Annotated in this window: 52 protein-coding genes and 1 tRNA gene (2 of these 53 running past the window's edge); 14 read left to right on the top strand and 39 right to left on the bottom strand. The window is 41.2% G+C overall.

Annotation, left to right across the window (positions count from 1 at the left end; all coding sequences use genetic code 11):
- From VB620_RS01485 to VB620_RS01445, 9 genes are all read right to left on the bottom strand, one after another.
- A protein-coding gene (locus VB620_RS01485; protein WP_323194347.1) for a tetratricopeptide repeat protein crosses the window boundary here: on the bottom strand, positions 1 to 1,266 show its beginning. Its footprint begins 1,485 nt before the window's first position; 1,266 of the gene's 2,751 nt are visible here — the first part of the coding sequence; the start codon lies at positions 1,264 to 1,266; its stop codon lies beyond the left edge, outside the window.
- Positions 1,267 to 1,648: 382 nt separating this feature from the next.
- Positions 1,649 to 2,455, bottom strand: coding sequence for a pentapeptide repeat-containing protein (locus VB620_RS01480; protein WP_323194346.1), 807 nt, complete (start codon positions 2,453 to 2,455; stop codon positions 1,649 to 1,651).
- A gap of 10 nt (positions 2,456 to 2,465) precedes the next feature.
- Positions 2,466 to 3,107: a hypothetical protein gene (locus VB620_RS01475; RefSeq protein ID WP_323194345.1), complete on the bottom strand. Its 642-nt coding sequence runs from the start codon at positions 3,105 to 3,107 to the stop codon at positions 2,466 to 2,468.
- Positions 3,108 to 3,196: 89 nt separating this feature from the next.
- The gene (locus VB620_RS01470; RefSeq protein WP_323194344.1) at positions 3,197 to 3,826 is read right to left on the bottom strand and encodes an HD domain-containing protein; all 630 of its coding nucleotides are present in this window, start codon (positions 3,824 to 3,826) and stop codon (positions 3,197 to 3,199) included.
- Between the two features lie 14 nt (positions 3,827 to 3,840).
- Positions 3,841 to 5,307, bottom strand: a complete 1,467-nt coding sequence (locus VB620_RS01465; RefSeq protein WP_323194343.1) for a flavin-containing monooxygenase — start codon at positions 5,305 to 5,307, stop codon at positions 3,841 to 3,843.
- Positions 5,291 to 6,115: an SDR family NAD(P)-dependent oxidoreductase gene (locus VB620_RS01460; RefSeq protein WP_323194342.1), complete on the bottom strand. Its 825-nt coding sequence runs from the start codon at positions 6,113 to 6,115 to the stop codon at positions 5,291 to 5,293. Before VB620_RS01460 ends, VB620_RS01465 begins: the two co-directional genes overlap by 17 nt.
- A gap of 304 nt (positions 6,116 to 6,419) precedes the next feature.
- Positions 6,420 to 7,400 (bottom strand): SDR family NAD(P)-dependent oxidoreductase, encoded by a 981-nt coding sequence (locus VB620_RS01455; RefSeq protein ID WP_323194341.1) that lies wholly within the window; start codon positions 7,398 to 7,400, stop codon positions 6,420 to 6,422.
- Positions 7,387 to 8,871 carry an adenylate/guanylate cyclase domain-containing protein gene (locus tag VB620_RS01450; protein WP_323194340.1) on the bottom strand — a complete coding sequence of 495 codons (1,485 nt, stop codon included), beginning with the start codon at positions 8,869 to 8,871 and terminating at the stop codon, positions 7,387 to 7,389. The genes VB620_RS01455 and VB620_RS01450 overlap by 14 nt, the downstream gene beginning before the upstream one ends.
- Positions 8,868 to 9,908, bottom strand: a complete 1,041-nt coding sequence (locus VB620_RS01445) for a molybdopterin-dependent oxidoreductase (RefSeq protein WP_323194388.1) — start codon at positions 9,906 to 9,908, stop codon at positions 8,868 to 8,870. Before VB620_RS01445 ends, VB620_RS01450 begins: the two co-directional genes overlap by 4 nt.
- A gap of 149 nt (positions 9,909 to 10,057) precedes the next feature.
- On the opposite strand from VB620_RS01445, the gene pruA reads away from it, so the two are divergent.
- On the top strand, positions 10,058 to 13,039 hold the full coding sequence (gene pruA, locus VB620_RS01440; RefSeq protein WP_323194339.1) for an L-glutamate gamma-semialdehyde dehydrogenase: 2,982 nt from the start codon (positions 10,058 to 10,060) through the stop codon (positions 13,037 to 13,039).
- A gap of 115 nt (positions 13,040 to 13,154) precedes the next feature.
- Here pruA and VB620_RS01435 read toward each other — a convergent pair whose 3' ends face one another.
- The 4 genes from VB620_RS01435 to bchM form a co-directional block, all read right to left on the bottom strand.
- Positions 13,155 to 13,535, bottom strand: a complete 381-nt coding sequence (locus tag VB620_RS01435) for a DUF423 domain-containing protein (RefSeq protein ID WP_323194338.1) — start codon at positions 13,533 to 13,535, stop codon at positions 13,155 to 13,157.
- A gap of 18 nt (positions 13,536 to 13,553) precedes the next feature.
- Positions 13,554 to 14,042 (bottom strand): hypothetical protein, encoded by a 489-nt coding sequence (locus tag VB620_RS01430; protein WP_323194337.1) that lies wholly within the window; start codon positions 14,040 to 14,042, stop codon positions 13,554 to 13,556.
- 61 nt (positions 14,043 to 14,103) lie between these two features.
- On the bottom strand, positions 14,104 to 14,523 hold the full coding sequence (locus VB620_RS01425) for a hypothetical protein (protein WP_323194336.1): 420 nt from the start codon (positions 14,521 to 14,523) through the stop codon (positions 14,104 to 14,106).
- A 135-nt stretch (positions 14,524 to 14,658) separates the two neighbouring features.
- Positions 14,659 to 15,345 carry a magnesium protoporphyrin IX methyltransferase gene (gene bchM / locus VB620_RS01420; protein WP_323194335.1) on the bottom strand — a complete coding sequence of 229 codons (687 nt, stop codon included), beginning with the start codon at positions 15,343 to 15,345 and terminating at the stop codon, positions 14,659 to 14,661.
- A gap of 421 nt (positions 15,346 to 15,766) precedes the next feature.
- On the opposite strand from bchM, the gene VB620_RS01415 reads away from it, so the two are divergent.
- Positions 15,767 to 17,848: a cation:proton antiporter domain-containing protein gene (locus tag VB620_RS01415; RefSeq protein ID WP_323194334.1), complete on the top strand. Its 2,082-nt coding sequence runs from the start codon at positions 15,767 to 15,769 to the stop codon at positions 17,846 to 17,848.
- A 222-nt stretch (positions 17,849 to 18,070) separates the two neighbouring features.
- Here VB620_RS01415 and nagA read toward each other — a convergent pair whose 3' ends face one another.
- Positions 18,071 to 19,225, bottom strand: coding sequence for an N-acetylglucosamine-6-phosphate deacetylase (gene nagA, locus VB620_RS01410; protein ID WP_323194333.1), 1,155 nt, complete (start codon positions 19,223 to 19,225; stop codon positions 18,071 to 18,073).
- 58 nt (positions 19,226 to 19,283) lie between these two features.
- Between nagA and purE the strand changes: the two genes are divergently transcribed.
- The 4 genes from purE to VB620_RS01390 all read left to right on the top strand — a co-directional run bounded on the left by purE (position 19,284) and on the right by VB620_RS01390 (position 24,327).
- The gene (gene purE / locus VB620_RS01405; RefSeq protein ID WP_323194332.1) at positions 19,284 to 19,802 is read left to right on the top strand and encodes a 5-(carboxyamino)imidazole ribonucleotide mutase; all 519 of its coding nucleotides are present in this window, start codon (positions 19,284 to 19,286) and stop codon (positions 19,800 to 19,802) included.
- A gap of 670 nt (positions 19,803 to 20,472) precedes the next feature.
- Positions 20,473 to 22,020 (top strand): ammonium transporter, encoded by a 1,548-nt coding sequence (locus tag VB620_RS01400; RefSeq protein ID WP_323194331.1) that lies wholly within the window; start codon positions 20,473 to 20,475, stop codon positions 22,018 to 22,020.
- Between the two features lie 126 nt (positions 22,021 to 22,146).
- The gene (locus VB620_RS01395; protein WP_323194330.1) at positions 22,147 to 22,950 is read left to right on the top strand and encodes an SGNH/GDSL hydrolase family protein; all 804 of its coding nucleotides are present in this window, start codon (positions 22,147 to 22,149) and stop codon (positions 22,948 to 22,950) included.
- A 168-nt stretch (positions 22,951 to 23,118) separates the two neighbouring features.
- Positions 23,119 to 24,327, top strand: coding sequence for a 4-hydroxy-3-methylbut-2-enyl diphosphate reductase (locus VB620_RS01390; RefSeq protein WP_323194329.1), 1,209 nt, complete (start codon positions 23,119 to 23,121; stop codon positions 24,325 to 24,327).
- Positions 24,328 to 24,448: 121 nt separating this feature from the next.
- Here VB620_RS01390 and VB620_RS01385 read toward each other — a convergent pair whose 3' ends face one another.
- From VB620_RS01385 to VB620_RS01355, 7 genes are all read right to left on the bottom strand, one after another.
- Positions 24,449 to 25,033, bottom strand: coding sequence for a YdeI/OmpD-associated family protein (locus VB620_RS01385; RefSeq protein WP_323194328.1), 585 nt, complete (start codon positions 25,031 to 25,033; stop codon positions 24,449 to 24,451).
- 76 nt (positions 25,034 to 25,109) lie between these two features.
- Positions 25,110 to 27,254, bottom strand: a complete 2,145-nt coding sequence (locus tag VB620_RS01380) for a tetratricopeptide repeat protein (RefSeq protein ID WP_323194327.1) — start codon at positions 27,252 to 27,254, stop codon at positions 25,110 to 25,112.
- Positions 27,255 to 27,474: 220 nt separating this feature from the next.
- Complete coding sequence (gene psb34 / locus VB620_RS01375; protein ID WP_323194326.1) at positions 27,475 to 27,654, bottom strand: photosystem II assembly protein Psb34; 180 nt, start codon at positions 27,652 to 27,654, stop codon at positions 27,475 to 27,477.
- Between the two features lie 34 nt (positions 27,655 to 27,688).
- Positions 27,689 to 27,928: a hypothetical protein gene (locus tag VB620_RS01370; protein ID WP_323194325.1), complete on the bottom strand. Its 240-nt coding sequence runs from the start codon at positions 27,926 to 27,928 to the stop codon at positions 27,689 to 27,691.
- Between the two features lie 5 nt (positions 27,929 to 27,933).
- On the bottom strand, positions 27,934 to 29,862 hold the full coding sequence (gene thiO, locus VB620_RS01365; RefSeq protein WP_323194324.1) for a glycine oxidase ThiO: 1,929 nt from the start codon (positions 29,860 to 29,862) through the stop codon (positions 27,934 to 27,936).
- A gap of 107 nt (positions 29,863 to 29,969) precedes the next feature.
- A complete protein-coding gene (locus VB620_RS01360; RefSeq protein WP_323194323.1) occupies positions 29,970 to 30,341 on the bottom strand; it encodes a hypothetical protein in 372 nt (123 codons plus the stop codon).
- 23 nt (positions 30,342 to 30,364) lie between these two features.
- Positions 30,365 to 30,703 (bottom strand): 2Fe-2S iron-sulfur cluster-binding protein, encoded by a 339-nt coding sequence (locus tag VB620_RS01355; RefSeq protein WP_323194322.1) that lies wholly within the window; start codon positions 30,701 to 30,703, stop codon positions 30,365 to 30,367.
- Positions 30,704 to 30,778: 75 nt separating this feature from the next.
- On the opposite strand from VB620_RS01355, the gene cimA reads away from it, so the two are divergent.
- A complete protein-coding gene (cimA, locus tag VB620_RS01350) occupies positions 30,779 to 32,398 on the top strand; it encodes a citramalate synthase (protein WP_323194321.1) in 1,620 nt (539 codons plus the stop codon).
- Between the two features lie 88 nt (positions 32,399 to 32,486).
- On the opposite strand, the gene VB620_RS01345 is transcribed toward cimA, so the two are convergent.
- Positions 32,487 to 32,720 (bottom strand): hypothetical protein, encoded by a 234-nt coding sequence (locus tag VB620_RS01345; RefSeq protein ID WP_323194320.1) that lies wholly within the window; start codon positions 32,718 to 32,720, stop codon positions 32,487 to 32,489.
- 164 nt (positions 32,721 to 32,884) lie between these two features.
- On the opposite strand from VB620_RS01345, the gene VB620_RS01340 reads away from it, so the two are divergent.
- The gene (locus tag VB620_RS01340; protein WP_323194319.1) at positions 32,885 to 35,014 is read left to right on the top strand and encodes an NAD(P)/FAD-dependent oxidoreductase; all 2,130 of its coding nucleotides are present in this window, start codon (positions 32,885 to 32,887) and stop codon (positions 35,012 to 35,014) included.
- A 99-nt stretch (positions 35,015 to 35,113) separates the two neighbouring features.
- On the opposite strand, the gene VB620_RS01335 is transcribed toward VB620_RS01340, so the two are convergent.
- The 5 genes from VB620_RS01335 to VB620_RS01315 all read right to left on the bottom strand — a co-directional run bounded on the left by VB620_RS01335 (position 35,114) and on the right by VB620_RS01315 (position 40,623).
- A complete protein-coding gene (locus VB620_RS01335) occupies positions 35,114 to 36,496 on the bottom strand; it encodes a hypothetical protein (RefSeq protein WP_323194318.1) in 1,383 nt (460 codons plus the stop codon).
- 357 nt (positions 36,497 to 36,853) lie between these two features.
- Entirely contained in the window at positions 36,854 to 38,347 is a 1,494-nt protein-coding gene (locus VB620_RS01330; protein WP_323194317.1) for a hypothetical protein, read from the bottom strand.
- Positions 38,348 to 38,392: 45 nt separating this feature from the next.
- Complete coding sequence (locus tag VB620_RS01325; RefSeq protein WP_323194316.1) at positions 38,393 to 39,160, bottom strand: TIGR03943 family putative permease subunit; 768 nt, start codon at positions 39,158 to 39,160, stop codon at positions 38,393 to 38,395.
- A gap of 219 nt (positions 39,161 to 39,379) precedes the next feature.
- Complete coding sequence (locus VB620_RS01320; protein ID WP_323194315.1) at positions 39,380 to 40,435, bottom strand: permease; 1,056 nt, start codon at positions 40,433 to 40,435, stop codon at positions 39,380 to 39,382.
- A gap of 11 nt (positions 40,436 to 40,446) precedes the next feature.
- Positions 40,447 to 40,623, bottom strand: coding sequence for a hypothetical protein (locus tag VB620_RS01315; RefSeq protein WP_323194314.1), 177 nt, complete (start codon positions 40,621 to 40,623; stop codon positions 40,447 to 40,449).
- A 452-nt stretch (positions 40,624 to 41,075) separates the two neighbouring features.
- On the opposite strand from VB620_RS01315, the gene VB620_RS01310 reads away from it, so the two are divergent.
- On the top strand, positions 41,076 to 42,434 hold the full coding sequence (locus tag VB620_RS01310) for a sensor histidine kinase (RefSeq protein WP_323194313.1): 1,359 nt from the start codon (positions 41,076 to 41,078) through the stop codon (positions 42,432 to 42,434).
- A 159-nt stretch (positions 42,435 to 42,593) separates the two neighbouring features.
- On the opposite strand, the gene VB620_RS01305 is transcribed toward VB620_RS01310, so the two are convergent.
- From VB620_RS01305 to VB620_RS01280, 6 genes are all read right to left on the bottom strand, one after another.
- Positions 42,594 to 44,078, bottom strand: coding sequence for a glycosyl hydrolase family 57 (locus VB620_RS01305; protein WP_323194312.1), 1,485 nt, complete (start codon positions 44,076 to 44,078; stop codon positions 42,594 to 42,596).
- 127 nt (positions 44,079 to 44,205) lie between these two features.
- Positions 44,206 to 45,036: an SDR family NAD(P)-dependent oxidoreductase gene (locus VB620_RS01300; RefSeq protein ID WP_323194311.1), complete on the bottom strand. Its 831-nt coding sequence runs from the start codon at positions 45,034 to 45,036 to the stop codon at positions 44,206 to 44,208.
- An 866-nt stretch (positions 45,037 to 45,902) separates the two neighbouring features.
- Positions 45,903 to 46,388 carry a plasmid segregation centromere-binding protein ParR gene (locus VB620_RS01295; RefSeq protein WP_323194310.1) on the bottom strand — a complete coding sequence of 162 codons (486 nt, stop codon included), beginning with the start codon at positions 46,386 to 46,388 and terminating at the stop codon, positions 45,903 to 45,905.
- Between the two features lie 5 nt (positions 46,389 to 46,393).
- The gene (locus tag VB620_RS01290) at positions 46,394 to 47,542 is read right to left on the bottom strand and encodes a ParM/StbA family protein (RefSeq protein ID WP_323194309.1); all 1,149 of its coding nucleotides are present in this window, start codon (positions 47,540 to 47,542) and stop codon (positions 46,394 to 46,396) included.
- A gap of 461 nt (positions 47,543 to 48,003) precedes the next feature.
- A complete protein-coding gene (locus tag VB620_RS01285; RefSeq protein ID WP_323194387.1) occupies positions 48,004 to 48,171 on the bottom strand; it encodes a helix-turn-helix domain-containing protein in 168 nt (55 codons plus the stop codon).
- Positions 48,172 to 48,274: 103 nt separating this feature from the next.
- Positions 48,275 to 49,357, bottom strand: coding sequence for a Gfo/Idh/MocA family oxidoreductase (locus VB620_RS01280; RefSeq protein WP_323194308.1), 1,083 nt, complete (start codon positions 49,355 to 49,357; stop codon positions 48,275 to 48,277).
- A 631-nt stretch (positions 49,358 to 49,988) separates the two neighbouring features.
- Between VB620_RS01280 and queC the strand changes: the two genes are divergently transcribed.
- Positions 49,989 to 50,666, top strand: a complete 678-nt coding sequence (gene queC / locus VB620_RS01275) for a 7-cyano-7-deazaguanine synthase QueC (protein ID WP_323194386.1) — start codon at positions 49,989 to 49,991, stop codon at positions 50,664 to 50,666.
- 147 nt (positions 50,667 to 50,813) lie between these two features.
- On the opposite strand, the gene VB620_RS01270 is transcribed toward queC, so the two are convergent.
- Both VB620_RS01270 and VB620_RS01265 read right to left on the bottom strand, forming a co-directional pair.
- Positions 50,814 to 52,187, bottom strand: a complete 1,374-nt coding sequence (locus tag VB620_RS01270) for a hemolysin family protein (protein ID WP_323194307.1) — start codon at positions 52,185 to 52,187, stop codon at positions 50,814 to 50,816.
- Positions 52,188 to 52,271: 84 nt separating this feature from the next.
- Positions 52,272 to 52,970: a hypothetical protein gene (locus VB620_RS01265; protein ID WP_323194306.1), complete on the bottom strand. Its 699-nt coding sequence runs from the start codon at positions 52,968 to 52,970 to the stop codon at positions 52,272 to 52,274.
- A gap of 172 nt (positions 52,971 to 53,142) precedes the next feature.
- Here VB620_RS01265 and VB620_RS01260 point away from each other — a divergent pair.
- A tRNA-Ile gene (locus tag VB620_RS01260) sits at positions 53,143 to 53,215 on the top strand.
- A gap of 76 nt (positions 53,216 to 53,291) precedes the next feature.
- On the opposite strand, the gene VB620_RS01255 is transcribed toward VB620_RS01260, so the two are convergent.
- On the bottom strand, positions 53,292 to 53,708 hold the full coding sequence (locus VB620_RS01255) for a hypothetical protein (protein WP_323194305.1): 417 nt from the start codon (positions 53,706 to 53,708) through the stop codon (positions 53,292 to 53,294).
- Between the two features lie 102 nt (positions 53,709 to 53,810).
- Between VB620_RS01255 and pyrE the strand changes: the two genes are divergently transcribed.
- Both pyrE and VB620_RS01245 read left to right on the top strand, forming a co-directional pair.
- Positions 53,811 to 54,431 (top strand): orotate phosphoribosyltransferase, encoded by a 621-nt coding sequence (gene pyrE, locus VB620_RS01250; RefSeq protein ID WP_323194304.1) that lies wholly within the window; start codon positions 53,811 to 53,813, stop codon positions 54,429 to 54,431.
- An 88-nt stretch (positions 54,432 to 54,519) separates the two neighbouring features.
- Positions 54,520 to 55,365 (top strand): Rpn family recombination-promoting nuclease/putative transposase, encoded by an 846-nt coding sequence (locus tag VB620_RS01245; protein WP_323194303.1) that lies wholly within the window; start codon positions 54,520 to 54,522, stop codon positions 55,363 to 55,365.
- Positions 55,366 to 55,414: 49 nt separating this feature from the next.
- Here VB620_RS01245 and VB620_RS01240 read toward each other — a convergent pair whose 3' ends face one another.
- The 3 genes from VB620_RS01240 to VB620_RS01230 form a co-directional block, all read right to left on the bottom strand.
- Entirely contained in the window at positions 55,415 to 56,290 is an 876-nt protein-coding gene (locus tag VB620_RS01240; RefSeq protein WP_323194302.1) for a DNA-methyltransferase, read from the bottom strand.
- A 197-nt stretch (positions 56,291 to 56,487) separates the two neighbouring features.
- Positions 56,488 to 56,892, bottom strand: coding sequence for a type II toxin-antitoxin system VapC family toxin (locus tag VB620_RS01235; RefSeq protein ID WP_323194301.1), 405 nt, complete (start codon positions 56,890 to 56,892; stop codon positions 56,488 to 56,490).
- 9 nt (positions 56,893 to 56,901) lie between these two features.
- The gene (locus VB620_RS01230; protein ID WP_323194300.1) at positions 56,902 to 57,141 is read right to left on the bottom strand and encodes an antitoxin; all 240 of its coding nucleotides are present in this window, start codon (positions 57,139 to 57,141) and stop codon (positions 56,902 to 56,904) included.
- Between the two features lie 261 nt (positions 57,142 to 57,402).
- Here VB620_RS01230 and VB620_RS01225 point away from each other — a divergent pair, with 261 nt between their 5' ends.
- Positions 57,403 to 57,671, top strand: the start of a protein-coding gene (locus VB620_RS01225; protein WP_323194299.1) for a hypothetical protein. 1,306 nt of this gene lie beyond the right edge of the window; the window shows 269 of its 1,575 coding nt (coding positions 1-269); it begins with the start codon at positions 57,403 to 57,405; the stop codon falls past the right edge of the window.

Raw genomic sequence — 57,671 nt, 5'->3', positions numbered from 1 at the left:
TAACCAATCAAAACAATTCAGATTATTACTAGCACCAGTTTCAAAGTTTATCCTTTCCCTTTGCATCAAGTATTGAATTAAAGGACGATCAAACCAACGACAACAAGCTGCCAGTTGCACTATTTGTTTTTGCTTTGTATTCAGACCTTGTAGTAATAATTCAACAATTGCTTGATTTCCACGAGAAAAATCAATCTCTATCTTTTTTTCTTTTTGGTTTTTAATCCAATCAAGATAATAGGGTAAACCCTTAGTTACTTTATAGATTTTTTGGATATCCCCAGATTTGGTAATGCCAATTTGCTTGAGATATTCTTCCGTCTGCTTTCTATCAAATTCATCTAAACGCTGTTCATAGATTAAATTTTGACGATCTTGTTGTAACTTCCTCCAACTTTCTTTTTCTAGTAAAGAACGTCGTCCTGCTACCATAATGCGGACACCATAAGATTTTAGAGGCGTATCTTCTAACAAATATTGCCATAACCAAGTATCAATATCTGTCGGTACTTTTTCGTAGGTATCAAGAACCAATACAATAGAACGTTTTTGCCCTTGGGTTTTTTGAATCAAACCTTGAGCAAATGCTTGAGTTAATTTTGGTATCGGTTCTAGCACTAGCTCCTGAAGTTCTCTGTCCTCCTTCGTTGCTGGATGCTGTTCCAGCAGTTTCTGCATTTTGTCTTTTGTTGACTTAACAGACTGTGAAGCATCTGATAACATTCCCATAGCTTTTGGTATGCCTTCAAGGGCTATACTCGCTGCTGTTCCTGGGTCTACAAGGCTTGTACCTGCTGCCAACGCTGTAATTGTTCCCAGTTCACACCAGTCCTTGACTGTGTTTTGCTGCTCCGCCTCAACTTTTGCTCCTTCAACAGGTTGATTGTTCAGTTTTCTAATAGTCTGCTCATACTGCTCATAAAGCGATGTAAACGGGTCAGATTTTGGCATAAAATCAGATTTCCGTATATCTAAAACATCCTTTCGGAATAGGCTGGTGGATTTTGGCAATAGCTCATAAAGCTTTTCCATCAGCTTTAGTGGCGTTTCTATACCTGGTGTAAGACCAAATGATACTTTTGCAAAATCAGCCTTGGAATTATGCGCTTCTTCAAGTTTTTTAGTCAGGGTAGTTTTGCCAACTCCCCCAATCCCATAAATCTGAAACAAGAGTGGACTAGAATTTGGAGACAACAGTGCTTTCTCAAATTTATCTAGAAAGTCCTGGGCTGCCTTGCGAGAGATATATAATATGGAATTATTCATTTAAAAATAACAATTTTCGTTGAATATTCTAAGATGTTACAAGTTATTATTCTAACTCAGAATTTCAAGCTCAAGAGCAGTTTCTAAGTAGGTAGGGACGAATAAACCGCACTATTTAACCAAATGTGAATTATTCAAAACCCTTGATATTGCTTGATTTTACTATAGCTAACGCCACGCTCTGCGTAAAGCCCACGGTATAGATACACTTAAAGCGGAGCCTTCACTTTAGTGGTAAGTTCCACTCGCAATTACATACTTGTAAATTTTCCCATCCACCTAATTAGCGTGAGAGTGACGCAATTAATAGAGGGCTGGCTTTATTACTACAAAATACAGAAATCTAGACGCTCAGGTAGGTTAGATTATTGTAAATTTAATCCTAATCACATTTAGCTAAATCAGGCATGATTGTATCTTGAAGATTAGCACCAGTGAGGTTAGCACCTTGGAGTTTAGCACCTCTTAAATTAGCTCCTTGGAGATTAGCCCCAGCCAAGTTTGCTCCTGTGAGATTAGCCCAAGTTAAGTTAGCACCACTCAAGTTAGCTTCTGTGAAGTTAGCTCGGAATAAATATGCTTCACTGAGGTGAGCTTGGTGCAAATTGGCTTTGTCAAAATCAGCTTTATAAAGATAAGTTCCGTTTAATTGCGCTTCGTATAAATTGGCTTCACTTAAGTCAGCACCAATTAAGTTAGCTTCAATTAAACTGGCAAAACTCAGGTTAGCTCTGATTAACTTCGCTGCACCTAAATCAGCATCTCTCAAGTTAGCGTCTCTCAAGTCAGTTCCAATCAGGTTCGCTTCAACTATAATCGCGCCTTGAAGATTTGCTCCACTCAAGTCAGCGCCAATGAGATGGGCGTAACTCAAATCTGCTTGGGTCAATGTAGCACCATTTAAATTAGCTACACTCAAGTTAGCGGCGCTCAAGTTAGCTTCTATGAGCTTGGCTTGGTGGAGGTTTGCGGCACTCAGGTCAGCGTGACTGAGGTTGGCTCGCACTAGTAAAGCATGACTTAAATCAACTTTGTTTAAGTTGACTCCTTGGAGGTTTGCACCTCTGAGATTTTTTCCTTTGAGGTTGGCGGTGCTGATATCTAGTTTCATTTGGGGATTTTGCTGTCTCCACTCTATCCATTGGACTGCACCTGCTGTAAGTAAAGCCAGATGCTCTCGATTTGCCATGTTTTCTCCTTTATTCGTTTCCCCCACCCTGGGAATTTATCCGACCTGCGACGTTTTCAATGGCGGCTAATGCTCCGGCTGCACCTGCGAGGATATCCTGTTCGGCTCCACCTAAATATAATCGACCAAAACTGCCGACGGCTTGGACTTCCAGGATGTTAATTGCTGCGGCTTTCTCGGCTTCATTGGCAGCTAGTGCAGCATAAGCCGCCGGCTGAACTTCTAATACATATAAGGTTTGTCCGGCTAGGAGTAGCTGTCCTCGGCGTGTGCGATTAATTAGTTGGGTTTGGTAAGCGTCAATGTTGCGGATAATCTGGTTAGAAACTACACGCGGTTTCAGACCTTCGTCTTTTGTAACTCCTAGTGCTGCCAAAATAGCTTGACCAGCAGCCCGTGTTTCTCCTTGAGAGCTAGAATGAATTTCTAATAATCCATATAGTCGTTCTACTACTTGTACTCCTGGGCGCACAGAGGCGGATTTCAGGGCTACATCTGTAATTCGATTAATTTCAATACCAGGAGAGATTTCAACCCACAGTGATGTATCTCCCGGTAATGGTAGGAAACCTTGGGCTACTGTTCCCATATAGGCTGCGTGTTGAGGTTGCAGGTTGTCGAGAAATACAAAACTGCGTAATTCTATTCCCAAGGTGATGCTCTCCAGTCATGAGGATAAAAGTAGTTTGTTGTAATGTGTGAGTGTAACCTTAAATTACCATAAGGCTAGGTACTGTTTTATTACCCATGACTGAGGTTAAGTGTTTGAATTTCTGCTTGGAGATTGAAGCGAGCAGATTGTTCTGCAATATTGCACATCAAGGGCGTATGATAGATGCTCTGCTGCTGCAAAAAATGCTCTAAAACTTTTTTTCGACCTGTAATATATTCCAATTCTGATAACCATGCATATTCTTGGCGAATGGCATGGGCGTATTTCTGGTATTGGATGGGTTGAGTAGCCAAAATTGCTAAATCTGCATCGAGTAAGACTTGGCTATCATAGTCTTCTGTAGCGGCTTGGTGCTGTTTGGTGTTGAGAATGAGACGGTTGACGGTAGCTATAGTATTTGTGGGAATGCCCAAGTTACTCAGTACTTTATCCGCATAGTGGGCGCTTTTTTCTTCGTTATCTTGAGCTTGAGTATTATAAACTACATCATGAAACCATGCTGCTAGTTGCACGGCAGGGAGGTCTTGAGCGTAGGCTTGTAAAGTATCAATTGTGCCGAGGACATGATTAATGTGTTTGAGTGTGTGGTAGTGGCGATCGCCAGTAGAGTAAGCTGTAACCAAGTGAGCAAAGGTTAGCTCTGCTGTTATTTGGTCAACTCCAAAGCTTTGTAGTGTCTGCTGCCAATAACAAAACAATTACATTCCCACCTTTAACGCACTAATTCTTGAACTGGCTGATGATTTTCCCAGGGTGGTAGTGGCTGGTTGCTAAAGTCAGGATGTTGGGCATCAATCTGATGTGCTTTTTTTACTAAGCGATTAAATGCGCCATCAGTCATTTTTGATTGGTCAAAAAATTTCTGGGGGTTAACAAGATGTGTCTTTTCTGGTTTGTGTCCCATTTCTTTGAAAACTAAACCCAGAGGGACATTAATTTCGTCTTGAAGTTTGAGATATCGAGAGAAAATTGTGCCGTAAGCAGAAATTACCGAGCCAACCCCACCTCTGATTTGCGACCAACCGATGTAGTACAGTCCTTTGTAATCATCGAGAAAGGAGTCTGCATAACATTGAACTACTGAACCTTTCACACGTTGCAATTCTGGAGGTAAAAATGGATACGCCACATAGTAACCAGTTCCACAAACAATTAGGTCAAGTGTCTCTCGACTACCATCGACAAATTCAACTTCCCAACCATCAAGGCGACGTACAGCTGGTTTGGGAGTAATTCTGCCATGCTTGAGGTAGTAAGGTACTTCGCTGTTAATAGTGGGGTGTTTCTCGAAAATCCGATGCTGAGGTTGGGACAAACCGTAATCTTCGTGACTACCAAAACTCAGACGGATGATGGTATGAACTGCGAGGCGTGTTAACCATTGTGGAGTTCCCAATTTCGGTAAACCAGGAATTGAAAATCCAGTAAATTTACGGTTGCTAGAAGTCTTAAAAATGGATAATTTAGTCAACCATTTTGGCGTTCGCCACCCAGGGAAATCCGCCACTGGCATACCAGCAAATGTTTTCGGAATAAACCACACTGATTCGCGCATACTCAAAACAGACTTAGCACCCACACGGGCTGCTTCTGCGGCTAAATCACAGGCTGAGTTACCACCGCCAATGACCAAAACTCGCTTTCCACGCAGTTGGTCTGGATGCTTGTAATCTTTAGAATGGATAATCTCACCGTTAAATTCTCCCTGAAATTCGGGAAAACGTTTGCGCCAATGATGTCCATTGCACATCACCACACCTTTATAAATACGCTGTTCCCCATCAGCAAAGGTGACTTGCCAAAGATTATTTTCCACTGGTCGCACATCACTAATAGTCCGATTCAGTTCAATCTGCCCACGCAAATCAAAATGATCAGCAAAAGAGTTTAAATAATCCAGCATATTCTGGGCGCTGGGAAAGTCGGGATAATCATCCGGCATGGGGAAATGAGTAAATTGGGTAATCTTGCGTGACGAAATAATGTGTGCAGTTTCGTAAACGCCGTGATACCAATTGCCGCCGATATCATCACTAGCATCAACCTGATCGTAGGGGATATCAGCAGTTTTGAGGGCTTCGGCCATACCCAAACCGACAAATCCCGCGCCGATAATCAGATGTTTTTCCGTGGTAGGGACTATATTCTGAATGTTAGTAGAGTTACTCACCTGAACCATTTTTCAATCTGGTAACGAATATATGATTAATTAAATTGGTTATTTGCGGAAAATAGCGTTTGAGAAGATGGGAATATCTAGCGATCGCATCAGGAAAAATATGGAGTTTATTACGTTGTATTCCTCTAATTGTGGCACGTATTACCTGGGCTGGCTCAGTTGCCACTTTGTATAAAAAATCATTATTAACTTTCTGTAAACTGCCAAATTTGTCACATTCGAGAATTGGGGTACGGCTAAAAAATGGATAAACGGCACTGACTTTCACATTGTAATCTTGGACTTCATGAAATAATCCTTCACTAAATCCACGCAAACCAAATTTTGTCGTTGCGTAATGAGTTAATCCCGGTGATGCCCACCAACCTGCTAAGGATGAAATATTAACGATATGACCCTGTTTTCGGGCAATCATATCATTCAAAAATAAAGTAGTTAAGCGTATCGGTGCTAGAAGGTTGATTTGCATGAGCAGTTCCCATTTCTCATGGGGAATTGTGTCCATGAAAGCAAAAACTGAAATCCCGGCATTGTTAATCAAAATATCAATGGGGATATTCAGTGCTTTAACTTGATTATAAAGAATTTCACAACCTTCTCTGGTAGAAATATCAACAGCGAAGCAAGCCAGTACATCACCTGTAGAGACTTGGTTTTGAATTGCTTGCACTCGTTCACGCAGAACTGTTTCATCTAAATCTGTTAAAATTAGTCGGCTACCTGCTTCTAATAACTGTCGGGTTAGTTCTTGTCCAAACCCACCAGATGCACCAGTAATCAACACAACTGCTTTATCTAGCTGGGTCATATTTTTTATTCCAAATTATCAATTTTAATGCTGGTACTTTGTTTCAGGGATTTTTATTGATTCAGAAGACCGGGTAACTCAGTGGAAAAAACATCAATGTAGGGTTTTAGGAAAATTTATTAACATAGCGGTCAACTCTAGCAACGAATTAATTGATTTCATAATACTGTCATATAACATCAATTTTGGTTAAATCTTAATATTGTTTTTGTAGTATCTTGGCGTATCTAGAAAAATAAAGTAAAGAGCATGGGGAGTAATTGAATCAGGGGTCCGGGGAGCTTGTGGATGTATTTTTTTTATTTTAAATTTGGGGTGATTTAAGTGTTGTTAATAGCAGCAGTGACCACGGGACTTTGATATCTGGGATCAGGGATGAGTATTTTCTGAGTGCGGGTAGGGCGGCTGGGATGAGAAACTTGAGGGAACGTAAGGACGCGGGGCGATCGCCTGTTTCCTCTACAATTCCATATTTTTGGGCTAGTTCGGCGACTATCTGCACTTTCCCGGTGCGGCGCATGATGTTTGTATCACCAGTCAAGGCTGCAATTACTCTCCCTGTAAATAAGGGCGTTTCCCAGTTATAACGGGCGGAAAATACGGAGCTTTGTTGGTCAACAGTGTTTTCTGCTACGACTTTATCTGCTAAACTGGAAATTTGCTCAGTACCCACGATTCCCGGCCACAAAGACACAGAAGCGACGTTATGGGGCTTGAGTTCTACTGACATATCAGCCGCTAATCGGTCACAGGCGGCTTTACCAGCACCGTAGGCTGCGCTAAAAATTTGGGACATCCCACCCCATGAGGAGATGGTACAAATTAATCCCTGTTGACGTTTGACCATGATTCTGGCAGCATAAACACTGGCAATATAATGGCTACGTAAACCGACGTTGTTACTAGCATCCCAAAGGCTGGGTTCAGATTCCCAAAAGGTTTTTCCTTGACTGTTACTTAAGGCTTGGACTCCCGAAAAGACGTTATTAACTAATAAATCTAGTTGTCCATTTTGCTCATCTTGGATGCGTTCAAACAGCGATCGCACCTGTTCATCATTGCTATGATCTACTTGAACGGGAATACATATTCCACCGGCCTGTTCTACTGCGGTTTGGGTATCTTTAAGATTTCCAGAGATTTCACTACTAGTATCAGAATTATCAAGAGTACGTCCGGTAATATACACAGTTGCACCAGCTTCACCCAGTCCAATAGCGATTCCTTTACCAATACCTCGTGTAGCACCTGTAACTAAAGTTACTTTTCCTTCAAGATTTGTCATTAATTATTTTATCCTCAAGTTCATAAATGGCGATCGCTTCATCTTTACCTCTTAATTTCACCGATTTATCTAGTAATTTTAGTGAAAATAATTCTGGTTGAGATAAATTCAAAACTACTGCATCAGTTACTAAAATTCCACATTCATAGTATTTAGTCATATTTTCAACCCGTGAGGCGATATTTACAGAATCACCCACTACTGTAGAATCAATGCGACAGGTAAATCCCACCGTACCCATGACGACTTCACCACGATGAATGCCAATACCCACAGCAATGTGTGGTAAACCCTGTTGCGATCGCCCATAATTAAACTGATCAAGAGCCTTTTGCATTAAAATTGCAGCTTTCATTGCGCCATCAGTAGCTTGGTCATCAAATAGCGCCATAATAGCATCACCGATATATTTATCAATAAAGCCACCAGATTTATCTATGACTTTTCCCATACAAGCTAAATACTCATTTAAAAATACAAAAATTTCCATCGGTGTCATCGCTTCTGACATGGAAGTATAATTGCGAATATCACAGAATAAAATTGTCATTGTCCGTGTCGCCGCCATCCCTAATTTAATATTTTCTATTCCTTGGGGAGCAATGACAGAAACAAATTTATCTGGGACAAATTTCTCAAATGATTCTAATGTTTTTTGCAATTTACTAAATGATATCTGCAATGCAGAGGACATTTCATTTACCGAATTTGCTAATGCCCCAATTTCATCAACACGATTATAAATATTTACACGATGTTGTAGATCTCCATTGGCAATTTGAGCAACACTCAGTTGTAAACGCCTGACTGGATAACTCAGTCGATGGGCTAAAATATATGCACACAACCAACCAACATTCAGTCCCAAAAAACCTACGATCAAAGCTTGATTAACTGCATTATTAATAGCATTATCTATTCTTTTTAAGGAAATACCTATGCGTAAAGTACCGACTTTTTGCTGATTTAATAGCACAACATCTGAAGCTACCTCAATCACTTTTTCACCACGTTTAGCGCGGAGATTTTCACCAAAATAAACATCTTTCAGCAGAAATGTTTCTGATACACGAGTCTGAATATTGGTAGAGTCATCTAGGGCATGATTAGTCACACTTAAAGGTACTATATCAGGAATATATTGCTCTAGAAATTCTTCAGGGGAACCTGCAATAATTTGCTCACTTTGACGGGTATCCGAGACAAAAACATAGATGACATCTTTATTTTCTTGGAGTAAAAGATGTAAGTTTATGCGAATTTGACTCCAATTTTCTTCCGATAATTCGTTAGAATAGGTAGAACTCAGAATTTTAGAGGTAATCTTAGCATCATTTAACTTTTCTTGACGGTAGAGATTACTTTGAGTGGTTGTCCAAACCGTAACTATAGCAGTAATCAAACCCAGAATCAGCAAGGTTGTTGAAGTCATGATCTGGGTGCGAATAGAACGAAAAGCTAATGTTTTCATAGTTGTGGAATTAACTCTTCTACAAAAGTTACCCATCGCTGATTCTTAGTTCTGCTGGGACAATTATCACCAAAGGCTAAAGTGACGGGACCCCCCATTCTCGCGGTAATTTTTTGTCTGTCATTACCCCATCTAGTAGCTAAGAGAATATCACAGTTCAGTATATCCTCAGTTACTAATTCTATTTGTTGAAAACTTCTCCGGTAAACTGCTGGTTTACCACGAACGACTACAGAATTGATAGTATTTAAATCTACACCTGCTGAGGAGAGAACATCTCGTAGTCTCACACCAGACAATTTCACTTCATCACTCGGCCACCAGACCCGGTAACCAACCTTTTGAGTCAGGTTAACTTGGGGTAATTTATCTAAATCCGCGATATTAAGTTCCCGGTTAGCTATATTCACTTTGGCTGTTTCCGTCCCAAATATCACATGAGTGACATAGAATGCCCACATCCCCTCATCATACTTTTGTCTAATTTTTGGATACTCAGTATAGGGAAAAATTAAATAAATCGGTCCACCTTGCTCACGGGGAATTGGTTTACCATCCTTTGTAACTGCTAAAATAATGGGGTACTTGAGTATATCTTTTATGTTAACAGTCACTTGATAGGCATCATAACAGACGAAAGTTATTTCCGTAATTTCTCTTTCAGTACCAAGCTTTTCTATTAGTGATTTTACGGATATGCCTGTAAATTTAAATAATTTTTGAGGATCAACAACGTTATTGCCATCAACAGTATTAACATTGACCGTAGCTAGATCTTGCAACTGTGACCAATTTAATGTTTCCGTTTTTCCTGTTCCTGTCTGACCTTGTATAACTAAATTCCATTGTAGCTCCTGGTTATTTTGAGCTTTTTTTGCCGAAATTTCAGCATTGCGATCGCTGGCTTCTTTACGCCATACTGCCAATTGTGCATCTGTCGGTGTTTCTGTACAACCTCCTAGTCCGACAATAACTATCCCCAAAGATATTAAAGCCAGGTTTTTCCAGACATTCCATACAACCACGTTCAAAACCATCACTGGAGAAAGTTGACACAATGGCGCTAACTACGATGGAAACAGCACCGTATTAAAGCTTACACTATGATTCAACATTATTCCAAATGGTACTTGACAGAGGGGATGTCAATAACCTAATGATTCATAACTCATAACTCATAACTTTTATGGTATTACAAGCACAAACCAACACCTACGAAACGAAAACTCAAGAAATTGCTAAACAGCTACTCTCAGCTACCCAAGAAAATCGTTCCTTTTTAGGTTCCCTACGGGATCAAATGCGCTGGGATGATAAATTACTAGCTTGGGCTATGAGTAATCCTGGTTTACGGGTACAATTATTTCGGTTTATCGACACATTACCGGCTTTGCAACATAAACCAGAAATTGCTGCACATTTACAAGAATATTTAGGCGAGGAGTCTGTAGAATTACCCTCAGCTTTAAAGGGGATGCTCAACTTTGCTAACCCTGATTCTATGCCAGGACAATTTGCGGCGACAACTGTTTCTACAGCTGTGGAAACTCTGGCGCATAAATATATTTCTGGGGAAAATATTAAACAAGTTATCAAGACAGTTGAACGACTGCGAAAAGATAAAATGGCTTTCACCATCGATTTACTTGGTGAAGCGGTAATTACTGAAGAGGAAGCCCAATCTTATCTAGAACGCTATCTAGAATTAATGCAGCAATTGGTGGAAGCATCAAAAAATTGGTCTGTAATTCCAGCTATTGATCAAGCGGATGGGGAATCTTTACCACAAGTTCAGGTTTCTGTCAAGTTAACGGCGTTTTATTCCCAATTTGACCCCTTAGATGCTAAAGGTAGTGAGGAACGGGTGAGCGATCGCATTCGTATTTTATTACGTCGGGCGAAAGAATTAGGCGCAGCTGTGCATTTTGACATGGAACAATACGCCTACAAAGATTTAACGCTGAATATTCTGCAAAAGCTACTACTAGAAGATGAGTTTAGACAACGTACAGATATTGGCGTGACAATTCAAGCATATCTGCGTGATAGCGAAGAGGATACGAAAAAGCTGATTTCTTGGTTACAACAGCGCGGTTATCCCCTCACAGTCCGCTTAGTGAAGGGTGCATATTGGGATCAGGAAACCATTAAAGCGGAACAAAAACACTGGAAACAGCCAGTTTATAACGATAAGGCGGCGACAGATGCCAACTTTGAAACTATTACTCAGCTATTGTTAGAAAATCACCAATATGTGTATGCTGCTATTGGTAGTCATAATGTGCGATCGCAAGCTCGTGCCATTGCCATAGCCCAAAGTTTAAATGTCCCTCGTCGTCACTTTGAAATGCAAGTGTTGTATGGGATGGGGGATAAGTTGGCGAAGGCTTTGGTAGACAAGGGTTATCGGGTTAGAGTTTATTGTCCCTACGGTGAGTTGTTACCAGGGATGGCTTATCTGATTCGGCGGTTGTTGGAAAATACGGCTAATAGTTCCTTTTTACGGCAAAATCTGGAGAATCGACCTGTTGAGGAGTTACTCGCGCCTCCGAATGTGGATTTGTCTCACGCAGAGGCGCAGAGGCGCGGAGAGGAGAGAGAGTTTGTCGGTGTGGCTGATACTGATTATTCCGAGGAGGAAGCAATTAGGAAGTCTGCGGCGGCTTTTGCTGCGGTGCGTCAGGAGTTCGGTAGGACTTATTTACCTTTGGTGAATGGGGAATATCTGAATACTGCGGAGTTTGTTGATTCCCTGAATCCTTCTAATTTTAGTGAGGTGGTGGGTAAGGTTGGTTTGATGAGTGTGGAACAGGCGGAGGAGGCTATGCGGGCGGCTAAGGCGGCTTTCCCTGTTTGGAGAAAAACTCCTGTACAGCAACGGGCTGGGGTTCTCAGAAAGGCGGCCGATTTACTGTCAGCACGTCGGGCTGAACTTGCAGCTTGGATTGTTTTGGAGGTAGGGAAACCTGTTAAGGAAGCAGATGCAGAGGTTTCTGAGGCGATAGATTTTTGTCTATATTATGCTGCGGAAATGGAACGCCTGGATAAAGGTGTAAACTATGACGTGGCTGGGGAAAACAATCGTTATATTTACCATGCGATGGGCATTGCTGTGGTGATTTCTCCTTGGAATTTTCCGTTAGCGATCGCCTGTGGAATGACAGTTGCAGCATTGGTTGCAGGGAATTGTACTTTACTCAAACCTGCGGAAACATCCTCTGTAATTGCCGCTAAATTTACAGAAATCTTAATTGAGGCTGGCATCCCTAAAGGTGTATTTCAATACGTCCCCGGTAAGGGTTCCCAAGTGGGTGCTTACTTGGTAAATCATGCAGATACTCATATCATTGCTTTTACTGGTTCTCAAGAAGTGGGTTGTCGGATTTATGCAGAAGCCGCAACATTGAAACCAGGACAAAAGCATCTCAAGCGGGTAATTGCCGAAATGGGCGGTAAGAATGCCATTATTGTGGATGAAAGTGCTGATTTAGACCAAGCAGTTGTGGGAGTTTTGCAGTCAGCATTTGGTTACACTGGGCAAAAATGTTCCGCCTGTTCACGGGTAATTGTCCTAGAACCCATATATGATAACTTTGTGCGGCGATTGGTAGAGGCGACGAAATCTTTAAATATTGGTGCGGCTGAGTTACCGAGTACCCAAGTGGGGCCAGTTATTGATGCTAAGGCGCGCGATCGCATCCTAGAATATATTGAGAAGGGTAAGGCAGAATCACAAGTAGCCCTGGAATTAACAGCACCTACACAGGGGTATTATATCGGCCCTGTAATATTTAGCGAAGTCCCACCGGATGCGACTATTGCCCAGCAAGAAATATTTGGTCCTGTACTAGCAGTAACTAGAGTGAAGGATTTCGCAGAAGCCTTAGCAGTAGCTAACGGGACTGACTACGCCTTAACTGGGGGACTTTATTCCCGTACACCTTCCCACATTCAGCAAGCACAGACGGATTTAGAAGTCGGGAATGTCTATATTAACCGCAATATTACAGGTGCGATTGTTGCTAGGCAACCTTTTGGCGGTTTTAAACTTTCTGGTGTGGGTTCTAAAGCCGGCGGACCTGATTATCTGCTGCAATTCTTAGAACCCCGCACAATTACGGAAAATATTCAACGCCAAGGTTTTGCACCTATTGAAGGCGCGGAATAATTCTTTTTTTTAACGAACCACGAAGGACACGAAGGGAAGAAAGAAAAGGAAGAAATAAAAACTCTCTAAATTTCTCTTTCCTTAGTGTTCTTTGTGTCCTTTGCGGTTAGTTTCCTCAAAATTTCAAACCCCCAGCCGCGAAAGCTAAAACACCCCAACCAATAATAAAAGCGACACCGCCAATGGGGGTAATTGCACCCAATATTTTCACCCCAGTTAAGCTCAGTGCATACAAACTACCTGAAAAAATCGCAGTCCCTACAATAAATAACCACCCAGTAGCTACTAACATCGGCTGAGGAGATGTTGCACGACTAATTAGTAAAGCTACTAACAACAGTGCCAAAGCGTGGTACATTTGATAACGTGCGCCAGTATCGAAGATCTCTAGCGATCGCTCACTAATCTTTTCTTTCAAGGCATGAGCAGCAAAAGCACCGGCAGCGACAGACAAACCACCTAAAATGGCAGCTATACTCACAAAAATTTGTGCCATTCCTAATGAAGATTTCTTCTAAATGTCAAAATGATATGATACTCCGCCTTTTTCATTCACCTGAAAATCTGCATTGAATTCTTTAGCTTTCATATCTAAATACTTTTCAGCCTCTGCTGCGGGGAGTTGACAATTCATCGCCAAACCTAAAACAGTCACACGACCGCCATTTTCTTGCAGCATTTGATAGAAATTCGATTGTAGGCGATCGCTTAATTGTTGCTGAAGAGCTTTTTTCTCATTCTTACCTTGACGGTACAATCCTAAACTCAGCCAACCGCCTAACATTATTGTAGGAATACCAAAAATTATCCCATTTCTAGCCGTATTATCCAATAGGTAAAGCGCCGGCTCATTCACAAAATCCTGGGCTACCGCCTCCTGGTATCCTGTAGATATCGGCTTCAGCATGGATTTTTTCTCCATTGTCGCTGAAGTGGATAATGTCAAAAACATAAATCCCAGTGTTAATAGCCAACCCGCAGCCAATTTTTCAGAAGTCTTCATAATTTCACATCAGATTTTAAACTTTGCTTGCGATTCTAACCTGACTTATCCCAACCTTCCATTAAATATGAAACAGGTAAGTAATATCACCTTCATCACTGCATTCAAAACTAGCATTGAACTCTTGGGATTTATCATTTAAATATTCTTTGGCTTCAGTTCCCGGTAGCTTTGCTGACATCGCCAACTGTAAAACAGTCACCTTACCCTGATTAGCTGCCAAAATTTGATAAAATACAGAATCAATACGCTCTTTCAACTCCCGTTGATATCTGCGGCGTAAACCCCACAACATATATCCGCCCCCTGTTGTTAAAGGTATACCTAAAACCATTCCCGCCACCAGCCTATCCTCTGCTTCTTGCTGGACGATAAAATTGTTTTCTCCCTCTAACTCAGATAAAGCTATCACGCTAGCAACCAAACATAAAATCCCCAACGAAAGCATCAACCCACCGGCAACCTTTATCATGATTTTCATTTGGGGTTTCCTCACAATACAACGATTTAACTAAATCCAGTTCAGTAGCTAGGGGTCGAATTTTTCTACCTGCTTCACCGAAAACAGTTATCAATGCGACAGAGGATATACAAGTATCTTGCCGCATTTTTTGCCTTATTTGCGCGTAGCTTCTAATAAACGCGAGTAATAAAAACGAGTTTTAGTCATCGCTTGGCGTTGTACCACAAAGCCATTATTTTCCAAGATTTTCACCACATCAGCCTCACGATGGAGATAGGCGCGAGTAGCTTTACTAGGTCCAGGAAAAAAACTACCTATTTTCTTCAGTATAGTCAAAGCACAATTCTTGGGCGCAAAACTCATAATAACCCTTGACTCAGCCAAAGAACAAAGGTGAGAAATCATCTCATCAGCTTTTTCTTGGGGGTAATGAATCAGTACATCCAAGCAAATAACACTATGGTACTTACCACTCAAAGATTCTAAATCTTGCACCGCAAAGGTAGCATTTTCTGAATTTTCTAAGGTTTTTACAGCTCTTTCTTGAGCTTCTGTCACCATCTTTTCAGAAATATCACTCGCATAAATTTTAGCCCCATCAGCCGCCAAAGGGATACTCAGACTACCCACACCGCAACCAGCATCGCAAATTGATAGTTCTGGTAAATTACCATCATCTTTTAGCCAGCTAATCACCGTATCTACAGTTTGCTGGTGTCCATTGCGAATATCTAACTGGACTTTGTTAACTTCCCCATCACCGTAAATGCGTTGCCACCGGTCAAACCCTGTGGAATTAAAATACTCACGAACAATCGTTTTATCGTCAGCTACGTTCATAAACTTTAATTGTCAAGTGTTCCCAAGCCTTAAAAATATCATTAATATCAACCGTCAAGAATACTCCGACACATTTTTTTTATGAGTCTTTTCTCTGACTTCCGAGATATTAACTAATTATATATAATACTTGGTTTAAATTGCTATTTATGACTTATAGAGATTACCTTGGAGTTTTTAACTCAGTCAAATCAAATAAACCATTGGTAACTAAAGCCCTGAGCATTTTATAGTCACTTTACTGTAGAGTTCCCTAAACTTCACTCATTTTACTTACACAACCGCAATTTTTTAATTTTTACCCTTGAGGATTCTTGATTAAGATATAATTATCAAATATAATCTCAGTAATTTTGACATCAAGCAATATTACATATTAATTATACATCTTCAATTTATAATTTAACCTGATTAATTACCCATGACCTCAAATTTACTAACTGAAAGTCCCATTATTCAATTTACAATTCTCCTTACAGTTATTTTTAGTGTACCGCCTATATTTGAGCGACTACGAATACCTGGATTAGTAGGGTTGCTGGTAGCAGGTGTGGTGGTAGGACAAAATGGATTAAAACTTTTAGATACTAACTCAGAAACCGTCAGTTTGCTTTCAGATATCGGCAAAATTTATTTAATGTTTGTTGCTGGTTTGGAAATTGATTTAGGACAGTTCCGTAAAACCAAAAATCGCTCAATTGGATTTGGTTTCCTCACATTTGTAGTCCCATTAATTGCTGGAATATTTGTGGGGAGATTATTTGGTTTTGGTTGGAATGCTTCTGTATTAATTGGTTCTTTACTAGCCTCCCATACTCTCTTAGCTTATCCCATTGTCAGTCGCCTGGGAGTCGTGATGAATGAAGCCGTAACAGTCACAGTAGGGGCGACAATTTTTACTGATACAGCCGCTTTATTAGTCTTAGCAATTTGTGTGGGTATACATGGGGGAGAGTTTTCCATCATAAGTTTAATAACTTTACTAGGTGGATTAGCAATTTACTCGGCAATTGTTCTCTTTGGCTTTGACTGGCTAGGTAAAGAATTTTTTCGCCGTTCGGGAGATGAACAAAGTAACCAATTTCTCTTCATTTTATTAGCTTTATTTTTAGCATCTGTAGGAGCGCAAGTAGTTGGAGTTGAAAAAATTGTTGGGGCATTTTTAGCAGGTTTAGCAGTCAATGATGTTGTGGGACGCAGCCCAGTTAAAGAAAAAATTGAGTTTATCGGTAGCGTCTTATTTATCCCCTGTTTCTTTGTAGATATGGGACTATTAATTAATATCCCGGCATTTATCAAAACCCTGAGTTCAATTTGGTTAACAGTAGTAATTGTGGCTGCTTTGATTGGCAGTAAATTTATCGCTGCATTATTAACCAAGTTAATATACCGCTACAACAATGCAGAAATGCTCACAATGTGGTCACTATCATTACCACAAGTAGCCGCTACCCTAGCAGCATCATTAGTTGCTTATCAAACATTGAATCCTGCTGGTGAAAGGCTAATTACCGAAGGTGTGTTAAATAGTGTGATTGTCCTCATGTTAGTTACTTCCATTATGGGACCATTAATCACATCTAGATTTGCCGCATTATTACAAACACCTCAGAATGACTTTGAAGCAGAAAGTCTATCAACTTGGTGGGAAAATTCTGACAGTCAACCCTCAGAACAAACTCAAGATTCATTCACTGTAGTTGTCCCAATATATAACTCTAAAACCCAGCGCTACTTGATTGAAATGGCAGCCTTAATAGCTCAACATGAATCTGGGAGAATCTTACCATTAGCTATTACTAAAGCCCATATTCACATGGATGATCCAGAATTAGGAATATCACTGGAAGAAAGTCATAAAAAATTAAAATTAGCGCAGGAAATCAGTCAAGAATTTAATGTGCAAGTGTCCACAGCAGTTCGCATTGATGATGATATAGCCTTGGCTATTAGCCGCACTAGTCGAGAACAAAATGCTAGTTTGGTGGTTATGGGTTGGTCACGCACTACAGGTTTACGCGCCCGCTTATTTGGTAATGTAATTGATAGTGTTTTTTGGTCTTCTCACTGTCCGGTTGCAGTCACACGGTTAGTTAATAGTCCCAAGACAATTACTAGAATTATTGTCCCCATTGGCGATTTAAGACCTCAAACTGTTAGCGCTTGGCGGTTTGCAGAAATGTTGGCTGATGTGAATAAAGCTGAGGTGGTACTATTGCACGTGTCTAATAGCAAAACTCCCGCTAATTTAGTAGAACAATTCACCAATCAATTGTCTGAAATTGTCGCTAAAAGTCAGTTACAAGTAAATACAAATATTCAAATTATTGTCGATGACGATGTGGCTAAAGCGATAGTTAGGGAAGCTCAAGCCTTTGATTTAGCTGTTTTACGTTCTGTGCGTTATCGGACTACAGGTGGGTTAGCTGTGAGTCAAGTGACAACTCAGGTAATTTCAGAGTTAAGCGGTTCTATTGTGTTACTAGGTGAGGCTCATTTATAGACAGGACTTACGCAAAATTATGAAAACAGGACTTACGCAACAATTGCCAAAAATCTTGATTTATCGTTCGCGTAGCGTGCGCGAAGCGCATACCGCCAAGCCGCCAAGAACGCCAAGAAAACGTAGATTATGCGTAAGTCCTAGAAAAAACGAACCACGAAGGAACGAAGGACACGAAGTTAAGAGGGTTTGAGAGAGATTTTGCGTAAGTCCTAATAGATTTTAAAGTAATCTTTGCCAAGTTAGTGCTTTTGTATCTTTATCTTGATGCCAGCGTAATAAATTGGCGGCGGGGCTGTCAATAATTCCTGGTAAGTTCATGGCTTTTCTGGGTGAATTGGTTGCTAGGGAAATGGCATTTTCTAAATCACAAATTTCCCATTTGACTAAGTTCTCCACTCCTACCAATAAAGGTAAAGTTGTGCCAGATAAAGTGCCATCTGCTAATCTAGCTGTACCTTTTTTTACTTCAATTTGCCGACTATCCCAAGGATATACCCCATCCGGTAGCCCTAGAGGTGCAAGGGCATCACTGACCAAAAATAGCCCTTGTGCTTGGTGGCTGGCGCGGAGTAAAATTTGTAGCATTGTGGGTGTAACGTGTTCACCATCGGCAATAAAACCACACATCACGGCCGGATGGGTAATGGCTGCACCTAATAGCCCTGGTTCCCGGTGGTGTAACGGTGGCATGGCGTTAAAGGCATGAGTTACCATAGTTGCCCCCTGTTGAAAAGCTTGTTCAGCTTGGGCTGTTGTCGCCTGGGAATGCCCTAAACTGACAATTATCCCCAATGAACGCAAATATGGGATGACTTCCCCGGTCGTGTCTAATTCTGGGGCTAATGTGATTATTTTCACTATGTGGGCGTAATCACCTAAAATTCTTTTGACTTGTTCAATTGTTAGGGGTAATAAGTATTCGGCTGGGTGTGCGCCGCGCTTCTGGTAATTTAAATATGGCCCTTCTAAATGTACTCCCAGAATTTTTGCCCCTGTTGTTTGATGTGGGAGAAAATCAGCAATTGTGGCGATCGCACGTTGTATATTATCTACAGAAGTAGTCACCAAAGTTGGTAAAAATCCATCCACCCCCATATCCCAGAGAAATTGGCATATTTTCCCCAGCATTTCCGCATTTTCAGGTTTTAAATCGGGAAAAGCGCACCCCAAAGCCCCATTAATCTGTAAATCCACACCACCCAAGGAAATCCAATCACCATCCACATTCAAGACAGGGGAATCACTGGGAAATTCCTGACTCATAGGGAGAATTTTCTTAATTACACCCTGGGTCACTAAAATTCTCTGTAAATCTTCATAGCCAGGGACTCGCGCATTAATTATATTTAGGCTGGTTTCTATTGCTTTAATCATCACATTAGTTAGAAAATTAACTACACAGCAAGTAATTAATCCCCAATCTTAAATTAATATGGCTCCTCTTATCGGTATTATTATGGGTAGCGATTCCGATTTACCCACCATGAAAAATGCGATCGCAATCTGTGAAGAATTTGGAGTAGAAACAGAAGTCGCCATTGTTTCCGCCCATCGTACCCCAGAACGGATGGTGCAGTATGCCCAACAAGCCCATGAAAGAGGCATAAAAGTGATTATTGCTGGTGCTGGTGGTGCAGCCCATCTTCCCGGCATGGTAGCATCTTTAACACCATTGCCTGTAATTGGCGTTCCCGTAGCAACTCGCAATTTACAAGGGGTTGATTCCTTATATTCTATTGTGCAAATGCCTGGGGGTATTCCCGTCGCTACTGTAGCTATAGGTAACGCCAAGAATGCAGGCTTGCTGGCGGTGCAAATTCTCGCCACCCACGAACCACAATTACTGGAAAAAGTCCAAAAATACCGCCAAAACCTCTCAGCATCAGTAATGGCCAAGCAAGCCAAACTGGAAGAACTGGGCTATGAAGAATATTTGCAAACAGAATTGTAAGCATTAACCGTTCAGAGGTTAGGACATAAACAGATAATTAAACCCTCGCAATTAGCGCGTTTCGGGGCTGTTACCTCCTAATATATTAATTTTGTATAAAAATTTAATATTTTCCTTGATTTTTCTATCCTGAAGTCAGAAAATGCTGACACTGTAAAGGATATAGATTCTTTCTTTCAAAAATTATCGGCTATCAGAAAAGTTAAATCAGAAAAAATAGTATCCCATGATACAGAATTACAACCTGACTAAGTAGAAAATCAATCAAATTTTATTGCTAAATTGCTCCACGTTGATGAAGAAAAATACTGTAATCATTGCTAAGTTTTAGGAGGTCAAAGCAATAAGTTTAGGCTAATAGTTATGAATTTTTCCTGTAGTGTTCAGGTGAAAGTTGGCAATTTTGGGGATGATTATTCTCAAAGGAGCATATTCACCAATTAAACATTAAATACAGAAGGCTTGACTGTTAAACCATATAATATTTTCTAAATCAAATCATAAAAAATGTTTACAAATGTCCCAATAGTTTTCTAAACTCCTAGTTGAGTTATCTGAGTTTCTGTCTTGTAAACCCGTGGCACAAGAACCACTAGGGTTAACTTTGGGGTTTAATTTCTGGGCTAAACTTGTTTTTTTATCAAAAGACTGGAGGATGTAATTTAAACTGATGTACAAACAGAAATCGAAAATCAAAAATAGACGAACATCTGCAAGAAAGTTTAATAAAACTACACAATTAAACTCAAAAGTCAAGGGGTTCAATATATTTATAAAGCAGTTGTCTCCTAGTTGGCAAGCCTGCTTACCCCTAGCTTGTTTAATTGTTTTGGCTTGGGGTTATGTAGCCGTTGCTCAAACACCAGATGCAGGTCCGACAACAACAGAATTGAAAGTGGCTTTGGATACTCTTTGGGTAGCGATCGCCGCTTTTTTAGTATTCTTTATGAATGCTGGGTTTGGAATGTTAGAAACCGGCTTCTGTCGCCAGAAAAATGCCGTTAACGTTCTCTCAAAAAACCTGATTGTCTTTGCTCTAGCCAGTATTGCATTTTGGGCAATTGGCTTTGGGATCATGTTTGGCGATGGTAATAACTTCTTGGGAACCTCCGGGTTTTTCCTTTCAGGAGCAGATAACAGTCCCATAACAGGGGATGATTATCAAGGTGTCTTCAGTTCCCTGGATTGGGCTGGTGTACCTTTAGCCGCCAAATTTTTATTTCAATTAGCATTTGCGGGAACTGCGGCCACAATTGTTTCTGGTGCAGTTGCAGAACGGATTAAATTTGCCGACTTCTTAATCTTCAGCCTCCTCCTAGTCGGTATCGCCTACCCCATCACCGGACATTGGGTTTGGGGCGGTGGTTGGTTAAGCGAATATGGATTCTGGGATTTTGCTGGTTCCACCGTGGTTCACTCCGTTGGTGGTTGGGCGGCGTTAATGGGAGCAGCATTTCTTGGCCCCCGGATTGGTAAATATCAAGACCGCCAAGTTGTAGCTTTACCCGGTCACAACATGAGTATTGCTACCTTGGGCTGTTTAATTCTCTGGTTGGGCTGGTTTGGGTTTAACCCCGGTTCCACAATGGCTGCTGATCCGAATGCGATCGCGCACATCGCCCTCACCACTAACATGGCTGCTGCTGCTGGTGCAGTTGGTGCTACAGGTACAGCGTGGATTTACTTAGGTAAACCAGACCTCTCAATGATCATCAACGGCGTATTGGCTGGCTTAGTAGCCATTACCGCACCCTGTGCCTTCGTAGGTATTCCAGCTTCATTACTCATCGGCTTTATTGGCGGAGTCATCGTCGTCTTCTCAGTCACACTCTTTGACAAAATCCGCATTGATGACCCAGTAGGAGCCACCTCAGTTCACCTAGTCTGCGGTATCTGGGGAACCCTAGCAGTTGGTCTTTGGTCTGTCGGTCCTGGGATTTATTCCTGGTATGGTGAAGGTGCTGGCCCCACTGCGGGTTTATTTTCCGGTGGCGGTTTAGGACAATTAATCATTCAACTGGTTGGTATTGTCAGTGTCGGCGGAATCACAGTTGTTCTCAGCAGCATTTTCTGGATGTTACTCAGGGCTACTTTAGGTATCAGAGTATCCAGAGAAGAAGAATTAGAAGGTTTAGATATCAGTGAACACGGTATGGAAGCCTATAGTGGATTCCTCACAGCAAATAACTCTGGTGGATTCTCAGAAGATAAATCTTAATTTCTGATCAACACCCGTCGGTGAAACTAATGATCTTGTTTCTCGTGGCGGGTGTTTTTATTCTTTGAAAGGCACAAACAAAATAAACTACAATTTGAGTCAAGTGATTGGGATATTTTTGTATTTGTGTCTACTTCTGCAAAAAGTTTTCCCCTCTGGGGATTTTTCTTGCTGATAACTAACAGCATACTTATGTTGGCGGTAATCTTGCTCATTTGGCAACAGCAACGATTAACAAATGTTATTGATAATCCACTTTCCCCAAATTCCAGCGCTACACCTGATTTAGGTCCTCGTCATCAACTGAATTATCAGCAGTGGGTAGACATTCTCAAGCAAGAAGCTAAAGTTGCTTCTGAACAGCCGACTGAGCGTTTAAGCATTCTGGTGGGAGATTCTCTGACGCTGTGGTTTCCTCCTGAGTTGTTACCTGAAGACAGAAATTGGCTCAATCAGGGAATTTCTGGGGAATCCAGTGATGGACTATTAAAAAGATTAGACTTATTTGAAAGTACCCAGCCAGAAGTCATTTTTGTAATGATTGGCATTAATGACCTGATTCGGGGGGTCGGTGATCAAGTTATTTTAGAGAATCAACGGCAAATTCTCACTCAACTCCGGAAAAAACATCCCGAAGCTGAAATAGTTGTCCAGTCAATTTTGCCTCATGGGGGTGAAACTGCAACTTGGGAGGGTAAAGATAAACTGCTGAGGATTCCTAACAGTCAGATTCGCCAACTAAATCAAGAATTAGCAAACATCGCCGCTAAAGTCGATGTGAAATATCTCGATTTATATCCTTTATTTACTAATCAGCAGGATAATCTCCGCAGTGAATTGACTACGGATGGTTTACATCTCAATCCCACGGGTTATTTGGTTTGGCGTACTGCGTTACAGATGTATAGCAATTTGCAGCTGGGGGAATAGATAGAATATGGGTATTAGGTATTGGGTATTAGGAATTGGGAACTTGAGAATCTTTCCTCCCACACTCCCCACACTTCCCACACCTCCCACACTCCCCTTTTCCCATCTCCGATAAAATCTTGCCTGAGCAAGAGACAATAAGAAATAGTGGTTTAGACTAAAAAACTCATGGATACAAAAGCTTTTAAACGATCGCTGCAACATTCGGAAAATTACAATCGTAAGGGATTTGGTCATCAAGCAGAAGTGACTACCCAGTTGCAATCAGAGTATAACAGTAGCTTAATTCAGGAAATCCGCGATCGCAACTACACATTGACCAGGGGTGATGTTACTATTCGACTCGCCCAAGCCTTTGGTTTTTGCTGGGGTGTAGAACGCGCCGTCGCTATGGCTTATGAAACCCGTCAACATTTCCCCACAGAACGCATTTGGATTACTAACGAGATTATTCACAACCCTTCTGTGAATCAAAGAATGCAGGAAATGAATATTGGTTTTGTCCCTGTAGACGCAGGTAAAAAAGATTTTTCTGTCGTGGAAACTGGTGATGTGGTAATTTTACCAGCATTTGGAGCCAGCGTTCAAGAAATGCAAATTCTCCATGAGCAAGGTTGCAAAATTGTTGATACAACCTGTCCTTGGGTATCTAAAGTCTGGAATACCGTGGAAAAGCACAAGAAATTTGCTTACACCTCAATTATTCACGGTAAATATAAGCATGAAGAAACAGTTGCAACCAGTTCCTTTGCGGGCAAATATCTGATTGTATTAAATTTACCAGAAGCCCAATATGTTGCCGATTATATTCTTCATGGAGGCGATAGCCAAGAATTTTTGCAAAAATTCGCCAAAGCTTGTTCAGCAGGATTTGACCCTGATCAGGACTTACAAAGAGTGGGTATAGCTAACCAAACCACCATGCTAAAAGGTGAAACCGAACAAATAGGTAAACTATTTGAGCGGACAATGATGCAGAAGTATGGAACCATTGAGTTAAATCAACATTTCCAAAACTTTAATACCATTTGTGATGCTACCCAAGAACGGCAAGATGCTATGTTGGAATTAGTAGAAGAAAAACTCGATTTAATGCTAGTAATCGGGGGCTTTAACTCATCAAATACCGCCCAGCTACAACAAATTGCTGCTCAAAAAAATCTTCCTTCCTATCACATTGATTGTGTCGAAAGAATCAAATCAGCAAACACCATTGAACATCGTCAACTGAATGGAGAATTAGCGATCGCTCAAAACTGGCTACCCAAAGGTAAAATCGTAGTCGGCGTGACTTCCGGTGCTTCCACCCCAGACAAAGTAGTCGAAGATGTCATGGAAAAGATTTTCGCCTTAAAAGCATTAGTCCCAGCAAATTAACTCTTGAATTTGTGTTATCTGTGCCTCTGTGGTGTAGTTAATTACTATTAAAATACAAAGTTACAAGGAGAATTCTCAAGGCAGAATTCTCTTTTTTGTTATCTTAATTTACAAATAAATTTTAATAATTTGCTTTAATATTTGCACTTGCTAATCTCACAGTTTCATCAATTCTTTTTTGTCGAGTTTCAATTTTCTTTGCGTTAAAAATCCACTCTAATATTCCACGCTTTGAAGAACGGGAAAACTTTTGCCAATATTCAAATGCTACTTTATTTTGGTCAAATGCTTTCTGTAGATCATCAGGAATAGTGAGATTTTCCACTTCTTCTAGTGCATCCCAAGTGCCATTTTTTTTTGCAATATTTATCATTTCTAGTCCAGATGAAGTCATTAATTTTTGACTAATGAGGGTTGCAACTTTTATTTTGTTTACTCTACTCCAATTACTTTTGGGATTCCGTTTAGAAAAGAATTGATAATAACTATCTTGATCTCGTTTGTTTGGTTTACTATCTATCCAACCAAAACATAATGCTTCATCCACTGCTTCAGGATAATAAACGCTCGGTACTTTACTTGTTGTTTTGTAAATAATTAGCCAAACAGATTTTTCTGATTGATGATTTTCCTCTAACCATTTACGCCATTCGTTTCTTGTCTGAGCATAAAAAGTTTTAATACCGTTTTTGAGTTCATTTACCACATTGAAAGTTCTCCATCTATGAAAAATTTTTCTGTGTTAATATTTTTAACTAAAAACCTGCTTCACCGCACCACATCTACAACTTAGGTAAAATTTCCGGTAACAAATCACCAGGAACCTGAGATAATGCCATATTTTGTCCCTGTATACCCAACTCAGCGTGAAAAGCCCGAATAGTTTTCACCAAATAACTAAAAGTTGTTTGATAACCTTCTGGTTGTTGACGAAATCCTTTTAAAGCTTGCAAATGATTAGACAGTGCTGCTTCTAAATGTTGTGTAATTGCATCTTTATCAACACCATGATCTGTAACTAGCTGAAAATGAGCTAATGCCAAATTATTGTGAGCAGCAAATAAATCAAAACTTAAAGCTATACCTGTGAGTGAGTGAGCCAAGGCAATAGCTTCATCATAAGCCGCTATAGATAACTCTAAGAAATTGCGTCCTGATTCTTTAGAGGTTTGAGGTAAATTTGCTAAATGCCAATATGCTGTACCCAAATTATTTTGTGTTGCAGCGCAAGCACTGGGAACATTAACTGGAGTCCGATATTTTAAAGCTTCCTTGTAAACATCAATAGCTAATTTTAAATTTTTAGCAGGTTCTTCCTCGTATTGTGCGAGATTCCAGTAAGCAGTACCCAAATTGTTTTGAATCATGCCATACTTCAACGGTTCCTGTTCGGGGCTATAGTGAATCAACGCTTGGCTATAGGCGGCGATCGCCTGTTTTAAATTCACCACGGGTTGATTATACTGTCCTAAATGCCAGTAAGCAGTCCCCAAATTATTTTGGCAAGCCGCATATTTTAACGGTTCCAAATCCGCTCGGCGATAACGCAGGGCTTCAGTGTAAGCTAATACTGCTTGTTGCCAATTCTCCAAGGGTTCCACAAAACGGGCTAAATCACCATAAGCAGTACCAAGATTATTTTGTACCCGCGCATAGGTTTCAGATTTTTCGGCGGGAGAGATTAGCTTTAAAGCCAAATGATAAAATTCAATTCCCTGGGCTATGTAGGCTTGACTATCCCCGGAGTGATTAGGAGCGCGGTACAGCATCCAATACAATGTACCCAAATCATTTAAAATGTCTGGTAGTTGTGGTGAATCATCATCACAGGCGATCGCCTCCTGATAAGCCAAAATTGCTACCATCAAATTTTCTAGACTTGACTTTCCTTGCTCAATGCGGAGACGATATAAATTTCCTAATTGATGATAGGCCGCCGCCAATACCTTTCCAGAAGCTGCTTGAGAGTGTAGTTGTTCAATTTCTAAAAGAATTTGCTGCGGTTCTTGGTCATCCTTTAACTCTTCATCACTGGTCGTCTTTATTGTTCCCAGAACTAACTCTGTTAACTCCTGATTAATATGCGAAAACGACGATGAACTAGTAATAACCGGAGATTTTTCTAACTCCCGTTCCGTCTGCAATAATTCCGCAGTTTCTTGACTTGGATGACCCACAGAGGAATCAAAATTATCAGCCTTTCCACCTTTGACTTCTGTTTCCATGACTGATTCATCGAAAACAGATTCCTCAATATCCTCTAAATCACCATTTTTGGCACTAATCGAACGTTCGGGATAACTTTGTTTTTGTGTACTGGGTGTGGGTTCCCCCGCAAATACAAACACACCAGTTCGCCAACGCCAAAACTGTGGTGCTGACTGCTGAATAGCAGATAACCAAGGACGAGACACCCACAACAGTAGGCTAGATTCTAGACAACCACTAAAATCTTGACTCGAAAAATGTTCATCAGTTAAGCGTAGATACTGGAGAAATGAACGCTGTATCGCTACAGGTTCCTTCGTTAACTGTTCCACCCCTACAATCTGAAATATTGGTATGGGGAGAGCCGTCCCAGAAGTATCTTTTGTTGCACCAACAATTGGTGGTGGATAATTAGCCAGCCATTGATTTATATGATCTATCGGATTGGGATTACTTAAATTTAACCGCAACGTCACTAAGCGCGGATAAGCTGGAGTGCTAGTTTCATGACCATCTGTAGGTTGATATAGCACTTGCCCCACTGGATAAGCTAAAGTTGAGTGCAAACGGGCAGCTACTTGATTTCGCAACTGTAAATTATCACTAACTGCTAAAAAAACTTGTCGTCTTAAACCAAGACTCAAAGCAAGTTTTAGACGATGATAGACTTTGCGATTCCAAGTGGAATTATTGGAGTGTATGGTATCAATCACGCTCATGGCGGCTAAAGAGCCAAAACATGGTATATATCAATTTACTACGAAGGATTACAGTATCCAGACAAAATTCAATTACTGAGTATGTATTTGGTTATTTTCACTTGAGTAAAGCTGTCGTACTTATTTATACTTATTTACCTTATATAATTGTAACAAAAAATAAGGTTCCTTTGACTGTAGGAACCTGAAAAACTAAATTAATCAGTTTTATTAAAAAATTTTATCCAACTTGAGAAACAGAGAAGGCAACAACAATTAAACCAGTCACTAAAGCTGCACCAGCAAGTCCTAATAAAATATAATTACGCTTTTGGTCACTTGTGGGAGGTTCTGCTTCGTAAACCTTGGGTTCACGGGCAAAATTGTTTAAAAGTCCGCCTTCTTCGTTTGTATAGGGCATAAATTAATTCCTGATGATCTGATTTTGATTAATGTCATGTTACAGAAACCCTAGATTCTGCTTTCGTAACTAGATACAAATCTTTACGTTGGGGATTAGCGACTGGGTATTGGGTATTGGGTATTGGGTACTGGGTATTAAAAATCTTTCCCCCCACACCTCCCACACCTCCCACACTCCCCACACCTCCCACACCTCCCACACCTCCCACACCTCCCACACCTCCCACACCTCCCACACCTCCCACACCTCCCACACTCCCCACACTCCCCACACTCCCTAATTAATTGTTCCAGTCAGGGGCGAACTGGGGCTAGCGTAGGCTTTTAAAGGCATTCTTCCCGCTAGGTAAGCCATCCGACCGGCTACTGCTGCTAAATTCATCGCTTCCGCCATTGCTGGAGGGTTTTGGGAAAGTGCGATCGCACTATTAATTAATAAAGCATCTGCACCTAATTCCATCGCCTGAGCCGCTTCCGATGGTGCGCCAATTCCCGCATCTACAACTACAGGGATACTGGCATTTTCAATGATAATTTGAATATTCGCTGTAGTTTTCAACCCTTGTCCTGAACCAATAGGCGACGCTAAAGGCATAACTGTAGCACAGCCCACCTCTTCTAGTCGCTTGGCTAACATGGGATCAGCATTAATATAAGGTAAAACGGCAAAACCTTCTTTAACTAACTGCTCGGCGGCTTGTAGTGTCCCAATGGGATCAGGTAGTAAATATTTAGGATCAGGTATTACTTCTAACTTAATAAAATTATTATCTTCCTGTCCCAATAGTTTCGCCATTTCTCGCCCCAAACGCGCCACCCGAATTGCCTCTTCTGCGGTTGCACAGCCGGCAGTATTAGGCAACATCCAGATTTTTTGCCAATCTAAAGCTTCCGCTAATCCTTCATGTCCTGGAGCTTGAGTTTGGACTCTTCTAACTGCGACCGTGACAATTTCGCAACCACTAGCCACAACACTTTGCTGCATTTCCTCAATGCTGCGATATTTCCCCGTTCCCGTCATCAAGCGGGATGTAAAACTTTTACCAGCAATTACCAATGGTGAATCTTTAAATACCCGATTCCTATCGAGATTTCCCTGAGAGAAGTTAGCAGAGTGGGTGAGCATAGAGGTAGATGGTTCAGTATGAAAACGGGAATGGTGGAAATGAGACAATATGGGATCAGATTTTTCCGCCCAAATCAAATCAGCAATTAAAGCGGCGGTGATGGGTGCAAGTAATATCCCATTCCGATAATGACCTGTAGCCAAGGTTAAATTTTCACAGTGGCTAGTACCGAAAATCGGTAATTCATCAGGTGTAAGGGGACGGAATCCCCACCAAAATTCCTGAATGGGATAGTCCTGTATTTGGGGATAGAGGCTAATAGCTTGTGCAAGTAAGGTTTGTATACCTGCGGGGGTGTTGTGGGGTGTAAAGCCGACATCTTCGCTAGTCGCCCCAATGATGATGGAACGGTTTCGCCTGGGTACGATGTAAATATTATCTCCGAACAAAACCCGCGTTAGGGGTAATTCTGGGATGAAGTCTGGTACACGCACTCTGAGCATTTGCCCTTTGCGAGGACGCACAGGTAATGGTAATAATTCATTAGACCAAGCACCTGTAGCTAAAACATAATGGTTAGCATGAATGATTCCTGTGTTGGTTTGGACACCAACTACTTTTCCCTGCTGCTGTAAAAATGCTTCTACTTTGAGTCTGTCTTTGAGTTCCACACCCAGAGACTCAGCAGCTGTCCACAGTGCATTTACTAAGGCACGATTATCAACTTGTCCGTCTTCAGGATGCCACCAGCCACCAATTACCTCTGGGGCTAATCCTGGTTGATATTGATGAATTGCGGTTTGATTCAGCCAGTATGGAGAACCATCTATTTTTGACTTTGGCTCTTGTGTCACTGGTGATAGGATGCCACAGGGCCAGTAACCAGGATTTAAACCAGTTAGATCTTCGAGTTTGCGCGTCCAGTCTGGATATAAGGCACGCGATCGCCGGCATAAATCCAGCATAGCGGCATTGGGGATCTGTTCCGCATCTGGTGCTAACATTCCGGCGGCGGCGTGGCTAGCAGCACCCTGAAAATCTCGGCATAGCACTGTTACCTTTGCACCGCGTAATTTTAATTCTACGGCGATCGCCAAGCCAATCGCACCGCCACCAATAATTAAAACATCACTAGTCATTAGTCATCGATCATGAGGTATCTATATCTATAACAATCAAAGCAGAAACCCCGCATAAATCACGGAGGCTTTCAACTTCATGACTCCTAACTAATGACTATCCAGATTTACCACAAAGCCCGAATAGGTTCTCTATCCTGATCTATGGTGTCGGACTGAAAGCCAGTATCTGATGTACTGTCACCAGGTGAAGACGAATTATTATTCTGAGCAACGCTGGTGTTGTCATCAGAGGTTGAAAAATTCTCCTGAGCAACGCTACCCCGATTATCGGAGGCAGTATTGTTACCATTACCCTTACTACCGGAAGAACTATTAACATTAATATTAGCTGGCAGTACTCTAGAAGTTCTACCTTCAGGGTTATCATCATTCTGGGAAACTTGTTGTCCACCTATGGGGAAGTTGATCCCCAACAATGTACCCATTAAAATCGCCAAGCCTCCGGACATGAGAATTAGTGGAGTCCATCTACCCATTTTATATTTTCTCCTTATTTAACCTAACCTTCTGGTGTCCATAGGATTTGAGAACTTTGTCCCCAAAATCCATCAAATTTTGTTACCTTTACATCCCCTAGTACCTGAGTTTGACAAGCTAAACGCAGTTCGGCTGTAGGAGAATGGGGAGGAAGGGAACGTCTGGCTTTGTCTCGCCAATTCGGGGCTGACACCTCACCTTCTATCTTGACTGCACAAGTACCACAACTGCCAATTCCTCGACAGTTAATTAACTTAGCACCGCCATTGTAGAGGTCAATACCATTTTGCAGCAAAATCCGACTTAATTTAGCACCGCGATCGCATTCAATTGTCTTACCCTGAGCTAGCACCTTGGGCATATTTCAATTACCAAACTGGCTTTTTGTTGTATATTGGCACATCGCTTCACTTGTTGTCTCGCAAGTCTCAGTTCTATGACCATACACTCCTCACCTCAACTTTGGCTATATGACACCACCCTACGAGATGGCACTCAGCGCGAAGGATTATCAGTTTCCATAGAAGACAAGTTACGCATTGCTCGCCGACTAGACCAACTGGGTGTTCCCTTCATTGAAGGTGGTTGGCCTGGGGCTAATCCCAAGGATGTGGAGTTTTTCTGGCAACTCCAAGAAAACCCTCTGAAACAAGCAGAAATAGTCGCCTTTTGTTCGACACGCCGCCCCCACACCACGGCAGAAACTGAGGCCATGTTACAGGCGATTCTGAATGCGGGTACGCGTTGGGTGACAGTTTTTGGCAAATCTTGGGATTTACACGTCACAGCCGGACTGAAGACGACTTTAGCCGAAAATTTAGCCATGATTCGGGATACCATCGAGTATTTGGTGGCTCAAGGGCGACGGGTAATTTATGATGCTGAACACTGGTTTGATGGCTACAAACACAATCGAGATTATGCTTTACAGACCTTAGAAGTGGCGATCGCCGCAGGTGCTGAATGGCTAGTCCTTTGTGATACTAATGGTGGCACTTTACCCCATGAAGTTAGTCAAATCGTGGAATCAGTGATTAATCATGTTTCATTAGTCGTTACTCCAGAACCAATCCCCCAAATTGGTATTCACACTCACAATGATTCCGGTACAGCCGTAGCCAATGCCATAGCTGCCGTTATGTCCGGGGCAAAAATGATACAAGGAACAATCAACGGCTATGGTGAACGTTGTGGTAACGCTAACCTTTGTACATTAATTCCCAATCTACAAGTAAAGCTGGGTTATAGCTGTATCGCCGAACACCAGCTAAATCAACTTACAGACGCGAGTCTGTTTGTCAGCGAAGTCGTAAACCTTGCCCCTGACGAACACGCGCCCTTTGTCGGGCGTTCAGCGTTTGCACATAAAGGCGGTATCCATGTCTCAGCCGTAGAACGAAATCCCCTAACCTACGAACACATTCCCCCAGAACAAGTCGGTAATCATCGCCGCATCGTAATTTCCGAACAATCTGGACTCAGTAATGTGTTAGCCAAAGCCCGGACTTTCGGCATTGAACTAGATAAAGACCAACCAGCAGCCCGACAAATTCTGCAACGCCTCAAAGAATTAGAAAGTGAAGGATATCAATTTGAAGCAGCAGAAGCCAGTTTTGCATTATTAATGTACGAAGCTTTGGGTCAGCGTCAGCAGTTTTTTGAAGTCAAAGGCTTCCAAGTGCATTGTGATTTAGTGGAAGGTAAAGAAACTAACAATGCTTTGGCGACAGTCAAAATCGGTGTAAATGGTAAAAATATTCTGGAAGCAGCCGAAGGAAACGGCCCAGTTGCCGCCTTGGATGCCGCATTACGCAAAGCTTTGGTCAACTTCTATCCCCAACTTGCCACCTTTGAGTTAACTGATTACAAAGTCCGGATTCTCAATGGACATTCAGGTACAGCCGCTAAAACCCGTGTGTTAGTGGAATCAGGAACCGGTTCTCAACGCTGGACAACTGTGGGAGTTTCCCCCAATATTTTGGCGGCTTCCTATCAAGCAGTTGTAGAAGGGTTGGAATATGGTTTGTTTTTACATTCTCAAGTAGGGAGTGGATAAGAGGCAGGGGGGCAGGGTGCAGGCTTGCCCTGAGCGCAGTCGAAGGGGTGCAGGGGGGAAAATTAAGACTCCTCAATCCCCAATCCTTTCATGAAAACTGTTCCCAGGATTGGGTCACTAATTGACTCAGCCAACGGCGTTGGTGGTGATTTAGCATGGGGTCATCAGCTAATAGTTGAGCGGTTAATTCTTCTAAGGATTGTCCCTGGGAGCGTACAAGTTTGATGACTCCAGCGATCGCCGAGGCTACTAGTTCTTCATCAATTGGCTGTTGTCGTAGGGCAAAAATTTCCTGGGGACTGTCTGGAATGGGATAATTCATAACGTAAGCTAAAAAAAATACAAAATGAACAATAAACTTTGACAAACTATTAAAAATTCTTTACTCAATCTTTATTGATCCAATAGGGCGGAGTCTAGCTTAGTTCCTACCTTTATAAAATCTGTCTGAGTGAATAGATTGATCGGCAATGTCAGGAAAAAATCATGAAAGAAATACTTTATTTAGAAGTTCCCACACCCAATATTGCAACTGTACTTAATTGGCTACAAATTCAATTTGAGCCAGGAGTTGGGGAAAAATTCCTCACCCCAGATGGTTTTCGGCTAAAAATCTCCACAAAGACTACAAATCCCCAAGGGGAGATTACTGAAAAGTTACCGACTGAACTTTCTATATTCCTCTGGTCAGTGCAGCGAACTACTTATCTCAAAGTCTTTCGTTGGGCGGATCAGCCTGTTGATGGAGAAGCAAAAATTCTCCAAAGTCTGACTAGTGAAATCAGAACCCAATTCCCCCACCAGTACCCGGAACCTCCAGCCATTGATCCCGAAAAATCAATTTTCGATGAGTTAGCCAGTTCTTACCCCCTGACGGTTAAATATTTTCAGGAAATGCCCAATGGGGAGTATGACCTGAATCGTGCCTACTGGTGGGAGCAAAGATGGCGGGAAGGGGTACGGAATCCTCAACAGCCCCGCCAAGTAGTTTTTTCCCACAGCCAAAAATCCAGCAGCATCACGCCTTCGGGAACGCCCACTTATGACTTGATCTACATTGGTGGCGCATTAGGGATAATTCATGCGGCTGTCATGGCGCGGTTAGGTTATAAAGTTCTGCTGGTGGAACGTTTGCCTTTTGGCAGGATGAATCGAGAATGGAATATTTCTCGTGATGAACTGCAAAGTTTAATTAATCTGGGGTTAATGACAGTTGCTGAGGTAGAAACTCTGATTGTTCGGGAATATAAAGACGGATTCAATAAATTTTTTGATGGTAATAATCCCCCCAAATTGCGATCGCCGATTCTGCACACGCCCACTGTGTTAAACATCGCCTTAGACTCAGAAAAACTACTAAAAATGTGCGGTAAAAAACTGCAAGCAGCAGGTGGTGTAATCTGGGATGAAACTGAGTTTCTACGTGCTGATATTGCAGAATCACAAGTTGAGATTACAGTCAAGCATTTACCCAGTAAAAATCAGCAGTCCGTTACAGGAAGACTGTTAATTGATGCGATGGGAACAGCTTCCCCAATTGCTTGGCAATTAAATGGTGGTCGTACCTTTGATAGTGTCTGTCCTACGGTGGGAGCAGTGGTTGAGAGGGGATTGGGTCCAGGAGTGTGGGATTCCCAATATGGGGATGTCCTGTTCAGTCACGGAGATATTTCTAGAGGAAGGCAATTGATTTGGGAATTATTCCCCGCAGGTGGTGAAGAACTGACCATTTATTTATTTCATTACCACGAAGTCAATGGCACAAATCCCGGTTCCTTGCTGGAAATGTACGAGGACTTTTTTACGATTTTGCCAGAGTATCGACGCTGTGATTTAGATCAACTGGTGTGGAAAAAGCCGACATTTGGGTATATACCAGGACATTTTAGTGTCGGAAGTAGCGATCGCACCATAGCCTTTGATCGATTAGTTACCATTGGTGATGCGGCTTCCCTACAATCTCCCCTAGTTTTTACCGGCTTTGGTTCCTTAATCCGCAACTTAGACCGTTTAACAACACTTTTAGATACAGCCCTGAAGCATGACTTGCTGAGTTTCCGATATTTAAACAAAATTCGCGCCTACCAAAGCAATGTTGCTGTGACTTGGCTATTTTCTAAAGGAATGATGGTTCCCACTGGGAAATTTTTACCACCCCAAAGAATTAACTCCATGCTGAATACGTTCTTTGGATTATTAGCAGATGAACCAACAGAGGTAGCAGATAATTTCATCAAAGATAGGTGTGATTGGTTGACTTTCAACCGCCTAGCACTGAAAGCTGCACGTACAAATCCTGCCCTATTATTATGGATTTGGGAACTAGCTGGATTTAGAGATTTAGTCCGGTGGCTGGGTAATTATTTTAGTTTCAGTCTTGATTCCCTCATCAGTGCTTTACTCAGGGGATGGTTCCCGCGCTTGTTGGTGCGGAGTAAACCTTGGTTAGAAAAGCGTTATCCGGCTTTATGGCTGCGGCTATTGGTCATTAACTATGCGATCGCTGCTGGTAAACGACAAACCGACAAGTCAGCCCTGGAGCTATCGCAAAATCACTCAGCGCAGGTGAATCCAGATACCATCATTACCAAACCAGAAGCGAAAATTCTGCATTAGTTGTCGGATTTTCACACAATAAATTACTCAAAATTCTCCGGTGGGTTGTCATATCGTTAACCCACCATGCTCACAACATCAAATTCCCAAGTTGACAAATTATTGAGGGTTTTGAGACTGATTACCTATCCGAAAGTTAGGTAGTTCGACTGATGATAAAGACTTGCGCCCTTTAGGTGGACGGTCAGGATAAACTACTGGTGAAGGCGATGGATCATTATGAGAATAGTCCTCAAAAGGGTCTGCAATCACATCCGTCTCATACATCTGTGGATTTCCTGACCCCTGAACATTTTCCCCTGCTGTAGCTTCATCTAGGTAGCTATTAGCATTCATCTCGTTAGGGGAATCTTTCTCGGTGGTCATGATTGGCAATTGCTGATCATCCTCTGGATTAGCATCTTCAGTTTCAGCCGAGATGGGTGATGTAGATTCAGGGTTACTAGTAAAAAACATTTGGATCAGACTATCCAATTGAACATCTAGATTTGATGAACCCATCTCTGATGTAGTTGCAGAAATCTCCATTTCTTGGGAAACAGCTTCTGATAAAGGGAGTGTGTTTTCCTCCACTGGCAAATTCTCAGAAGATGATGAAATAGGCTCAGAAGGATCAGGGTTACATACAGATGATGGGGAATATTGACCCCAAGCCGAATCCACTTGACAGCTATCGCCTTCTGATTCTCCTGACCAAGGTCGAATAGGCTGGACGTTAGGAAATAAAGAACGCGCCTTTCGAGAAAATCTGGTTTGGTGGTTAGCGGTATCCTCTGAGGATTCATCAGGGGCGGGGGTATCGAGGCATTTTTCCAGAGCTGCTTTAAATTGTAAGGTCTGGCGTTGTTGTCGCATTAACCGACTACGTAGCTCTCGACAGGTATTTTCCGATTGCAATGCCTGTTGAGATTGTTCATTATAGTTAGTTTGTACCAGCGCACATTCTCTTTCTAACTGAGCCAAACGCTGTTGGCTAATTTGTAGTTGTGTTTTATAAGTTTCAATAAAGTTTTCTTGGCGTTGAACAGTTTGTACAGATGTTTCTAATTCTTGGAAGAGAGATTTAATTTGTTCTTGGGCTGCGGCCAATTCTTGAGTTTGTTGGTTAAGCATTGACTCGGCGACACTAGAACGCCTTTTTTGCCACTGCAAAGCCTTTTCTGATTCAGCGAGGTGATCTTTGAGATGCTCTACCTCCTCATACAACTGATTGTTTGATTCACGCAATTCTTCATTTAATGCTAGTAGCTGTTTAAATTCTGTATCCAGTAGTATTTGTTGTTCGCTATTCGGCTCAACAACCCAATCGGAATGAGTTTGATCCTGGTGGGACTCAGGAATTTGTACTTCCGGCTGTGGTTCGGCCGCAGATTTGAGGAGAGGCGCTTGTGTGTTTGCCATATTGTCAGGAGGCGCAATTGAGTAAAATGGACAGTTTGACTGCTCCGGTCGTAGCGAATTATGAGAATTTAGGGATTCCATTTTAGCCCTGTTGTTTGTGGTGTCAGTTATTTATCATCACCAGAAGCTCCGCGCGTAGTTAGGCTTTGGTTTAAGATATCGGGGTAATTAGCCATTTCCTTGTATTTGAAAGGTAGTTAACTTTTCTCTTACAAGCCCCTTCTCGCTTTCAAGCAGGAGTCAGTGACAATTTTTGCATTTAGTAACTGATGCCGTTATAACATTACGAGTTTAAACCTCGCCAACTTTGAGAAGCAAGACAGATATTAATGCAAATACCATTAATATACTGGCTGTTTTCCAGATGCTGAGAAAGGGGTGTTACCTACTTGACTTTTGTCAAGATTTATAGGGTTAACTTCCCGCAGCCTTGTGTAATTATGGCAACCAACGAGGATGAAATCCGACTAGAGGCAGTTTTTCTGGTTTGATGGTGGTATTGGAAGTATCATCAATGGGTAACAAAGGCATTAACCACAGGCTACTAGAGGCGATCGCTTCGCCATCTTCAGTTTTAAGTACATTAGCAGATAAAGGTACTGGATCTACCTGTGGCATTACTTGATCAAACAGCAAGCCTAAACCATCTGGGGATAAACTCATTTGGACATTCCTCTGTTCAATTGGTAGTAATAACAGTGGTTTTTGTTCTCCGGTTCTCAGGTCAATTGCCACTAGATAAGGCTGTTCGATATATTCTTCGTCAGAAATTAGCTGTGTTAATAAGCAGTAGAGGGTAGGTGAAGCGGGACCAAATTGGCAGTTGAGAATGGAACCTGTGGTTTTTAACAGGGGTTTCTGGGTTCCTTGGTTGGTGACCAAAAACAAATCTCTTGTATAATCTGTATTAAATTTTACCATTGCTGCTTGAGAGCCATCTTTGGAGAAAGACTGCACTAAGCCAAATTGGGGGAGAAAATCCAGAGGTTTGCTGGCATCGGTTTGTAGCGGTAGAATGGCAGCGCCTTGACCTTGAGCAACTGCTACAGCTTGACTGTCGGGAGTAATCATAAAGTCTCCCCCTGGTTGGCTTTCGAGGCGTTGGGGATTGGGTCTTTGTCCATTGTTGCTAGTGCTAGGCATAAACCATAGCCCAAAATCGCTGGGATCTCTTCTGTTCCCTCGCTGGACAACAATTGTTTTCCCATCTGGCGACAAGTCAAATTTCAGGTTTTGATATTCCTGATTATCTAAAACTAGGTCAACTCTCCCGGCTGGTTCTGCTGGGGTTTCTGGTTGAGCGGAAATACCTGTGGTTACTGTATATAATTGAGCCGAAAGTAGGTCTTGGTTGTTAGCAGTGCGAGCGGAAAATAAAATCTTTTCCCCATTGGGAAATGGTTTAAATTCCATCACAATCAGGTCTTTAGGGGTAAGGATATTTTTTTTCTCTTCGGTGAGATTGTAAAGAACTAATTGACCTTGATTTTCGGCATCGGCTCCTATGTACATAATCACGCGATCGCGGGTTCTAAAGTTACCTGTAAAGGGCTGTATTACTTGATTTTTCCCTTCTGCGATCGCAAATCGATCTCTGGCATCTTCTAACCGTACTTGATAATTAGTACCATAGGGTGCTGGTGTCAGCAGTGTATAAACCATCCGCCGCCCCGCCCAACTAATTTTACCTGCTAACGGTGGCTCAATTTTCAAATTCTCCTCGACGCTTTTGATATCCATCGGGCGACTAAAGTTGAGACTAAAGGAGATATCCTCTGCGCCAATTTGTTGATTTTCCCAAGTAAATTCCCGGACGCGAGCTGCTACTACATCACCTTGAAATATCATGAATCCAATCAGCAGACTCAGTAGCAGCATAAATGCGATCGCCACGCGATCTAATGGTTGGATCAATGTCTTGGATGTAGCCATTTTTCAAATATTAATGATGGGTTTTTAGTTTTTAGTTATTAATCACTAATAACTGTAAGGATTTCGGGGTTGAGGAATTTCTTTAACGGAAGTAGCCGCAATAGTCAGGTTGCGTTTCCCTGCTAGAGTTTCCGTGATCATTGTTCCCTCCACTTCCAACCAAGTATCAGGAGAATAGCGTTTTTGATTTTCTGGTAGTTTAACTGGTAATCCCACCGGATAAGCATCTGCGGCACAACAAGTCAGCACAAATCGCGCTAAGAAAATATAACTTTCTCCGATATCTGGCGGGTGAATCACAAATCCCTGAACTTTGGCATTTTGACCTGTGTAAGAGTCTGGTTCTGGGTAGACATTCAATGTCCGCGCCCAATCTACCAGTGAGCGCTCCTCTGGGCGAGTAGAAGGGCGAAAAGATTGGGGTTGGGCGCGTCCAGTGGATAGTAAATCAGTCACACCCAGCTGCAAAGCCGTGTCACTAGCAAAAACACGGGGTGTAATCATTAAACCCAAAATCGCTACAGCTAGTAATAAGGCACTACCCCAACCAGGGGGAAATAAATTAATATGCTGAAGGTTAGCAGTATTCACCCGGCGACGTTCTCGCCAAACTTGGCGCATCTTCAACAAGCCAATGATTACAAAAGCAATACCACAACCAATCACTAAGCCAAAGAAATTGGGGTGAATTAACAAATACAACTTGCCGGATAGCCAGTATTGCAGCATCAAAATGCCCCAAGTTGTCACGGCGAAGGCATCAAGCCACGGAAAGAAAATATTTTGCAGGGAAATTTTGGTTTTTTTAGCCATTGGTTAAGAGTAATTAGCCAGTAGTCAGTGGAGAAGAATATAGCAGTTATCAGTTATCAGTCAAGAGACATATTTGAGTTGAAGAATCCCGCTATATCGGCATTGACTAAATAAATTGAAAACTAATAACTGAATTCCGATGAATGGTAAAGGTTGATTGCGGGTCTAAATTCCTTACCGTCGCCCTTAATCACTGATAACTGATAACTGATAACTGGTTCACAGCACATACAAGTTGACGAACAGGGAGAAGACAAAAGTCAATTGTGCAGCTAAAGCAAATAAGTAAAATATCGTCTTGGCATTAAAAACGGTGAGCATCAATCCCACACTTTTGATGTCAACCATTGGGCCAAATACTAAAAATGCTAACAGGGAACCACTACTAAAAGCTGAGGCGAAGGACAAGGCAAAAAATGAATCCACTGTGGAACAGACTGAGACAACTGCGGCTAATATCAGCATCACCACAATAGAAGTAATGTGTCCCGCACCTAGACTGAGGATTAATTCACGGGGAGCAAATACTTGTACAGAAGCGGCGATCGCACTACCTAAAATCATTACGCCCCCTAGTTCTCGTAGTTCCTGCATGACATTATCCAAAACTAAGTTGAGTTTATCCGCCACAGATTTACTAGGGCTAGCGGCTGGTGTGGTTGCCTGTAATGAATTAGGATCTAAGCGTTGAGTTAGTCCTGGTTTTCCTCCTAAAATATAAGTCCCCGATTTCAACACATTGGGTAGAATTACTTGGGCTGCTGCTGCGTCACCTCTACCAAGGCGTTGAGTTTCTTGCTGTGTGGGTGGGTTGAACTTTAAATAACGGGCGATCGCAGGTTGTACCAGTGGTTTAACATCTTTCTGAAAACTGAAGACAATGCCAATAATTACGGCAATTGATAGGGAAAATACCACTCGTAAAACTACTATTTCTGGCTGGTCTCGAAAGGCTAGCCAAGTCGCCCAAATTACAATGGGGTTAATCGTCGGTGCTGCTAGCAAAAAGCCAATAGCCACCGGTGTGGGTACTCCCTGCATCAGCAATCGGCGCGCTACCGGGACATTACCGCACTCACACACCGGAAACATAAAGCCGATCAGACTACCTGCTAAAGCACCCAATATCGGATTTTTGGGCATTCTGGTCACTAGTTGGCGCTCATCGACAAAAATAAGCAGCACACTGGAGAATAGAACCCCAAACAGCAAAAACGGCATCGCCTCGACTAGCAAACTCAGAAATATAGTGAAACCATTGTTCAGTTGATTCATGGGTGTCGCAGTCAAAAGCGGTTGAAAGTTGTTAGGTTATGCCTAGCCATTCTATCGGAATGGGGATCAAAAGTATCTATGGGTGATTGAAACTGATTTAAACCAGAAATTAGGGTTTTTTTTCTAGTTACGCTTAAGCGGTTATCAACGGTGGTGAGTTGTAGATAGTCGTATTTAATTCTGTACATTTACTGACACTGATTGATGTGAAAGTTGTCGCTTTGGGTAAAGTGTTCCCAGTTTAGGAAAATAACTATCTCACTGCATGATGTTTGAGTAATGAATGTTTATACTGACTTTAAACTAGTCAGTCAGGATGTTATCTTTCACAAAATTTTATAATCGGTTTATAGTGTTTAAACATTTCGGGATACCCTCAGAGATGAACCGATAGTTCTGCGTAGGGTCTTTTCATACCGTTTTTTTGTGAATATGCGCCTTATTCTTGGCTGTAGAGAAGTTATATATTATTGTCTAAGTCTGTAAATGCTAGCCCAAATCTCATACTTCGATCAAAAAGAGTATTTTTCCTGAAAGTAGAAATTATATCGGCTTTAGCTGTAGGATGAATGCGTTACGGTTTGAGTTTATTAATTGCTAGTTTGTGTAGATATTGAAATATTAGATATCAAAATCGCCAGTGCCACAAGAGTTTAACCCCCCAATTTTGCCACCAGTTTTATCTCGTGGTAGCGATCGCGATCTCAGTGTAGAATCAGTCATCGCAGAACTGCCAACATACCACTTTCAAGTAGAAATAAGTTGTAGTGGTGTGGAAGTTGCTCATTTTTTGGAAAAATACCCACTCCTACCAGGAGTCATATTGCTAGAGCAGGGAGAGTTCATGGGAATGATTTCTCGGCGACGACTGCTAGAATTTCTGATTCGCCCTCATGGACAAGAGTTATTTAACCAAGAAACATTGGGTGTGCTTTATAGTTACGCACGCACAGCGATTTTGCAGCTATCCGGGACAACACCAATTTTAACAGCAATGCAGCATACTCTCAGGCGATCGCCTGAATTTTTAGCAGAACCAGTTGTCATCGAAACAGCAGTTAATACCTATAGACTATTAGATATACATGACCTCAACATTGCGGCTTGGCAAATTCAAGGAATCAAAACTCAGCTACGCCATGAACGTAACCAAGCCCAAATGATTCAAAATGACAAAATGGCACGTCTAGGACGTTTAGTAGACGGCGTAGCCCACGAAATTCTTGATCCCGTTGGTTTTATCTGGGGTAATTTAACCTATATTTCTAACTACAGTCAAGGTTTACTCAAGCTCATAGCCGAGTATGAAAAAGAGTTACCGCAAATTTCCCAGGAAATTACCCAAATTAAACAAGAAATTGAATTTGATTTTTTAGAAGAAGATTTAGCAAAAGTGATCACAAGCATTCGCACCGGAGCAGAAAGATTAAAAAAACTTGTCTCTGGTTTACAAAATTTTTGCTACATTGATGAAATTTATCCTAAACCAACAGACTTACACGCCTGTCTAGATAGTATTATTCTCCTAATGAAGAGTCGATTAAAAGGAGAAATTAAAATTATTAAAAACTATGGTCAACTACCGCCTATTAATTGTTTTATGGGGCAGTTAAACCAAGTATTGATGAATATTTTAAGCCAAGCTATAGATGCTTTAATAAACAAATCAGTGCGGCAAGATTTTTCTCAATTAGATCCAAACACAGTTACAAAACCACAAGTTAAAATTACCACAAAAGTTATTTCCTTAGAACCTACCGACGAAAATTTACCAGACTCTCGTTGGGTTTCACTCTGTATTGCTGATAATGGACCAGGAATGTCTCCAGAATTACAACAGGAAATTAGGGAATCCTTCTCCTTAGAAAAATGGGCTGATAAAGAAACTAGTTTATCAATGAGTTATCGAATTATCTCAGCCAGACATGGTGGTAAATTAAATTTCCGTTCACAACCAGGTATAGGAACTGAATTTGAAATACTATTACCCTTAGTATAATCAAATCTAGTTGCATAGTATTACCCCTTATAAATATAAATCTGCTATTACCAATTATTGGTGATTCTGTATATTATTTATACTTCTCCAGTTCCCTCCCCGCAAGAAGGGAGGGTTTTTTTGATGCATCTTTATATTAAATTGATATTACAATTGTGGCTAAAACTTAGGTATGCTTTCCAGCAAGTTTTTACCTCTCTCGTAAATATTCTGGGCGTGATTGGTCCATGAACCTTGTCCCCAATAACGGAAACAGCTAGTTTGCAACAAAAGGTTATGTAAAAGAGCATTACGATATTCAGATGAATTAGTCGGCAATGTATGATCAACCTTTTGATGAAATAAACTGCTTAATTCATACATGGGAGAGATGACATTTTCATATCCTTTTACCCAACTAATATGATTTGTCCAAGAAGCTCCATCAACATGAAAGTTAGGGTTAATTTCTTTTAATTCTTGAATGGCATTTTCTACAGCTTCTGGTTGGCAATTTTCTGGTGAAACTCTCTGCCAGATTTGATGTTGTCCTACTGGTTGACAGGTAGGATAGTCGTTAGGTTGACAACCTGCGGCGGTGATTAATTCTAAATATTCTGTCCCACATACGCCAACAATACCCGATTTACCCCCACCTTGATTTACCATATCTTCCCAGGCTCGTTTGAAGGCACTAGGAAATTCATTCATCATTACTCCACCATTTTCTCCATCGCCAATTTGACTAACTATTGGTGGAATTAAAGCACTTCCTAGTTGTTGTTTAGATAGGGTTTTGGCTTCATAGTAAGGTTGCATCTGTGCGACTAATTTAGTATCTGAACCTTGGGTTTTAATTAGGGCTGTAATACTAATGGTTTCACCTTGGGAATTGCGGGCAATTAGACGATGTGGTAAATGTTTGTGAGTGAGAGATTCACCGCTAATTGTTTCTACGGAATGTTCTTGTACCAGTAACCAGCGATAACCGCATTCTTTGAGGGCTTTGATAAATGCAAATAAAGTGTCAGGATGATTTGGTAGGTGCATTTCTGGGGGGGAAAATCCTTTGACTCTCGCCAATGCTTCCCAGCCAAAAATTGCGGCAAAATGATGTTGCCATGCCACGATATGCAGTTTAATGTCGGATATGGGTGTGGAAGGAATCACCGCATGACCCCACATTGTCCCCAGCCATTCTACATAAGGTTGATAAGTGCGATCGCAGGTAATACGTTTGAGATTATCTAAAATATCGCTGCGTCCCATTTGTCTGAGTCCCCACAAGAGGTTACCAGAGTAATCCAACATCACACGGGGATTGCAACCTTGATTAACTAGTTCGGGGATTAGGTCTCCCATCCGACTGTAACAATGGGCGAAAGGTGCGGCGTTATGGTTATCCCCTTCATGGGTATGCTCAAACATATATTGCAGATTGCTGATTAAGCCACCATCATGTCCAGCAGGTATAGTTGGCTGGTGCATATGTAAGGCGATCGCAAAAACTGCATTTACATTCTCTAAGGAGATATTTGTGGACGGTAAAAATATCGGTGCATCATGGTTAACGACAGCAAGCACCTCTGTTTCCCAACCAGAAATATTCGGTAAGTCGTCAATGATTTCGGGCAAAGTAGGAAGCGTGGTAGGTAATGTCAGCATTTCTGATTGCTCCGAAATAAGTTACGTCTATTGTTACACCAATAACCTATAGTCTGATTTTTTTGGTGTAGTTCTGGGAAGAAGCAGAGGTGCAGCCTTCGCTCAGGTTAAGAACACTCCCGACTTCCTAGCTAAAACGATAAATTTTCCGCATTAAACGGCGTTTTGCAGAAAGTTGTGGTTGTGTCACCCTTGGCGGAGTGGCGATTTGTAAAACTATCTCTAGTAACCAAGGGGCTAAACGTTGACACCACACAGCTAAATGACTTTGCCAACCCACGAGAATTTCTGGCGCGTCTTTTTGTAGTCCGGTGATCAGTACTTCCGCTACTTGTTCTGGTGTCATGGGGATCACCCAGCGAAATAATTTTAAGTCCCGCGCCATATCTGTGTCTGTCAGAGAAGGTAATAAGGCAATTACCCGGATGTTATGTTCAGCGAGTTCGCGGCGCAAGGCTTGGGTAAATCCTAAGATGGCAAACTTGGTAGCTGAGTAAGTCGCCATTGTGGGTGCGGCTACTTTGCCCATCAAACTAGACACATTGACGATTGTTCCTTGCTTTTGGCTCACCATGCGTCGGGCTATGAGGCTGGTGAGGTTGTACATTCCTAGTAAATTTACTGAAAGTTCTTCTTGAACTTGGGGTATTTTTGTTTGCAAAAATGAGGTTTGGTAGGCTACACCTGCACAATTAACGAGCAGATGAATCGGGCCATAGTTGCGCCACAATTGGGCAACAGCAATATTGACTTCAATTGTTTTAGTTAAATCGATGGCTAAGATTGTGGTTTCTACGCCCATTGCTTGGATTTGATCAGCTACTGCGGTTAGCTTTTGGCGATCGCGTGCTACTAAGATCAGCCGCTTGATCCCTCTTTGAGCTAATACAAGTGCGATCGCCTTACCAATACCACGGGAAGCCCCAGTAATCAGAGCAACTTTACCTTGAATATTCATCGGTTTTAACCTCCAAAATTGGTGTCTTACCCTACTCTTAGTGATTGCCGACAGATACAACCAAAGCTACTCGCTTGCTTGCACAAGGTAAGACAAAAAATCAGTCGTTATTGAAATTAAAAAGTGAATAAGCCTTTGGCAACGAAATATTCCTAGACTAATCTGCATTATTTCTTCAAGATATTTCTGCCTTGTTTTCCAGACTAAAAATCAACGCTTCATACAATTGGCTGAATGGATATAGCTCATAGGTTTTATCTCTCCTAAATTCAGAGCGTTCACCAGCATCGTTACCAAACACAAGCTAACAATTAAATCAATGTATTGCAACATTCTTTAATAAGTATTGCTTAACATTTCTTAATCTCAAATATCTATATAAAAAATCGTTTAATAATCTCACTTAAACAATTAATCTCGCAAACAGTTCTTCCCACATGATCCCCGCCCATACTGTGTGTGCTATTTCTTCATCCGGGATCACACATAGATAGATAAATTTTTATGAATAGATTGAATCGTAATGTTTCCATTCCCTGACAAATTATCAGCACTACCCTCTGATATCCGCCCAATCACCCATAATAGTCAGGAATAAAGTCTTGATTATGAGTCAACATTTATCGTACCAAAATCTATTAATGGGTAATACTTTTTAAATCTATGCCAACAGCCAAAAGGGTTAAGATATAAACCGCCAACCTGTACTAGTCACTGGACACTGCGCGACTTGTACTGAGTGCAATTGAAGTAAGTCTACGTTCAGTCCTCAGCTATAAATCATCCAAATACAAATAATCCCCAATAGTTATTACTATCAAGGATTAAAAAGAACTAATAAAAATGCTCAAAAACTTGATTGTTTCTTAAAAATCATCAAGAAACTGACTTAGGCGGCTGATCACGGGATCAATCTCTTCCGGTGGATCATCAGCATAAGTAGCATTAGCCAACTCTGATTCTACTGCTGATGGAATTGAAGAGTGAATAACTTGCTGTTCACTGACTATAGTAGCCAAATTTGCAATTTGTTGGGTAAGTTGCAAAATATGGCCTTCTATAGACTCCAAACGATGAGATTCTTTCGTAAAAAAACGTTCCTCTAGGTCAGCCAACTGACGTTGCAACTCGTCGATTTTTGTTCCCACCGAATCTGTTGCTACTGTTTTTGGACTAGGTTTTACAGCTTCCGGTACACATAAAGATTGCCATAGGGCTTCTTTACAGATATCGCTAAAAGTCTTGTCAGGTAGTTGCTCTAAATAATTTTCCACAACTGCTAACAAACTCTCATCAGCGACCTCTGGGTTGAATGTTACCGATTTAACTACCTTTTTTGACCATTGGAACATCAGTTTTAAGCCCTAGCAGCTTTAGCGGAGGATAATTGCGCCTCTCCATAAATATACTGTCCCAAGGCGTTAGCCTGACGGGAAGGTGCAGATAAATGGGCATTAATTTGAGCTTCTTTGAGTAAACGTTGAACGTCTTCCCAGAAAAACTCGCCACCACCACCAGTAATAATCACATCAGTGACCCGCTCTGGCAACCAGGCTAACACACGACTACAAATATCTCGGGAAAACATTTCTATCAAGTTGGGAAGAAAATCATCCAGGTTGGTTGGCTTACTAGCACCTTTAGGACGATAGAAGCGTTCGCCTTTAGGTTTGTTGACAGCAGAAATGAGCGCTAAAGACTGGCTATCAGCACCTTCGATTTCGGCGGCTACCATGTCATAGAACTTGTTCATTCCAAACTCCTCACTTCGAGAAGCACCGCGAGCAAAACGGAAGTTATCCACCATCAACAGATCAATTGTTTGATGTCCGATATCGACAACTGCTACAGATATTTTAGTGAAGTCGGGAACTTTCATCACACCTGTCTTAGGTTGAGCTTCTGACCACAGAAGACTGCCATAACCTTCTGGCATTACCCAAACTTTAGTAATATTCAGGGATAAAGGTTCGCCTCGGAAGTTAAAGACATGAGGACCACTTACTTGACTAATTAACTGTGCTTTTTCCTTTTCAAATTGTTCTAAAGACAGGAAAGGCAGACCGAGTATAACTGAGAGTTCGTCTTTGAGTTTGAAGTAACCGGCACTTGCTAAAACTTTGACTAATGCATCCTCTACTTTAGATTGACCGACTCCTAAATTTGCGCCAAAGTCGGCTGCTATTTGACCAACAGCATATCCATTACCTTGATACTCCAGCCATAAATCCATGAGAGGGTCAGTAGCTCTGGCTTCAAAAACGCCACCTTTGACCTGTTCTATGGACATTTTTTTAACGTTGGCAGGTACGAACACTACATTGGCTGGTTCGCGGCTGATACAAGTTTTGGTAGAAGTTCTGCCTAAATCAACACTGAGAATGGTTTTACCGCCAATATTTGACCTGTTGGTTGTCAAATTAGCATTTATGGGCATATTACCTGCCCTATTTAGAGGTATAGCAGCAGCATTCATTGGTGTAGCGGCGGAAGGTTGGTCTGTCATAAAAACTCCTAGTTTTTGATTAACTTTAAAAATTTATCATGCTCATCTGACAAACATTGGAGGTACTAAAAATTAGACACTTCGTCAAGTTTAGCTACAAATACCGCACTGGTTGGCGAATACCTCGTTTTTAGCCCTCGATTCATGAGGAAGTATATTGGGTGACTGCTCCTAATTGAAGCTATGACCCTCCAGCCACTAAACCTTGGATTATGGCGGGAGCCTTCTCTCATAATTCCGTAACCCTGAATTTCAAATGAAAGCAGAATGTTTCATCTGTAGATGCTTTTATGTTGCCATTTGAGTAAGCGGACAAAAAATGCTCAACACCCACTCCCCAGCACGATTGTATATCTAAGAGCAAGGTAGTTGTCCACAAATTCCTACTAAAAACTAATACCCATCGAAAATCTGTCAGTAAATATATTGATAGTTGTAAGTGTTTTAAGTGTCCAGTAAAGTTAAATCTTAACTGCAAGCATAATCATGGAATTTTTTTCCTCAGTACGGTATAACTGCTTTGTTAATGCCAAGAAGCGATTATAAACAAACCTAGCTGAAGCAATTGTCTGATGAATTAAGACTTTTTGATTGTGGTTGAGAGTGAGTTTAAATTGAAACCTTTTCAGGATTCTGATTTTTGAAATGTCCTAGAAATAACTTTGGTATATTTTGTTTAGTTTGTCCAGAATGTATGAGTAATTTACGTCCTGGACAAATCGCACTCCTGTTTTAAACAGTTTGAGTTAATGAGTGTAATTTTGCTTCAGATTGCCAGTCTAATGGGTTCAATGCCTGATCTTCCAAAGCCATTTTTTCAATTAAACTTGCCAATCTCAGGGCTTTGAGGGCTTGTTCACCACCTACGGAAGGTTGATTACCACCGTGTACGCAGTTGACGAAATGCTCTAATTCTGCACTCAGAGGTTGGACATTAGTAGTGTAAACTTTCTCAATCAAACCATCTTGCCTGTAAAGCACCTGTCGATGGTCAGTGAGAGTATTATGATTTGTTTGTCGGTGAATTAAAATCTCATTCTTGAGAAAATCTGCTTCTGTGAAGGAGTTTTTGCAATGAGCCACTATGCGGCGGATTTTCCGGTGAGTGACTTTGCTGGCTGTTAAAGTAGCGACAATACCATTAGCAAAGCCCAAGGTGGCTGTTACGTAATCCAAGTAACCAGAATCTAAAGAACGAGTACCGCTAGCGTTTAACTTTACCACTGGAGAAGCGGCTAGTTCCAAGAGTAGATCAATGTCGTGGATCATTAAATCCAGAACGACGGAAACATCATTTGCTCTATCTGAGTAAGGACTCATGCGATGAGCTTCTAGGGCTAGGACATTTTCTGTTTTTAGAACTTTACTCAGTTCTTTAAATGCTGGATTGAAACGCTCAATATGTCCTACTTGCAAAATACATTGAGAATCAGCCGCAGCATTTACTAGTGATTCTGCTTCAGAAATACTGGCTGCGATGGGCTTTTCAATCAAAACATGAATTCCTGCCAAGAGACAGTTGATACCTACGGCGTAATGCATACGGGTAGGGACAGCTATACAAACGGCTTCTACGTGGGGTAGGAGGTCACAGTAATCTTCAAAAAAATGTCCCTTGTATTTACTGGCTGTTTCTAAACCTCTTTCAACATTAATGTCTGATACACCTACTAGTTCAACATCTTTCATGGAACTCAGTATACGAGCATGATGTTGTCCCATGTTACCCACACCAATTACGCCTATGCGAATCGGTTTTGTTTGATTTCGCTGTGTGTATGAATTTATTTCTGCCACTGACATGCTATTTTGCACTATTATTCTCTCCTCAACCACCAAATTTAGAGATGCTACGGCCGTTGGCATTTATACTTGAAAGCCAGTTATGCTCTATCGGAAACCATCCAGATGGTAACATAGAGGCTACATTTATGAAGAATTTCAAACTTCGGAATCAGTTCCCGAAATTTGGCTTTTTCTTATATATTCATTTGTAAATTAATCAAGATTTTTTTCTTCACATAAAATATGTAATGTCTTTTTATTGACTTTATAAACTGATGAAGACGTAAGTAATAACTCATAAAAACAGTTGAGCAATTAATGAGCGGGATCAATATTTTACTGGGCAGGATGCAGAAATTAGATTATTTTGTTATCAACAATACAGAATTTTAAAAAGACTGTATGATGTTGTATCGAAAAAGAATATATTGGGAATTGTCAAGGCTGAAACACTCAAACAATTTTGGCATAATTATCTATAAATTTGACATATTTAGCAGTTTAAGTTTTTTCAAACGCTGATATATAAAGTTGTATTTGGCTATGGTAGGCACGGTAAAAACTGCTATAACTCAAATGGGTTTAGCAGGACTGTAGCATTGTTTCTGGCATTTTGTGGATGTGTGATTTGGGAATGGGAAATCGAAAAGTTGAAACTGAGATGAAAGCTGTAATTTTATTGTCTGGAGGATTAGATTCTTCCACAGTTTTGTATCAAGCTAAAGCTGATGGTTATGAATGTCACGGGATTTCTTTTGATTACCAGCAGCGACATCGCCGAGAGTTAGACTCTGCGTTTCGGGTTGCTCAAACTGCTGGGGTGGTTCAACATCAAGTTATCAATTTTGATTTACGACAATGGGGAGGTTCGGCTCTGACGGATGAGACCATTAATTTACCTGAAGAGCGATCGCTTGAGGAGATGTCTCAAAATATTCCAGTCACCTACGTACCTGCACGTAATACTATTTTTTTAAGTTTTGCCCTGGGCTATGCGGAAGCGATCGCAGCCGAACGGGTATACATTGGTGTGAATGCTCTAGATTACTCCGGTTATCCTGATTGCCGTCCTGATTATATCCAGGCGATGCAGCAAGTTTTCCAACTAGGAACCAAACAAGGACGTGAGGGAAACCCGATCAAAATTATTGCACCTTTAATTGATTTGAAAAAAACCGAAATCATCCAACTTGGTAACCAATTGGGTGTTCCTTGGGAGCTAACTTGGTCTTGCTATGCAGGTCATGATATCGCTTGCGGTGTTTGTGATTCTTGTCGTTTAAGGCTAGCAGCTTTTGCGGAATTAGGTTTAAAAGACCCATTGTCTTATAGGGAGTAGGGAGTGTGGGGGGAAGAGGCAGGGGGGCAGGGAGCAGGCTTGCCCTGAGCGCAGTCGAAGGGGAGCAGGGGGGGAAGAGGCAGGGGGGAAAGATTGTAATTTCCCAATACGCAATACGCAATACCCAGTCCCCAGTTCCCAGTCCTATCATTTTTCCTCTAAGCGTCGGACTTGAATTTGATGCAGACGGGGACCGAGGGCTGAAACTACGGTAAATTCTAAGTTGTCGTAGTAGAAAATTTCGTCATTGGTGGGGATTTTTTGTAATTGGTACAGCACAAAACCCCCTAGTGTGTGGTATTCCTTGGTTAAGGGTAAGTTGAGATGTAAAACCTCGTTAAGGTCTTCGAGGTTAATTTGGGCTTGCACTAAAAATGTTTGGTTGTCTAACATTTCTACTAGCAAGTCGTCTATATTGTTAGGTTCGCCGGCGTTACCAATAATTTCGGCAATTACATCTTGGATGGTTACTAATCCCACCGTACCGCCAAATTCATTCACAACCATCACCATAGCTGGCTTTTCTTGCTGCATCATAGGTAATAGTTCGCTTAAGGGGGTTTGTTCTGGTACAAACCGGGCGTGACGCATCCACGGTTGAATCTTTGTTTCTGGAGTCAGTGTCCCCATTGCCAAGGGTTCTGCCAAGTCTTTAAAATATACTATGCCGCGAATGTCATCTAAAGACTCTCCCATGATTGGGTAGCGGGAGTGACCAGTTGAGATCATTTCTGTTAGTAAGTCCTGGAAAGTTGCATCTTTTGATAAGGCGATCATTCCAGTCCTGGGAGTCATGACTTCTTGGGCGATGACATCCCCAAACTCAAAGACGTTATTTAGTAATTCTCGCTCTGAAAGCTGTAAACCAGTTGATTCTTTTTCTGTAGAGATGATCAGCTGTAATTCTTCTGGTGTAACAGGCGATCGCCAACTTTGTCCAGTGTATTCAATACCAAACAGCCTTAACAAAAACCGGGTTGATTGGTTGAGAATCCAGATGAAGGGGTTAAAAAACCGGACTATCGCTTTCACCGAAGGCCCCAAAAATCTGGCTAAATCCTCTGAATACAGCATCGCCACTGATTTAGGACATAATTCACCCAAAACAATTTGCAGATAGGCGATTAAAAAAAAGGCGATGGGAATTGATAGAGAATGAGCGATAAAATTACCCATTTCTGAAGGTAAAGACAAGGATTGTAACCATGACTTCACTACAACGACAATCGAACTTTCACCAATCCACCCCAACGCCAAACTAGAGAGAGTAATACCTAACTGAGTTGTAGATAATAATCGTTCAATACTGCGTTGTAGTCCCTCCACAGCGATCGCCGGAATATCACCAGCCTGAACCAGCTGATGAATGCGCGATCGCCTCACCGTCACCATTGAAAACTCCGCCGTCACAAAAAAAGCATTGATCGCAATCAGCATTAGCACCGATAACAATCTCAGCCCCACATCAGTCCAAATTAAACTAGAAAAACCAATCACCGCCAAAGCTCGTGCAAAAATCACGCCCCCATTTTGGAATTAGGTATCTGGTATTAAGTATCCAGTATAGAGTCTGGGACAATTATCTTCTCCAGTCCTCATCCTCATCTACCTTTCAACAGGAATATTTAACACCTCTAGCTTTAGTTTTTGATTTGGATAATCTGTCAAAGAGAGGGATATTTTATTCACATCATCCAGCAAAGCCGTAGGAATAATCACAGTACCAGAAACAATTGGGCTATTAGCAGCTAATTCCAGTGGTAAACCCTCTGTAGTAGCACTCAGTGTTCTGCCTTTGTCGTCAGTCACATCCAAGAAACTATACAAAAAGCGCACAGAACCAGCACCCTTATTCTGCATATTCACTCTCATTAATAAATCACCCCCAGAGTAGCGTACAGATTGCACCGCAAAAGTTACATCCTCGCTTTCAGCAATCACAGGAAAACCGGGTTGCAATTTTTCAGTTACAGCTGAGAATTTTTCCTGGGGTTTCTGCCGACTAATTCGATTTTCCTCATCATATTCCTCTAATTTGTCTGATTTAGCAGCCTTGGTCTTACCCTCAATTCGAGCCTGGACAATTTTCAGGATCTCATCTTCCTTCAAAAGTTCTACCCCTAACTGTTGAGAATTACTAGTCTTGCTACCAGGAAATTTAGTCTTGGGGCGAGCATCTGGTGCTGTTACACCCTTAAGCGCGGCACTCCCCATCCCAAAACCTAAAAATGCACTCACAGAACCTGCACCCAACATCAGGATTAACAATATTAAAGTTAGAAATACAGTGGAATTTATTTTCATCGCTAACAAGCTATGGCGGAAATATGCTGGCCTATGATCAGGGTATTCAAGATTAAAGGAACTTAATCAATACTAGTCTGCACTATTTCTGCAAAAATATGTACCAGAAATATTTAATAAATTATTCTCAATTACACACAAACCGTAAAATTACGCTACAATATAAATCCGACCAGGGTTGGCCGAGCGGTTGAGGCAGCAAACTCATAATTTGCCCAAGGCAGGTTCAACTCCTGCACCCTGGATTTTCAAACACTCAGTAGAGACGCGACTAATCGCGCCTTTACAAGTAACTCAGAAACTTTTTCGTTGTTTTATTAATTAAAATCGGAACTCAGTCCCAACTTTTAGCTTCTCAGAATTCAACCGAGGAGACATCAGCAAAGACGTACCATAAGGATTTGGTAAATCTGGAGTCCGAATATAAGGATCATTACCTACCTGTTGTTGAAAAACATCTCGATAGAGAGTATTAACCAACTCGGCATCCCGCACAATTTCGTTTTCTGGAAAAGAATTCTGGAAAACTGAGCTAGAACCCAGAATTGAGTCTAGCTGACTCTTAGGGGTATTATTCTGGTAGAAATTGCCCCCATGTCTAAAAACAGCTCGCTCAAAGGCATCATTGGTCGTCTCATAATTGGGTGTTTCCGTCTCAGCAACTACAACAGCAGGAAAAACTACACCAGAAACTAGCAACCCTAATAAACCACCAAAGGTTTTAAACTTTATCCCCATATTCTTTACTCCTCAATGTTTTGGGCAAATCTTGACTTATGCTTAATTTCAGAACTCTCATCAGTTCAACCTTTTGTGTAACATAACTTAGGCTGTTTTGTAATGACGTATACTACTGAAACCTTTACTAAATTAGATATTTGTGCAGCTACTACTGACTTAACGACTCTGCGCCACAAACTACTAGACTTACTTTGTCAACTCGCTTATAAAGAAGGTGACTTTGTTCTTTCTTCTGGACAAAGCAGTTCTTACTACATCAATGGTAAGCAAGTAACACTCCATCCCCAAGGTGCTTTAGCCATTGGTCGCATTCTTTTATCTCTGATACCCTCAGATATCGCAGCTGTAGCAGGTTTAACATTGGGCGCTGATCCCATTGTATCAGCCGTCAGCGTAGTTTCTGCTTATGAAAATCGACCCATACCAGCCCTGATTATTCGGAAAGAAGCCAAAGGTCATGGAACCAGAGCTTATATTGAAGGGCCTAATTTGCCATCAGGTGCAAAAATTATCGTCTTGGAAGATGTCGTCACCACCGGTAAATCTGCCATGAAAGCCGTTGAGCGTCTTCAGGAAGCAGGTTATACAGTTGATACAGTAATTTCACTAGTAGACAGATTACAAGGTGGAGCCGAGTTTTACCAGTCCGTAGGGTTAAACTTTCAGGCGGTATTCACCATTAAGGATCTTCAACAACGGTATCAAGAATTAGGTAAGTAGTCGGGGAATTAGGGTCGCGCTGCGACTCTCCCAAGTCAAGTTTTGAATAGTGTTCTTTAATACTACTTGTCAGCACATCTACAACCCCATGACAAAATCCGCAGACGTTAGCACAAAACGTTTAATTAGCCTCGCGCCTGATAACTGGGTGAAATGGGTAACGCAAATTCCCGATATTGCAGCACAGGAAATACTCAACTCAGAATTTCAGTGGATAAGTCGGGAAAGTGATGTTTTAATTCGTGCTAAAAGTCCCCAGTATGGAAATTTTCTTGTTCTCAATGAATTACAATTGCGTCCCACACTGGATATGCCTCGGAGAATGCGTGCTTATGCAGCACTTGCAGAAGAAAAATATAAGTTGCTAACCTATCCTGTGTTAATCAACATTCTCAAAACTACGAATGCAGAAATCTCTACAACTTATGAATCCAATATTGCTGGTTTGCGGGCTATTCAAGATTATCGCGTGATTAATTTGTGGGAAGTTGATGTCAATATTGCTTTTCAACAACCTTTACCATCTTTGCTTCCGTTTGTGCCAATTCTCAAAGGTGGTGAAAATGAGTCTACAATTCGAGAAGCGCTACAAATACTCCGGGCTGATGAAGAATTAAACCAACTCGAAACAGTTCTAGCATTTTTTGCTACTTTTGTATTAGATAGCGCCTTAGTTCAGGAAATCATGAGGTGGGATATGGCTGTATTACGCGAATCGCCTTGGTATAAAGAAATTGAGCAGCGTGGAGTAGAACAAGGACGAAGAGAAGAGCTATTTTTAAGTATTGAGATGTTACTAGAAATGAAGTTTGGCAACGAAGGTTTAGAATTGATGCCGATAATCTCTCAAGTGAACGATTTGGAGCGATTAAAAGCATTTCAAAAGGCAATTAAAACTGCCGCTACAGTTGAAGAGTTAAGAAAAGTTTTGTAATGCGTTCTTCCTGTTTATACTGCATAATAATTTAGCAAATCTTCTATTTTCATCTGATAGATACTCTTCTCTCGGCATTTTTACGATCAAAAGCTATCCATTCATCTTTAGTCAGAGGACGAACATTTTCTAATCGTTTAATAGCCCAATTGTTATACTCAATATTCAGGTCACATCCCATCCAGTAACGATTAAGTTGTTCTGCAACTACAACAGTTGTTCCTGAGCCAGAAAATGGATCAATAATTAAGTCTCCTTCCTGAGAAGATGCAAGCACAAACTTTCTAATTAACTCCTCTGGCTTTTGAGTGGGATGAGGTGTTTTCTCACCCATACCATTACAAGTGGTAGGAATCTCAATCACATCTTTAGGCTTCGCACCTTGGGGGTGTGGTGTCCAGTTCTGATGTTTTTTGCCTTTTCCGTAAGCGCTGGTTTCTGCTTGTGGGTGAGAGGGATATTTTAATGTGTGTGCGCCATAAGGGATTCGCACATCATCAATGTTGAGTTTAACGGAATTAGATTTACGAAAATGAATGATACTTTCGTGGGAACGCCCCCAATCATTACCTAAATTAGCTTTATTTTTATAATGCCAAATTAACCACCGACAACTTTTAAAATATTTTGAGGCTGGATGTTTTAAATCAGCTAATATTTCGGAGAAACCACAAATATAAAGAGAGCCAGTAGACTTAAGAATACGTGCGGCTTGGCTAATCCATTCAATTGACCACTGGATATATTTATCTTGGTTTTCAAAGTTATCCCACTCAGCTTTTTTAATGTTATAAGGTGGGTCAGCAAAGACTAAATCAACGCTTTCCGAATCCAGTGATGCTAGCCAATCTATGGAATTACCTTGATAAAGTTTTCCGTGAGGATGTGTGTATTGCAGTTGGAATCCTTGAGTTAAAGGTTGCAATTGTTTTTCTGCTACTACTTGAATATTGAGAGAAATTCTAAATTATTTTAATGAGTTATTATATTTATTTTATATCAGGCGATCGCACCCGTTACTACAAGCGATCGCACATTTTTCTCAAATATGAATGAAGCAATAAAACCTGCATACAAAAATTTCAATCAATATGGCAATTTTTGGTTAATCTCGCCCAAGCACTATACTAACCAGTTATCTAAAATCAAGGCAGGTACACGCTCAAATTCACGAGTATTTGCTGTTACAAGGGTTAGGTTAAGGGCGTGGGCGTGGGCAGCAATCAGCAAATCATTGGGACCGATTGGAGTTCCCGATTGCTCTAGGTGGGTACGAATTGCGCCATAATGCTTATCTATAGGGGACTCCAAAGATAAAACTGGGAAAACTTCAAGGATGCATTCCACCTGTTCCACAAGACGGGAAGAACCATTTTTAGCTGCGCCAAACCTCAATTCACACGCTACGATAATACTGGTACAAACGCTGCCTTCACCCACGGTAGCGATACGCTGGAACACCAGACCTTGAGGATGCCTCACCAAATCTGAGAGGATGTTGGTATCAAGTAGGTATTGATAGCTCATTGTTTAGGACTACAGCGTAATATCATCAAGGGGTAATAGTTCTTCATCCACACTGGGAAAATCATCTGTAATGTCCTCTAGTGTTGTCAATAAAGAAATGAGAGAACCGGGGCGAATCGGTTCAATAATTAGTCGGTTTCCTTCTTTGCGTAACAAAACTTCTGTATTCGGTAAAGCAAATTCATGGGGAATAGTTAGGACTTGATTTTGTCCATTAGCTAAGAGAGAAATATGGCATGAGTTTGGCATAAAGCTATCTTTTTGAAGGTATAAAAAACTGTGAAACCTATCTCAATTATATAATGTGATCGGACCCTTTAGTACAGACGATCGCTCTTCTGTAATTTGACACCCTTGCTTTTTAAGCTGTAGTTTAAAGATATGGTTGATAATACTGTTTTGGTTAAAATTATTTGCATGATTCTAAGTGTTTATTCGGTTGTTAATTACTTAGATTCAGGGTCATGATTAGTATATTTCTTAGCAAAACCCTTACTATACTATTTAGTCATGACAGAACAAAATATGCAAGCTCAACAAGACGAGTTACAGCACATTTTTGTAGCTTATGGAACAGCCAAGCAAGGTGGAACGCAACAAGTTACATCAAGGTCAGGAAAAAGCTATGAAGTAAAAATTACTGCTAACTGTTTGGAAGAAACTAAACTACGCTTGAAAAGACGTAATTCACAGAAAAATCATAATTCTTTTAAAGGAATTATTAGTAAAATTTATGAGAATTTTTCACCCGAATATATAAATAATGAAAATGATATTAT

It is taken from the genome of Nodularia harveyana UHCC-0300, assembly GCF_034931085.1.
Classification (GTDB): domain Bacteria; phylum Cyanobacteriota; class Cyanobacteriia; order Cyanobacteriales; family Nostocaceae; genus Nodularia; species Nodularia harveyana.
This window is presented reverse-complemented; position numbering and strand designations above follow the sequence as displayed.

Bases quoted from the DNA above. Each gene is read 5' to 3' on its own strand.
- VB620_RS01480 (WP_323194346.1), bottom strand. From the start codon at position 2,455: ATGGCAAATCGAGAGCATCTGGCTTTACTTACAGCAGGTGCAGTCCAA.
- VB620_RS01465 (WP_323194343.1), bottom strand. From the start codon at position 5,307: ATGGTTCAGGTGAGTAACTCTACTAACATTCAGAATATAGTCCCTACC.
- VB620_RS01460 (WP_323194342.1), bottom strand. From the start codon at position 6,115: ATGACCCAGCTAGATAAAGCAGTTGTGTTGATTACTGGTGCATCTGGT.
- VB620_RS01455 (WP_323194341.1), bottom strand. From the start codon at position 7,400: ATGACAAATCTTGAAGGAAAAGTAACTTTAGTTACAGGTGCTACACGA.
- VB620_RS01450 (WP_323194340.1), bottom strand. From the start codon at position 8,871: ATGAAAACATTAGCTTTTCGTTCTATTCGCACCCAGATCATGACTTCA.
- VB620_RS01445 (WP_323194388.1), bottom strand. From the start codon at position 9,908: ATGGTTTTGAACGTGGTTGTATGGAATGTCTGGAAAAACCTGGCTTTA.
- pruA (WP_323194339.1), top strand. From the start codon at position 10,058: ATGGTATTACAAGCACAAACCAACACCTACGAAACGAAAACTCAAGAA.
- VB620_RS01435 (WP_323194338.1), bottom strand. From the start codon at position 13,535: ATGGCACAAATTTTTGTGAGTATAGCTGCCATTTTAGGTGGTTTGTCT.
- VB620_RS01430 (WP_323194337.1), bottom strand. From the start codon at position 14,042: ATGAAGACTTCTGAAAAATTGGCTGCGGGTTGGCTATTAACACTGGGA.
- VB620_RS01425 (WP_323194336.1), bottom strand. From the start codon at position 14,523: ATGAAAATCATGATAAAGGTTGCCGGTGGGTTGATGCTTTCGTTGGGG.
- bchM (WP_323194335.1), bottom strand. From the start codon at position 15,345: ATGAACGTAGCTGACGATAAAACGATTGTTCGTGAGTATTTTAATTCC.
- VB620_RS01415 (WP_323194334.1), top strand. From the start codon at position 15,767: ATGACCTCAAATTTACTAACTGAAAGTCCCATTATTCAATTTACAATT.
- nagA (WP_323194333.1), bottom strand. From the start codon at position 19,225: ATGATTAAAGCAATAGAAACCAGCCTAAATATAATTAATGCGCGAGTC.
- purE (WP_323194332.1), top strand. From the start codon at position 19,284: ATGGCTCCTCTTATCGGTATTATTATGGGTAGCGATTCCGATTTACCC.
- VB620_RS01400 (WP_323194331.1), top strand. From the start codon at position 20,473: ATGTACAAACAGAAATCGAAAATCAAAAATAGACGAACATCTGCAAGA.
- VB620_RS01390 (WP_323194329.1), top strand. From the start codon at position 23,119: ATGGATACAAAAGCTTTTAAACGATCGCTGCAACATTCGGAAAATTAC.
- VB620_RS01380 (WP_323194327.1), bottom strand. From the start codon at position 27,254: ATGAGCGTGATTGATACCATACACTCCAATAATTCCACTTGGAATCGC.
- psb34 (WP_323194326.1), bottom strand. From the start codon at position 27,654: ATGCCCTATACAAACGAAGAAGGCGGACTTTTAAACAATTTTGCCCGT.
- thiO (WP_323194324.1), bottom strand. From the start codon at position 29,862: ATGACTAGTGATGTTTTAATTATTGGTGGCGGTGCGATTGGCTTGGCG.
- VB620_RS01360 (WP_323194323.1), bottom strand. From the start codon at position 30,341: ATGGGTAGATGGACTCCACTAATTCTCATGTCCGGAGGCTTGGCGATT.
- VB620_RS01355 (WP_323194322.1), bottom strand. From the start codon at position 30,703: ATGCCCAAGGTGCTAGCTCAGGGTAAGACAATTGAATGCGATCGCGGT.
- cimA (WP_323194321.1), top strand. From the start codon at position 30,779: ATGACCATACACTCCTCACCTCAACTTTGGCTATATGACACCACCCTA.
- VB620_RS01345 (WP_323194320.1), bottom strand. From the start codon at position 32,720: ATGAATTATCCCATTCCAGACAGTCCCCAGGAAATTTTTGCCCTACGA.
- VB620_RS01340 (WP_323194319.1), top strand. From the start codon at position 32,885: ATGAAAGAAATACTTTATTTAGAAGTTCCCACACCCAATATTGCAACT.
- VB620_RS01335 (WP_323194318.1), bottom strand. From the start codon at position 36,496: ATGGAATCCCTAAATTCTCATAATTCGCTACGACCGGAGCAGTCAAAC.
- VB620_RS01330 (WP_323194317.1), bottom strand. From the start codon at position 38,347: ATGGCTACATCCAAGACATTGATCCAACCATTAGATCGCGTGGCGATC.
- VB620_RS01325 (WP_323194316.1), bottom strand. From the start codon at position 39,160: ATGGCTAAAAAAACCAAAATTTCCCTGCAAAATATTTTCTTTCCGTGG.
- VB620_RS01320 (WP_323194315.1), bottom strand. From the start codon at position 40,435: ATGAATCAACTGAACAATGGTTTCACTATATTTCTGAGTTTGCTAGTC.
- VB620_RS01315 (WP_323194314.1), bottom strand. From the start codon at position 40,623: ATGTACAGAATTAAATACGACTATCTACAACTCACCACCGTTGATAAC.
- VB620_RS01305 (WP_323194312.1), bottom strand. From the start codon at position 44,078: ATGCTGACATTACCTACCACGCTTCCTACTTTGCCCGAAATCATTGAC.
- VB620_RS01300 (WP_323194311.1), bottom strand. From the start codon at position 45,036: ATGAATATTCAAGGTAAAGTTGCTCTGATTACTGGGGCTTCCCGTGGT.
- VB620_RS01295 (WP_323194310.1), bottom strand. From the start codon at position 46,388: ATGTTCCAATGGTCAAAAAAGGTAGTTAAATCGGTAACATTCAACCCA.
- VB620_RS01290 (WP_323194309.1), bottom strand. From the start codon at position 47,542: ATGACAGACCAACCTTCCGCCGCTACACCAATGAATGCTGCTGCTATA.
- queC (WP_323194386.1), top strand. From the start codon at position 49,989: ATGAAAGCTGTAATTTTATTGTCTGGAGGATTAGATTCTTCCACAGTT.
- VB620_RS01265 (WP_323194306.1), bottom strand. From the start codon at position 52,970: ATGAAAATAAATTCCACTGTATTTCTAACTTTAATATTGTTAATCCTG.
- VB620_RS01255 (WP_323194305.1), bottom strand. From the start codon at position 53,708: ATGGGGATAAAGTTTAAAACCTTTGGTGGTTTATTAGGGTTGCTAGTT.
- pyrE (WP_323194304.1), top strand. From the start codon at position 53,811: ATGACGTATACTACTGAAACCTTTACTAAATTAGATATTTGTGCAGCT.
- VB620_RS01245 (WP_323194303.1), top strand. From the start codon at position 54,520: ATGACAAAATCCGCAGACGTTAGCACAAAACGTTTAATTAGCCTCGCG.
- VB620_RS01235 (WP_323194301.1), bottom strand. From the start codon at position 56,892: ATGAGCTATCAATACCTACTTGATACCAACATCCTCTCAGATTTGGTG.
- VB620_RS01230 (WP_323194300.1), bottom strand. From the start codon at position 57,141: ATGCCAAACTCATGCCATATTTCTCTCTTAGCTAATGGACAAAATCAA.